This window comes from Neorhizobium alkalisoli, from assembly GCF_002968635.1.
GTDB lineage: Bacteria > Pseudomonadota > Alphaproteobacteria > Rhizobiales > Rhizobiaceae > Neorhizobium > Neorhizobium alkalisoli.
Window position 1 is genome coordinate 222,421 of the sequence record NZ_PVBN01000008.1, and the last position, 43,823, is coordinate 266,243.

The following is a 43,823-nucleotide window of genomic DNA, read 5'->3' on the forward strand; positions in this document are numbered from 1 at the left end:
GCGTTCCTGATGCCGGTCGACAATTACGGCTTCAGCCGGAGATTCTGCTGGGTGAACGACCGTTTCGGCGTCTCCTGGCAGCTCAATTTCGAATAGCTGCAAACCCTGTGCATTTTCGCACTTGTCCGGCGAAACGAATCCCGATCTCTGTTAGGGATCGGGAGTCGCGGACCGTCGGGTCACCGCGCAGAGACGGCATACGGGGTGAGTGCATTGCAGGTTGGCATCGATATGGGAATTGTGGCCGGCGGCGCTCCGGCCAAGCTCGATATCGAAGAGCTTCTGGCCACCCGCTTGCTTGTGCAGGGTAATTCGGGCTCCGGCAAATCGCATCTCCTGCGGCGGCTGCTGGAGCAGTCTGCTCCCTGGGTACAGCAGGTGGTGATCGATCCGGAAGGCGATTTCGTCACGCTCTCGGATAAGTTTGGCCATGTGGTGGTCGACGGCGAGCGCACCGAAGCGGAACTCGCCGGCATTGCCAACCGCATTCGCCAGCACCGGGTATCCTGTGTGCTGACGCTCGAGGGACTTGATCTCGAAGAGCAGATGCGCGCCGCCTCAGCCTTCCTCAACGGCATGTTCGATGCCGATCGCGAATTCTGGTATCCGGTCCTGGTCGTCGTCGACGAGGCCCAGATGTTTGCGCCTTCGGTCGGCGGCGACGTCTCGGAAGATGCGAGAAAGCTTTCTCTCGGCGCGATGACCAACCTGATGTGCCGCGGCCGTAAGCGCGGTCTGGCGGGCGTGATCGCCACCCAGCGCCTCGCAAAACTTGCCAAGAACGTCGCGGCGGAAGCTTCGAATTTCCTGATGGGGCGCACCTTTCTCGACATCGACATGGCGCGCGCGGCCGATTTGCTCGGCATGGACCGGCGCCAGGCGGAAATGTTCCGCGACCTCCAGCGCGGCAATTTTGTCGCCCTCGGTCCGGCGTTGTCCCGCCGACCGCTGCCGATCGTCATCGGCGCCGTCGAGACGTCTGCCCGGTCTTCGAGCCCGAAACTGATGCCGCTGCCGGATGCGCCGCAGGATGTCGAGGATCTGATCTTCACGCCGGATCCGGAGGAGTTTACCCGGCCTGTCGTTCGCAGGGCGCCGCCGGCACCCCGTCCGACGACGGACATATTGGCCGAGCTTTCCCGCTCCATGCCGGCTGCCTCGCCGGCGCCTCAGGAGCCGCGTGCCACCCAACCGGACTTGTCGCCCGAAGAGCGTGAGGAGCGGCTTGCCGCAGTGCTTTCGGAAATTCTCGACGATCCGCAATCGGGCTATCGGACGGACGCGGTCCTCTATCAGGAATTTCTGGTGCGCGCCCGCATGCGGCGCCTGCCCGGACCGCCGTTGTCGCTCTCCGAATTCCGCCGCCGCGTGGCCGTTGCACGTTCGGGCGTCGATGCCGAAACGGCGGCCGGCGAAGCCTGGCGCACGGCATTGTCGCTATCCGGCGGGGTTTCCGATGATCTTCAGGGGGTTTTCCTGATGATGGCGAAAGCGGCGATCATCAGCGAGCCATGTCCGTCGGACGCCCGTATCGCCCGCGCCTACGGCACCCATTCCGCCCGCCGCGCTCGGCGTCTGCTCGGTTATTTCGAGGAACAGGGCCTGATCGTGGTCCACACTGACTTTTCCGGGAAGCGCGTCGTGGCCTTTCCGGACCTGCAGTCGGAGACCGCTCCCGGCAGCGCCGACGCGCCGGACGAGGGCGAGGCGAGGATAGCGGCCGAATAGCCCGCTAGTGGATGTGGAAGTGCGCTTCCACGGCCGCGGCGATGAAGGCTCTCCGCGCTTCCGTGGGTCCCGATCTCCCGTCAAGGGCGTCGCCGCAGACCTGCTCGGCTCGGCTGTATTGACTGCCGTGATAGGATGGCCAGAAGCGGTCGAGCACGGTCTTTGCCTGACGCACCGTTTTCACCGTGCAGGTGATTCCGGTTTCAGGGTCTTCAAGTCTGATCGGGTTATTCCAGGCCGTGGGGTTCATGACATGATACCTCCTGTGTATATGAGATGGTTTGAATGTATTAAGAATCAATTGGAGCTTGGGAATAGGCTTACCGAAAGGTTACGGCCCCGACGCTGTTGACATTTCCATGACATCCGCCTAAAGACCCCGCCAACGCCGGGTTTCAACGCCCGGTGTTTTTGTTGACATGTCCCGTGGTCTCTCCGATTGCTTTCGTGAGAAACCTGTCAGAGCTCTTAAATCAGGGCTCAGAGGAGGGCGTGTTTCCTTGATCCGGTTTGGCAGCAGACCGGTCTAACTGTTTGAGAAGGAAATGCGATGAGCAAGCGCGCTGCATCCAAATACAAAATCGATCGCCGTATGGGCGAAAACATCTGGGGCCGTCCGAAGTCCCCGGTCAACCGTCGTGAATACGGCCCGGGCCAGCACGGCCAGCGCCGCAAGGGCAAGCTTTCCGACTTCGGCGTGCAGCTGCGCGCCAAGCAGAAGCTGAAGGGCTACTACGGCGACCTGCGCGAAAAGCAGTTCCGTGCCACCTACGACGAAGCCAACCGCCGCAAGGGCGATACCTCGGAGAACCTGATCGGTCTCTTGGAATCGCGCCTCGACGCCATCGTCTACCGCGCCAAGTTCGTTCCGACGGTCTTTGCTGCCCGTCAGTTCGTCAACCACGGCCACGTGACCGTCAACGGCGTGCGCGTCAACATCGGTTCCTACCGCTGCAAGGCTGGCGACGTGATCGAAGTTCGTCAGAAGTCGAAGCAGCTCGTTTCGGTTCTGGAATCGGTTCAGCTCGCTGAACGCGACGTTCCGGACTACATCGAAGCCGACCATAACAAGATGGTTGCAACCTTCGTTCGCATTCCGACGCTGTCCGACGTACCTTATGCGGTCGTCATGGAACCCCAGCTGGTCGTCGAATTCTATTCGCGTTAATCGCAAAGAAATGGCCCCCAAGGGGCCATTTTTGTATCCAAACTCAAGAAAGCCGCCTCATTTCGAGGCGGCTTTTTTCTTTTCGGGCGCTGCGGCTTCGTCGGTCGATGTCGCGGTGGTATCGAGCCGCTGGGCTGTTGCGACGGGCGCTTCCTTCGGCAATTCGCCCATGCGATTCCAGGCATCGAGGCCAGCGATCTTGTAGGCTTCCGCCAGCGTCGGATAGTTGAACGTATTCTCGACGAAATATTCGACGGTGCCCTTGAGATTCAGCACCGCCTGACCGATGTGGACGAGCTCGGTCGCGCCCTCGCCGACGATATGGACGCCCAAGAGCCGGCGTGTCTTCAGCGAGAAGATCAGCTTCAACAAGCCAGTATCCAGGCCCATGATATGGCCGCGCGACGTCTCGCGGAAGCGCGCGATTCCGCATTCATAGGGGATGCCGCGCTCCTTCATCTCCTCTTCGGTGAGGCCGCACGTGGAAATCTCCGGCACGGCATAGATGCCGTATGGGAAGTATTTCTGCGGCTCCTTGGCGATCGCGCCGACGGCAACCCGGGCGGCGACGCGCCCCTGTTCCATCGATGTCGAGGCAAGGCTCGGAAAACCGACGACGTCGCCGGCTGCATAGATGCCCGGAACCGCCGTCTCGAAGGTTTCCGGATTGACCTTCAGGCGGCCGCGGCTGTCGGCTTCTAGGCCGGCTGCGGCCAGCTTCAGCGTGTCGGTCGCCCCGGTGCGTCCGGCGGCATAAAGCACCATGTCGGTGGTAATCTTGCGGCCGGTATCGACCGTCACCAGCACCTTGCCGTCGTCCAGTCGTTCAACCTTGTCGACCTTCTGGCCGAGCAGCAGCTTCATGTTGCGGTCGCGAAGCTGATAGGTGAAATCCTCGACGATCTCCCTGTCGATGAAGTCGAGGATGGTGGATTTCGGGTCGATGACCGTGACGGCAGTATCGAGTGCGCTGAAGATGGTGGCATATTCGATGCCGATGACGCCCGCGCCGATGACGACCATGGAGCGAGGTAGCTCGTCGATTTCCAGGAGTTCATCGCTGTCGACGACCGTCTTGCCGTCGAAGGGGATGCTGTCCGGGCGGAATGGCGTGGTTCCGACGGCGAGCAAGATGCTCTTGCCTCGCACGTGGATCGTCTCGTTGTCTTCCTTGAGCACCTCCAGCGTGTCCGGCGCGGCGAAGCTGGCCTTGCCACGGATGTGCTGGACCCGGTTGCGGGCAAACTGATGTTCGAGCACTTCCACCTCGTGATCGAGGGTGATGAGGAGGCGACGGCGCAGGTCTTCCGCACTGATCTCCTGTTTCACGCGATAGGCGCGCCCATAGAAGCCGCGCTCGCGCCAGCCGGAAAGATTGAGAGCCGTTTCCCGCAGGGTCTTGGAAGGAATTGTGCCGGTATGGACGGAAACACCGCCGACGCGGCGGCCCTGCTCGATGACAAGGACTTTCTTGTCGAGTTTGGCTGCCTGAATCGCGGCGCGACGCCCGGCCGGTCCGCTGCCGACGACGATGAGGTCGTATTCGTTCATGGGTGCTCCGTCTTCGAATCTCTTGAGCTGCCGCGATGCAGCAGCGCTCACGAATCCCTTTGTAGCCATCTATTCTAAAGGTTTGATTGCGACCCGTCCAAGCCTGGATTCCGACCGGAATGCCTATGATTTGTGCATCGCAAAAACTGCTGAAAAAATGTCTTGACGCGGCGGGTTAAATGCCATCCTTTTGAACCAATCATAAATTGGTACGGCAATGGTTCAGCAGAAATCGGAAGTGGCTCAGGATACCTCGAGTTACGCGCTCGATCGGTTGCGGGAGCATCTGGCTGCAGGGGAATTCGGCTCCGAAGGGCGCCTGCCGACCGAGCGGGCGCTGGCCGAGATGCTTGGCATCAGCCGCCGTGCGGTCCGCCGGGCACTGGAAGTGCTGGAAGCGGAAGGGCTGATCTGGCGCCGTCAGGGCTCCGGCACCTTCGTCGGCGAGCGGCCCGATCGGTGGAGCGAGCATGTCGGCGATATCGTCGCTGGTACGGACTTCATGGAGATCATGGAAGTTCGACTGAGGATCGAGCCGCAGCTTGCCCAACTTGCCGCAATGCGCGCCAAGCCGAGCGAGATAGAGCGGATGCGTGATCTCGCGCGGAAGATCATCGAGAGCCACGATGCCGACGCACGCGAACTGTGGGACGGCGCCTTGCACCGGCAGATCGCCCAGAGTGCCGGCAACAGACTTTTCCTGTCGATCTTCGATGTCGTCAACCAGGTTCGCCAGGACGAGGCCTGGCAGGCAATCCGGGAACGCGCCCGTTCGAGCGGCAACACGGTCAACATCTCCTTCGCCCAGCATGACGGAATTATCGACGCCATCGCGGCGCGTGATCCCGTGCGGGCAGGCGAAGCGATGCGCCAGCACCTCTTGATGCTTCAGGAGCGGCTCGTCCGGGCGACCTCGATGGAGGGGCACTCGCTCGGACAGGCAAGTTGATTTTTCCGCCGACGTAAGGCGGCCAGCAACGAGAAGCCGGCGGATAAGCCGGACGATTGCAAACAGGAACAGAGAAAAAAGAGAGGAATAATTTGCGATGAAACCAATGACAAAGATGACGGCAGCGTTGCTGGCCGGCGCGCTTTTCGCCTTTCCGGCGCTTTCCGCCGAGCTGCGCATCGGCCTGCAGGACGATGCCGACGTTCTCGATCCGGCCCAGTCCCGCACCTTCGTTGGCCGTATTGTCTACACGGCCATGTGTGACAAGCTGGTCGACGTATCGCCGGATCTGAAAATTGTTCCGCAGCTTGCGACCGAATGGAAATGGTCCGCCGATGGCAAGGAGCTGTCGATGAAGCTCCGCGACGGTGTGAAGTTCCACGACGGTACCGCGATGGACGCCGCCGCGGTCGTGGCCACGATCGAACGCAACATGACCTTGCCGGAATCGCGCCGCAAGAGCGAACTCAGCTCCGTCGCCAAGGTCGAAGCCGCAGGCCCGCTGGAGGTGAAGTTTACGCTGAAGGCGCCGGACGTCACGTTGCTTGCCCAGCTCTCCGACCGTGCCGGCATGATCGTATCGCCAAAGGCGGCCAAGGAACTTGGGGCGAATTTCGGCTCCAAGCCTGTCTGCGCCGGTCCGTTCAAGTTCGTCGAGCGGGTCCAGCAGGACCGTATCGTGCTGGAAAAATTTGCCGATTACTGGGACAAGGACAAGGTCTTCGTCGACAAGGTCACCTACCTGCCGATCCCCGATACGACCGTCCGTCTCGCAAATCTTCAGTCAGGCGATCTCGACATGATCGAGCGGCTGGCGCCGACCGATGTCGCCGCAGTCAAGGGAGCCTCGGGCTTCAAGGTCGATTCCGTCGTCAACATCGGCTACATGGCGCTTTACGCAAACATCGCCAACGGCCCGCGCGCCGACAACCCTTTCGGCAAGGACAAGCGCCTGCGCCAGGCTTTCTCGCTGGCGATCGACCGCGACGCGCTGAACCAGATCGTCTATGAAGGTACCGCGGTCGGCGGCAATCAGCCGTTCCCGCCGAACAGCCCATGGTACAACAAGGCATTGCCGGTTCCTGCCCGCGATGTCGAGAAGGCCAAGGCTCTGATCAAGGAAGCGGGCTTCGAGCGGGTACCGATCGAGATGCAGATTCCGAACAATCCGGTAGCCGCGCAGATGATGCAGATCGTCCAGTCGATGGTGGCGGAGGCCGGTTTCGACGTCAGCCTGAAATCGACCGAATTTGCGACCCTGCTGGATGAGCAGACCCGCGGCAACTATCAGCTCAGCCGTTCCGACTGGTCCGGCCGTGTCGATCCCGACGGCAATATCCATCAGTTCATCACCTGCAAGGGCGGCATCAACGACACCAAGTACTGCAATGCGGACGTCGACAAGCTGCTCAACGAAGCCCGCGCTTCGACGGAGGATGCGGTCCGCAAGCAGAAATACGACGCTGCGGCCAAGATCCTGAATGACGAGCTGCCGGTCATCTATCTCGGCCATCAGTCCTGGATCTGGGCCTACAAGAACAGCGTCACCGGTTTCGCTGCGAGCCCCGACGGCATGATCCGTCTCGTGGGCGTGAAGAAGAGCTGATCCGCTTGCGCCGCGCGGAAGCTTTCCGCGCGGCACCTTTTCAACGCACCTTTGGAAACATGAGGGGCGGCGCCATGCCTGTTTATATCGGAAAGCGTCTTCTCGTCGCGATCCCGACCCTGCTGATCATCTCCATCTTCGTCTTTTCGCTGCAGAAGCTTCTTCCCGGTGACCCGATCCTGACCATGGCGGGCGAGGAGCGCGATCCGGCGGTGATTGAGTTCCTGCGCGAGAAATACCGGCTGAACGATCCGGTGATCGTGCAATATTTCTACTGGCTCGGCGGCATTCTGAGCGGCGATTTCGGCATTTCGCTGCGCACCAACCAGCCGGTTCTCGAGCTTATCCTGCAGAAGCTGCCGGTGACGATCCAGCTCGCGCTGATGGCGATGTTCTTCGCCTTCGTAATTGGCATTCCGATCGGCATCCTGGCAGCCGTCAAGAAGAACACGACCATCGATTACGTCGCCAACATCGTGGCGCTCTCGGGTCTCTCGATCCCGAATTTCTGGCTCGGCATCATGCTGATCCTGCTGATTTCGGTACAATTGGGCTGGCTCCCGGCTTCCGGATACGAATCGATCTTCGTTGATCCGGTGCGGTCGCTTCAGACCATGGTCATGCCCGCCTTCGTGCTCGGCAACGCGTTGGCGGCGACGCTGATGCGGCATACGCGTTCGGCGATGGTGGGCGTGATGAGCGCCGACTATATACGCACCGCGCGGGCAAAGGGCCTGTCGCCGCGGGAGGTGGTGCTGAGCCACAGTTTCCGCAACGCGCTGCTGCCGGTCGTGACGCTGTCGGCACTGCTTTTCGGCGAACTGCTGGCAGGCGCCGTCCTGACGGAGCAGATCTTCACCATTCCCGGTTTCGGTAAGCTGATCGTCGATGCCGTCTTCAACAGGGACTATGCGGTGGTGCAGGGCGTCGTTCTGTGCACCGCCGTCGGCTTCATTCTGATGAATCTCATTGCCGACGTGCTTTATGTCCTGCTCAATCCGCGCTTGAGGGCGACGCTATGACGACGATCGATCAAGCCCCGCCGGTCCTGGCGGCCAAGCGCGAACATAGCCGCGCCTGGCGGAAGATGAAGAAAAATAAGAGCGCGCTCGTCGGCGCCGTGATCATCCTTTTCTTCACCACCCTTGCCGTAACCGCCCCAATCCTGCCGATCATCGATCCGCTGGCGACGAGCTGGTCGGCGATCCGCAAGGCACCGTCTGCCATGTACTGGCTCGGTACCGACGACCTTGGCCGCGATATCCTCTCACGCATGATCTGGGGTGCGCAGGCTTCCCTGATGGCGGGCGTCTTTTCGGTGGCGATTTCGGTCTGCATCGGCGTGCCCTTCGGGCTCGTCGCCGGCTATTTCGGTGGCTGGGTGGACATGGTGATCTCGCGCGTCACCGAGGCGTTGCTCGCCATGCCCTTCCTGATCATGGCGATCGCGCTAGCCGCCTTCCTCGGCCCGAGCCTGATGAACGCCATGATCGCGATCGGGCTGTCCGCCATGCCGATTTTCGTGCGGTTGACGCGCGGACAGGTATTAGCGGTAAAGACCGAGGACTACGTGGAAGGCGCTCGTGCGGTCGGTCTGAACCACCTGGAAATCATGCTCCGTTACATCCTGCCGAACGTCCTGGCCCCCATCATCGTGCAGGCGACGTTGACGATTGCTACGGCGATCATCGCCGAGGCGAGCCTTTCCTTCCTTGGCCTCGGCCAGCAGCCGCCAGCCCCTTCGTGGGGCTCGATGCTGAACGTCGCCAAGAATTTCCTGAACCAGGCTCCCTGGATGGCCATGTGGCCGGGTGCCGCGATCTTCCTCGTCGTCATCGGCTTCAATCTGCTGGGCGACGGCCTGCGTGACGCGCTGGATCCGCGCGAAGCCTAATCTAGAAGGATTTCCGAAATGACTGAATTCACCACCAGACCCGAAATCCTCGGCACGTTCGGGGTCGTCACCTCCACCCACTGGATCGCGTCGGCGGTCGGCATGGCGATCCTCGAAAAGGGCGGCAATGCCTTCGACGCGGCGGTCGCGACCGGCTTCGTACTGCAGATCGTCGAACCGCATCTCTGCGGTCCGGGCGGTGACATGCCGGCTGTCTTCTACTCGAAGAAGAAGGACAAGGTCGAAGTCATCTGCGCCCAGGGACCGGCGCCCGCCGGTGCGACGATCGAACACTATGCATCCGAGGGCCTGAAGCTGATCCCGGGTGACGGTCTGCTCGCGACCGTCATTCCCGGTGCCTTTGACGGCTGGATGCTGATGCTGCGCGACTACGGTACGATGAGCGTCCGTGATGTCCTGGAGCCGGCGATCTATTACGCCGAGCAAGGTCATCCGGTGCTTGCCCGAGTATCCGCCACCATCAAGGGGCTTGCAAGCTTCTTCGAGAAGGAATGGCCGACCTCCTATGCCACGTGGCTGCCGGGCGGCGCAGCACCCGAACCGCAGAGCAACTTCAAGAACCCGGCACTTGCCGATACCTGGAAGCGCGTCATCGCAGAGGCTGAAGCGAAGACGGGCCGCGACAACCAGATCGAGGCGGCGCGCGATTCCTTCTACCGCGGCTTCGTGGCCGAGGCGATCGATGCTTACGTCCGCACGGCGGAGGTGATGGATGCGAGCGGTGCGCGTCACAAGGGCGTTCTGACGGCGGATGACATGGCGAACTGGCGCGCGACCATCGAGGCGCCGCAGACCTACGACTACCACGACTGGACCGTTGCCAAGACGCCGGCCTGGGGGCAGGGGCCGGTCCTCCTGCAGTCGCTGGCGCTGCTGAAAGGTCTCGATCTCACATCGATGGACCCCGCAGGTCCCGACTTCGTGCATGTGGTCGTCGAAGCGATGAAGCTCGCCTATGCCGACCGAGAAGTCTATTACGGCGACCCGGAATTTGCGCAAATTCCGACGGAATACCTGCTCTCGGAAAGCTATAACGCCGAGCGTCGCAAGCTGATCGGTGAGAAGGCTTCGCTGGAACTGCGGCCTGGCCGTGTGCCGGGTTACGACCGGCAGTTCGATCTCACCATGGCGATGCTGGGTGAGGTAAGCGGCAAGGGTGCAGTCTATGAGCCGACCATGTCGCACCTGACCGAGAAGCGCGGCGACACGGTGCATATCGACGTCATCGACCGCTGGGGCAACATGGTCTCGACCACGCCGTCGGGCGGCTGGCTGCAGTCGTCGCCGATCGTGCCCGGCCTCGGTTTTGCGTTGAACTCGCGCGCCCAGATGTTCTGGCTCAAGGAAGGCTTGCCAACCTCGCTCGCACCGGGCAAACGTCCTCGCACCACGCTGACCCCGTCACTGGCGCTGCATCACGGGCGGCCGACGCTGGTCTTCGGCACGCCGGGCGGCGATCAGCAGGACCAATGGCAGCTGCCGTTTTTCCTGCGTTACGTCCACCACAAGCCGAACCTGCAGGCAGCAATCGACATGCCGCTTTTCCACACGACGCATTTCCCGGGGTCCTTCTATCCGCGCACCAGCCAGCCGGGCAACATCATGGTGGAAAGCAATGTCGGTGCTGACGTCCTCGACGAGTTGCGCCGCCGCGGCCACCAGGTCACCGTTGCCGATCCCTGGAGCGTCGGCCGCCTGACAGCAGCGCGCCGCGACGCGGACGGCCTCATGCGGGCAGCGGCTACGCCGCGCCTCATGCAGGCTTATGCGGTGGGGAGATAGGCCAATGACCTGGTCGATCGTCGCGCGTGATCCGCAAACCGGTCACTTGGGAATAGCCGTTGCCAGCCGCTTCTTCGCGGTCGGCTGCGCCGTGCCGCATATCAAGGGCAGGGTGGGTGCGGTCGCGACCCAGGCCTTCGTCAGTCCGCTTTATGGCACAGACGGGTTGAAGTTGCTCGAAGAGGGCAAATCGCCGGAGGAAATCATAGAGACGCTGACTGCGCGTGACGACGGCCGCAGGCAGCGCCAGTTCCACCTGATCGGTGCCAGCGGCCGCAATGCCGCCTATACCGGCGAGATCTGCGTCGATTGGGCCGGCCATCTGGTGGAGGATAACGTTTCGGTTGCCGGCAACATGCTGGCCGGGCCACTGGTGATCGCCGAGACGCTGCGGGTCTACAAGGAAAAGGCGGACGAAGCTGCGCCGCTTGCCGAACGCCTGCTCGCCGCCATGGATGCGGGGGAAGCCGCCGGCGGCGACAAGCGTGGCAAGCAGTCCGCCGCCATGGTCATCTACCGCGACCAGGACTATGCCTGGCTGCGCATCCATGCGGACGATCATTCCGATCCGCTCATGGAACTCCGCAGGCTTTATGCGGTGGCGCAGGAACGGTTCCTGCATGTCGCCGAAACCATGCCGACCCGCGAAAATCCCCACGGCATGATCGACCGGCGCATCATCGATCAGAGGATCGCGGAGTTCGAAGCCGCCCGTGAGGTGGAAGGCCGTCCATCCGCCTCCTTTGCAACACCCTTGAAGCCCCAATGAGGGATTCCGTCATGAGCGAAGCACCTGTCCTTTCGGTCAAGAATCTCAACACCTCCTTCCTGGTCGATGGCGAGTGGAAGAACGTCGTGCGTGACGTCTCCTTCGACGTGTATCCCGGCGAGACGGTCGCCATCGTCGGCGAGAGCGGCTCCGGCAAGAGCGTCACATCGCTGTCGATCATGCGCCTGCTGGCCGCCAATACCAGCCGCATCGAAGGCAGGATCATGCTTTCCGGCAGAGATCTTCTGTCGATCTCGGAAAAGGAGATGCGCGGCGTGCGCGGCAACGCCGCCGCGATGATCTTCCAGGAGCCGATGACCTCGCTCAACCCGATCTTCACCATCGGACGGCAGATCTCTGAAGTGCTGACCCGCCACAAGGGATTGTCGAAATCGCAGGCGCGCGCCGAAACCGTGCGACTTCTCGAAAAGGTCCGCATCCCCAATGCTGGCGCACGCTTCGATGACTACCCGCATCAGTTTTCCGGCGGCATGCGTCAGCGCGTCATGATCGCCATGGCTTTGGCGTCGAAGCCGAAGCTGTTGATCGCCGACGAACCGACCACGGCGCTCGACGTCACCATCCAGGGACAGATCCTCGATCTCATCAAGGTGCTGCAGGAAGAGGAGGGTATGTCGGTCCTCTTCGTGACCCATGACATGGGTGTGGTGGCCGAGATCGCCGATCGCACCATCGTCATGTATCGTGGCGAGGCGGTCGAAAGCGGCCCGACGGAAGAGATTTTTCATCGCGGCAAGCACCCCTATACGCGCGCCCTGCTATCCGCCGTACCTCGGCTCGGTTCGATGCAGGACCGCAAGTGGCCGACACGGTTTCCGGTCGTCGATATAAAGACGGGCGAGGTGGCCGAATCGCTAGAAGTTACCGGCACGGTCGCCACGGGCCGGATGCCGGTTCTTGCGGTAAAGAACCTCGTGACGCGCTTCCCTGTCCGTTCCGGGCTGTTTGCCCGCCAGACAGGCGCGGTCCATGCCGTCGAGAACATTTCCTTCGATCTTTTCCAGGGAGAGACTTTATCCCTGGTCGGTGAATCCGGCTGCGGCAAGTCGACCACCGGCCGTTCGATCATGCGGCTGATCGAGCCGACCGGCGGCGACGTGGCGCTCGACGGTTACGATGTGCTGCGGCTCGACAATGTCGGGCTTCGCGACATGCGCAAGACGATCCAGATGATCTTCCAGGATCCCTTCTCCTCGCTCAACCCGCGCATGACCGTGGGCGCCGCGATCTCCGAGCCTTTCGTCAAGCACAAGCTCGGCACGATGAAGGAGGCGAAGGAAAAGACCGCCGATCTCTTGCGCAAGGTCGGCTTGTCGCCGGATATGGCGGGCCGCTATCCCCACGAGTTCTCGGGCGGCCAGCGACAGCGCATCGCGATCGCCAGGGCGCTTTCGCTCGATCCCAAGGTGATCGTCGCCGACGAAAGCGTTTCAGCGCTCGACGTGTCGATCAAGGCGCAGGTCTGCAACCTGCTCCTCGACCTACAGCAGAGCCTGAATCTGGCCTTCCTGTTCATCAGCCATGACATGGCTGTGGTGGAGCGCGTGAGCCATCGGGTGGCGGTGATGTATCTCGGCGAAATCGTCGAGATTGGTCCGCGTGCCGCGGTCTTCGACAACCCTCAGCATCCGTACACGAAAAAGCTGATGGCGGCGGTGCCGGTGCCCGATCCTTCGCGCCGTGGTCTCCGGCGAGGAATTTCAAACGACGAACTGAAGAGCCCGGTCAGGTCGATCGGTTATCAGCCGCCGAAAAGGCAATACCGCGAGGTTTCCGATGGGCATCTCGTGCAGGTTGCCTGACGACTGCAAAGCTAGATCAGCCTGAGGCCCTTCAGGCTGACATGTCCGTCCTTGCCGATGATGATGTGGTCATGCACCGTGATCCCGAGTGGTTTTGCGGTATCGATGATCGTTTTCGTCATGTCGATATCGGCGCGCGACGGCGTCGGGTCGCCGCTTGGATGGTTGTGAACCAGGATGATTGCGGTGGCGGAAAGCTCCAGCGCGCGCCGCACCACCTCACGCGGATAGACCGGCGTATGATCGACCGTCCCGTGGCCCTGCACTTCGTCCGCTATCAGGGCATTGCGCTTGTCGAGGAACAGAATGCGGAACTGCTCGCGAGATTCGTAGGCCATCGCAGCGTGGCAATAATCGATGACCGATGACCAGGAGGAAAGCACCTGCTTGCCGCGCAATTCGCTTTTCAGCATACGCTGGCCGACGGTAGCGACGAGTTTCAGGTCGAGCGCTACCGCTTCGCCGACGCCTTTGACCTCCTGCAGCAGCGCAGCCGGGGCGCCGAAGACGCCTGCGAGCGTGCCGAAGCGGTCGATCAGTGCCTTGGCGATCGGCTTGGTATCGCGGCGCGGGATCAGCCGGAAAAGCAGCAGTTCGAGGATCTCGTAGTCGGCCAGCGCCGTGTCGCCGTGATCCCGGTATTTTGTTCTGAGCCGCTCGCGGTGGCCATGATAGTGGGCAGCCGGCTCTTCTTTCGTGACGGCCTGGGATTTCTTGAGCGCCTTGGGATTGGAAAGCTGCTCGGCAAAGAAGCCGCGCTCGTCTTCAAGAAGGGACGCCTGATCGTCCGGAGGAGCCGAGCGGTTTGCCATGACTACCTCGATAGCGGCGGCAGGCCCGGTCGGTCCACCCCTCCGGGCGACAGGGTGAATATCTCGCAGCCTGTCGCCGTGACGCCGACGGCATGTTCGTATTGCGCCGACAGCGACCGGTCTCGGGTAACGGCCGTCCAGCCGTCGGAAAGCACCTTCACATGCGGTTTGCCGAGGTTGATCATCGGCTCGATGGTGAAGATCATCCCTTCCTTCATTTCAGGACCTTCGTCAGCGCGTCCATAGTGTAAGATATTCGGCGAGTCGTGGAAGAGCCGACCAACGCCGTGGCCGCAGAAATCGCGCACTACCGAGCAGCGCTCCGCTTCGGCATAGGTCTGGATGGCTTCGCCAATGGCACCGGTGCGGGAGCCGGGGCGGACGGCGGCGATACCGCGCAGCAGGCATTCGTAGGTGACTTCCAGCAGGCGTTCTGCGGCGCGTTTGACCTGCCCGACCGGATACATGCGGCTCGAATCCCCGTGCCAGCCGTCAAGGATATAGGTGACGTCGATATTGACGATATCGCCTTCCCTGAGCGGCTTGTCATCAGGCATGCCGTGGCAGACGACATGGTTGATCGAGGTGCAGACGGAATATTTATAGCCTCGGTAGTTCAAGGTCGCCGGAAGCGCGCCGTGATCCAGGCCGAATTCGAAGACGAATCGGTCGATCGCTTGGGTGGTGACGCCGGGTTGGACGATCGCCGCAAGCTCGTCCAGGCAGCGCGCCGTGAGCAGGCAGGCCTTGCGCATGCCGGCAAAGTCTTCCGGCGAGTAGAGCCGGATCGCGCCCGTATTCTTCAAAGGGGCGGAAACCGCCTCGATGTAGTTGACCATTGTTCTTCTCTCGCAATTTCTCCGTTCATAAAGCAGCCGCACCCGGTTCGTCTATCGGAACCAGCCCCACCGGCACGATTTCTTCAGGCGAAACCCTGCATCGGAGGGCATAGGCCTCGACGCCCCGGGCTTTGGCGCGTTCGAAGGCAAGCGCATAAAGCGGGTCGAGATCCGAGCAGATGCGGAAACGCGAGCAGTCGTTTCGCTGTATCAGGTAGATCATCACCGCCCGGTGACCGGCTTCCGCCATGTTGCCAAGCTCTTCGAGATGTTTGGCGCCGCGTTGCGTGACGGTATCCGGAAACTCGGCCAGTCCGGCGACGCGACTGAAATGAACGTTCTTTACCTCGACATAGGCATTCGGAAGGCCGGCCCCCGAAAGCAGAAAATCGATGCGCGAGTTTCGCCCGTAGCGCTGTTCGCGCTGGATCGTCTCATACGGCAAAAGGCTCGGCACCAGCCCGCCACGGATCGCCTCCTCGGCGAGCCGGTTCGGCAGCCCGGTATTGATGCCGACCATTTCGCCCTTCACGTCGATCATCTCGAACATGTGGCGGTATTTGCGCGTCGGGCTGTCGTGAAGAGAGACCCAGATCGTCGAACCGGGCGTTGTCAGCCCCCGCATCGATCCGGTATTCGGGCAGGAGCCGGTAAATGCTGCGCCGTCTTCGGAGATCGCGTCGAAGAGGAAGCGCTTGTAGCGCTGCGACAGCGTGGCGGGAACAAGCGGCGGATCGAAACGCATCGGCAGGATGGTTCAGACGCGTGCGAGTACATAGGTGCCGGGAGCGTCGGCGATGGCGTTCAGTGCAGAACCGCCCGGCTTGCGTGCCGGAACGCGTTCGTCATCCTTCGCCTCGATCCATGCGTGCCAGTGCGGCCACCAGGAGCCCTTGTTTTCCTCAGCCTTGGTGACCCAGTCCTCGAAACTTCCCTTTGTCTTGCCGCCGGTCCAGTACTGGTATTTCTGCTTGTCCGGCGGGTTGACGACGCCGGCGATATGACCGGAACCGCTCAGCACGAAATCCACGGGACCTCCGAACAGAGACGACCCCAGAAAAACCGATTTCGGTGGCGCGATATGATCCTCGCGGGTCGCCAAGTTATAAACCGGAATCTTGACGTCCTTCATCGAGATCACCTTGCCGCCAAGTGTCATCTCGCCCTTGCTGAGGGTGTTGTTCAGGTAGCAGTTTCGCAGATAGTAGGCGTGATTGGCGGCCGCCATGCGGGTGGAATCGGAATTCCAGTAGAGCAGGTCGAACGGCGCCGGTTCCTGGCCTTTGAGGTAATTGTTGACGACATAGGGCCAGATGAGTTCCGAGGCGCGCAGCATGTTGAAGGCGCTCGCCATCCTGGAGCCCTCGAGATAGCCGTCGGCCTTCATCTGCTTTTCGATCGCCGTAAGCTGCTCCTCGTCGACGAAGACTTTCAGGTCGCCCGCGTGCGTGAAGTCCACCTGGGTAGTCAGGAAGGTCGCGGATGCGATCCGGCGGTTCTTCTCCGTGGCGTGATAGGCAAGCGTCGCCGCGAGCAGGGTACCGCCGACGCAGTAGCCGATCGCATTGACCTGGCGTTCACCGGTGGCCTTCTCGACCGTTTCCAGCGCGAAATCGATGCCTTCGCGCATGTAGGATTCCCAGTCTTTCGTGGCATGCCGCTCGTCCGGATTGACCCAGGAGATCACGAAAACCGTGTGCCCTTGCTCGACGCACCACTTGATGAAGCTCTTCTGCGGATTGAGGTCGAGGATATAGAACTTGTTGATCCACGGCGGGCAGATGAGCAGCGGCCGTTTCAGCACCGTGTCGGTCGTCGCCTCGTATTGAATGACCTCGCAGACCTCGCTCTGGGCGATCACCTTGCCGGGGGTGAGCGCAAGATTGCGGCCGATTGCAAATTGGGTGGTATCGGTGTGGCGCAGGCGCAGTTCCCCACCGCCGGCCGCGATGTCTTCGGCAAGCATCTTCATGCCAGCGACCAGATTGGCGCCGCTGGTTGCAACGGTCTCCCGGTAGACTTCCGGATTGGTGAGGGCGAAATTGACCGGGGAAAGCGCAGCCGTGATCTGCTTCACATAGAAAGCGGCCTTGTGTTTGGTGAGGTCGTCGAGCCCGCCCGCCTCGTTGACCAGCTTTTCCGCCCAGGACGCGGTGAGGAGATAGACTTGCCGAAGGAAAGCGAAAAAGGGGTTTTTGACCCAGTCCGGATCGGAGAAGCGCTTGTCTTTCGGCAGCGTCTCCGGCTCCATCGGCTGACCTGAAAACTGGCCCAAGGTCCGCATCCAGATGCCCATGTAACTGGAGAAGAGGAGTGTCTGGGCCTCCAGCGTCCGCTTTGGGTCCGAGATCCAGTATTCGATCACCTTGGAGAGCGTCTTCACAAGGTCGGTCATCGGGTCGGCGACCGAATCGACGATCTGCCCGCGTTCACGCGGCGCGAGCCATTCGGAAGCCGCCTTGCCGAGATTTTCCAGCGCCCGGGCAAAGTTCATCGCCAGCGCCTGCGGATCCTTGACCATGTAGGCTTCGACAGATTTGGGGTCGAAACCCGCAAAATCGTGTCTGTTCTCGGCCTTGTCCTCGGTCTTCTCCCCCACGTGCGGCCTCCCACTGGTTGTCGTTTGTTTTCGTTTGTACATTGTGCCTGAAAGCGAATACAAGTGCCAGCGATCGCTGCTATCGGGCGGATGTTGCCGGCGCGGAAACTGGGTTAGGGAAATGGAAAAACTGAGGCATCGGGTTATAGGCTTACCGCTTTTTCTAGGTCTTGGCGCGTTGCCTTTCGTGCTTGCCGGCTGCAACAGCAGCAGCTTTGCTCTTGATGACGGCATTCCGAACACCCCGCCGCCGGCCGTGATCGCACAGTCGAAGGCGTCGCCGCCGCCCGGTCCGCTCGCCAGGAGGAATACCGGCACCTATCCGACATTCGACCCGACTCTGACGGCCGCGGCCGAGCAGATCGAGGATGAGGAATACCAGAAGGCCGAGCCTCGGCTGGCAGCCCTTGCCCGCGCCCGCAAGGCAGGCGCGATTTCCGAGACGGAGTATCAGCGGCGCGTTGCCGAATATCGAAAGCTCGCTGCCGAACATGGCAACGACGCGCTGGCCGATATCGCCAAATAGCGCTTGCGTTTCGGGCCGTTTGGCCGCAAAGCACAAATCGCCTAAGATGCGCCATGAAGCAGGATAAAGACGCCTGTTTCGCATCTACCTTGGGGAGACAAATGGAAGAGTTTCATAAAGTCCGGCGCCTGCCGCCATACGTTTTCGAACAGGTCAACCGTTTGAAAGCGAGCGCGCGAGCGGGCGGGGCGGACATTATCGATCTCGGCATGGGCAACCCCGATCTCCCGACGCCGAAAGCGATCGTCGACAAGCTCTGCGAAGTGGTCCAGGACCCGCGCACCCATCGGTACTCGTCGTCCAAGGGGATTCCCGGTCTGCGTCGGGCGCAGGCTGCCTATTATGCTCGCCGTTTCGGCGTGAAGCTGAACCCCGATACGCAGGTCGTGGCGACACTCGGCTCGAAGGAAGGCTTTGCCAACATGGCGCAGGCGATCACCGCGCCAGGCGACGTCATTCTTTGCCCGAACCCGACCTATCCCATCCATGCCTTCGGCTTCCTGATGGCCGGCGGCGTGATCCGCTCGATGTCGGTGGAACCGGACGAGACCTTTTTCCCGCCGCTCGAACGTGCCGTGCGGCATTCGATTCCGAAGCCGCTGGCGCTGATCCTCAATTATCCGTCCAATCCCACGGCGCATGTCGCTTCCCTGGACTTCTACAAGGATGTGATCAGCTTTGCGAAGAAGCACGACATCATCGTGCTCTCGGATCTCGCCTATTCGGAAATCTATTTCGAAGGTGAACCGCCGCCGTCCGTCCTTCAGGTCCCGGGCGCGATCGACATCGCCGTCGAATTCACCTCAATGTCTAAGACCTTTTCCATGCCGGGCTGGCGCATGGGCTTTGCGGTCGGCAACGAGCGCCTGATCGCGGCCCTGACGCGCGTGAAGTCCTATCTCGACTACGGTGCGTTTACGCCGATCCAGGTGGCTGCGACCCATGCGTTGAACGGCGACGGTTCCGATATTGCGGAGGTCCGTAATATCTACAAGCGTCGCCGCGACGTCATGGTCGATAGCTTCGGCAAGGCCGGTTTCGAAGTGCCGCCGCCGGCGGCGACCATGTTTGCCTGGGCGAAGATCCCGGAAAAATTCCGTCATCTCGGCTCGCTGGAGTTTTCGAAGCTTCTTGTCGAAAAGGCGGACGTGGCCGTGGCGCCGGGCGTCGGTTTCGGCGAGCAGGGTGACGATTACGTCCGTCTGGCGCTCGTCGAGAACGAGCACCGCATTCGGCAGGCGGCTCGCAGCATCAAGAAATTCCTTTCGACGGCCGACGACACGATGCACAACGTGATTTCGCTCAACACGCGCCGCTGATCCAATTGAATTTTCAGTGGCCCGCAGGGGCCACTTTTTCCCAAGCAGTCAGGAAGAAAAGCCATGGCAGATGCCCTTAAAGTCGGCATTGCGGGCCTCGGCACCGTGGGTGCCTCGCTCGTTCGGATCATCCAGAACCGTGCGAACGAACTCGCCGTCACGTGCGGCCGTGCAATCGAGGTCACGGCGGTAACGGCCCGCGACAAGTCACGCGATCGCGGCATCGACATCTCGGATATCGCCTGGTTCGACACGCCGGAAATGCTGGCCGCCGAAGCGGATATCGACGTCTTTGTAGAACTGATAGGCGGTGCGCAAGGTGCTGCCGCAAATTCGGTTCGTACCGCGCTGGAGCGAGGTCTCCATGTGGTGACGGCCAACAAGGCGCTTTTGGCTGCCTCCGGCGTCGATCTTGCAGCGATTGCCGAGGAAAAGAGCGTTCTCCTGAATTTCGAGGCAGCCGTCGCCGGCGGCATCCCGGTTATCAAGGCGCTTCGCGAGTCCTTGACGGGCAATACCGTATCGCGCGTCTACGGCATCATGAACGGCACTTGCAACTACATCCTGACCAGGATGGAGAAGGAGGGGCTTTCCTTTGCCGATTGCCTGAAGGAGGCGCAGCGGCTCGGTTATGCCGAAGCCGATCCGTCCTTCGACATCGAGGGCAACGATACCGCTCATAAGCTCGCTATCCTGACGACGCTTGCCTTTGGGACCCGGATCGCCGCCGACGAGATCTATCTGGAAGGTATCACCAATATTTCCATCGAGGACATTCATGCCGCGGCCGATCTCGGTTACCGCATCAAGCTGCTGGGTGTCGCCCAGAAGACCGATAGCGGCATCGAGCAGCGGGTGCATCCGACCATGGTCCCGCATGACACTGTCATTGCCCAGGTGGACGGTGTGACCAACGCGGTGGCGATCGAGTCCGATATTCTCGGGGAACTGCTCATGGTCGGCCCCGGCGCCGGCGGCGACGCAACGGCCTCTGCGGTGCTCGGCGACATTGCCGATATCGCCAAAAGCCAGCCGGGCGCCCAGCGGGTACCGGTTCTCGGCACGCCGGCGGCTGCGTTGGCACCTTACCGCCGTGCTCAGATGCGCAGCCACGAAGGCGGCTATTTCATCCGCCTGACAGTTGCGGATCGTACGGGCGTCTTTGCAAGCATTGCGGCACGCATGGCGGAAAACAACATTTCGCTCGAATCGATCATGCAGCGCGCCAAGCCGGACGTGTCCGACGACACGTCCAAGACCATTATCCTCGTCACGCACGCGACTACCGAAGATTCGGTCCGCAAGGCGGTCGATGCGATCAAGGCAGAGAGCTATCTGGCTGGCGAACCGCAGGTGATTCGCATCGAACGGCCAAAAGCGTTCTAAGCGGCGGTCTCGCAAGGGGATATCCCTGGCCTTGTAAGGTCGAGGGGCCGCAGAACCCGTTCAGAATCGTTATAAAACGGCTAGTCATGACGATTTCATGACTAGCCCTGCTTGCTTGGCCATCGTAGATTGAGAGTGCAATCACCATCGGGAGGAGGCGCTTGCGTGGTCACTATCGGCAAGGAAAATAAGTCTTATCGACTGCAGTTCGGGGGGATGCGCGACGGGTCCATGGGGTCGCGTAGCCTGCATCTGATGCATGCCAACGATCAGGACAACGGTGATGATTTCGAAGGGCGGAGAAACTGGTCCTTCATGCTGGTCCTGTTTGCCGCTTTCATGGGGCTGACCACTTCGGCCGCTCTCTGGTCTCTGTTCTGAAGAGCGCCGACGCCGTCAGCATGAACAGCAATCCGCTGGCGGTTCTCGCAAATCGATTCCGATTTCGGTTGGAATGCGGTAGAAGCGGCCAATGACCAGATTTATCTCCGCGCTTTCCTCGGCGGCGGAAACGGTTGATCCCGTGCCGCGCGCATTCCTTGGTGTCGAACGCTCCGCAGGCGATCAGCGCTGGATGTCGCGTCTCGATCAGGCAGCTCAAAACCGCGCCCTCGCCATCGCCCAGATTCACGGCATTCCCGACCTCGTCGCCCGCGTACTCGCCGGGCGTGGCGTTTCCCTCGACGATGCGCCGGCCTTCCTGGATCCGACGATTCGCTCGCTGATGCCCGAACCCTACACGCTGACCGATTGCGAAAAGGCCGTAGGCCGTATCGCCGAGGCGATCGCGAAGCGCCAGAAGGTCGCGATTTTTGGCGACTACGACGTCGACGGCGCGGCGTCCTCTGCGCTGCTTTACCGCTTTCTGCAGCATTTCGGCGTCGAGGCCGAGATCTATATTCCCGATCGGATTTTTGAGGGCTATGGACCGAACCCTGCTGCGATCCGCCAACTCATCGCCAATGGCGCGGGGCTGATCGTCACCGTCGATTGCGGTTCCACCAGTTTCGACGCGCTGGCGGCTGCGCGCGAAGAGGGCTGCGATGTGGTGGTCATCGATCATCACCAGCTCGGCCACGAGTTGCCGCCCTGTCTGGCGCTCGTCAATCCCAATCGCGAGGACGACCTGTCCGGCCAGGGGCATCTCTGCGCCGCCGGCGTGGTCTTCATGGTCCTTGTGGCCGCGGCTCGGCATTTGCGCCAGCTCGGCGATTCGCGCGCCAAGTCGCTTGACCTGCTCGGCTGGCTGGACATCGTGGCGCTCGCCACCGTCTGCGACGTGGTGCCGCTCAAGGGGCTCAACCGCGCCTATGTGGTCAAGGGGCTGATTGCCGCCAGGCATATGGACAATGCAGGGCTTGCCGCGCTTTTTCGCAAGGCGGGGCTCGGCGGGCCGGTGACGCCCTATCATTTCGGCTTCCTGATCGGCCCGCGCATCAACGCCGGCGGCCGCATCGGCGATGCAGCGTTGGGAAGCCGGCTTCTGACGCTGGCCGATTCGATCGAGGCGGAAGAGATCGCCGGCAGGCTGGATGAGCTGAACCGCGAGCGGCAGGCCATGGAAGCGGCGATGCTGGCCGAGGCGGAGGCGGAGGTGTTAGCGGAATACGGAACGGGCGAGGGCGCCTGCGTCATCGTTACCGCGCGTGAGCACTGGCATCCCGGGATTGTCGGCCTGATCGCCGCGCGGCTGAAGGAAAAGTTCAAGCGGCCGGCCTTCGCGATAGCCTTTGATCCGTCCGGCAAGGGTACCGGTTCCGGCCGCTCGATCAACGGCTTCGACATGGGCCGGATGGTACGGGCCGCCGTGGAGGCCGGGCTCCTGGTCAAAGGTGGCGGTCACGCCATGGCCGCAGGCCTGACGGTCGAGCGGGCCAATCTCGGCCGCCTGCGGGCCTTCTTCGAGGAAACGGCCGGTGAAGCCGTTCCGTCGCTGGTCGCCAATCACGTGCTGAAGATCGACGGGGCCTTGTCTGCGTCAGGCGCGACGCTGGAGCTCTTCGACCTGCTCGAACAGGCCGGCCCCTATGGATCCGGCCATCCCCAGCCGATCTTCGCGATCCCTGCGCATAGACTGAAAGACGCACGTCTCGTCGGCACGGCGCATATCAAGGTGACGCTGGAAGCGGCAGACGGCACGCGCCTGGAGGGGATCGCCTTCCGCGCGGCCGAGACGCCGCTCGGCAATATGCTTCTGAGTTCCCGCGGATCGCAGATACACGCCGCCGGCTGCCTCAGTGCGGACCACTGGCAGGGCAATCGTCGAATCCAGCTTCGCCTGCTCGATGCAGTACGCTCTGCCTGAAATCGTTTCTTTGGGATCATGGGGAGAAGGAAGTGGCACGCCCTAGGGGAGTCGAACCCCTCTTCCCAGAATGAAAATCTGGTGTCCTAACCGATAGACGAAGGGCGCGTGCGCTTCGTGGTGGCGCCCTTATAGAGAGGTGTTTTCTTTCCCGCAAGCGCAAATTTCATGTTTTTCCACATCGCAAACGCGAAAAAACTTGCCGCGCGAAATATCCGTGCAACACGGCGCAAGTCAATGGAAAACAATGGTTTAGGGAGAAGGAAGTGGCACGCCCTAGGGGAGTCGAACCCCTCTTCCCAGAATGAAAATCTGGTGTCCTAACCGATAGACGAAGGGCGCCTGCGCTTCGTGGTGGCGCCCTTATAGAGAGGCGATTTCTTTCCCGCAAGCGCCAAAAGCATCTTTTTTGCAAAAAAATGACAGCTAGTTGTGGATTAAGAGGTAGTCCGAAAACGGCCAGGAATCAGCAGCTTACCGGGTTCCCTTGCTCGTCTGTGCCGCAAGCTGCCGCCGGTGCCGTCTGCTGCAGGCTGTAGACGCTGGAAGCCATGGCGTTGAAGTTGCGTCTGGGCAGTTCTGCCGGAACGGGACCGCTTGCAGATTGTTGGGCCGGCGGAGCCGGGGGATTGGCTGAAAAGATCGTACCGCTGCCGGCGCGCACCCCGGTGGGCTGGGTGACGAGCCCTGCCATGGAGGTTGGTTGGCTGGGTGCCGGCGGAAAGGCGCCCTCGGCCCCGGAAGCGACGGCAGCAGGCTCCGGGGCAGTTTGCGCGGTTTGCGCCTGCGGTTGTCCCGCAGCCTTGGAGATCGCCGGGTCGGTATAGAGGTTCGAAGCCGTGGCACCGCCCTTGGCGAGAATTCCCTTGGCGCTGGCCGGAGTGGCAGGTTGGGCCTGCGGCGCATCCGCGGTTTTCTTCATCGTGCTGCAGCCTGCGAGCGTCAGGGCGCACAAGCACGTGGCTGCGAGCAGCGCCGGGCGGATGTTTAAGGTGAATTGGTTTTTCGGCAAAGGCTGCCCCGTCGGCTTTTTCGCGCACGTCATGCCGCGAATCACATGTCCGAGCATCTCTGCGAATTGAGGCGGGGACAAGCGGCGCAACGGCCCGTTGCCCTCGCGAGGTCAGCTTGAGACAAGGTTGCGCCTTGGCTGGCGCGGCGGCGTCACCGCCGCGCCAGAGATTGCTACCAGGCGCCGGTATTCGGCATCGATGCCCAGGGTTCGGCGACGGGCAGGCTCTCGCCCTTCTGGAGGAGCTCGATCGAGATACCGTCGGGCGAACGGATGAAGGCCATGCGGCCTTCGCGCGGAGGCCGGTTGATCGTGATCCCGCTGTCCTGCAGATGCTGGCAGAGGTCGTAGATATTATCGACCTCATAGGCGAGGTGACCGAAATTGCGTCCGCCTGTATAATCCTCCGTGTCCCAGTTGTAGGTGAGCTCGAGGCAGGGGGCCTGATTTCGTTCGGCGGCTCCCACGTCGTCGCGGGCTGCGAGAAAGACCAATGTGAAGCGGCCCTTCTCGTTTTCGATGCGGCGGATTTCATCCAGTCCGAATACGGTTTTGTAGAAATGAAGCGAAGCATCCAGGTCTTTGACCCGAACCATGGTATGAAGATAGCGCATTAAGACGTCTCCCTCCGGTAAGCACCCCAGGGATATGGCGCAGACGCCAGCCTGGAGCAAGCCACCCTCAATAGACATCGGGGTGGATAAAGCCGAGACGGGGGCTTGCGCTGTAGGGTTAGCGGGATGTTAATCTATCCGCTAAGAATCAGTTAAAACCGTCATGTCGTAACGCGTAATCTGAGGGGCCGGAAGGATATGGCAGACAGGATGTCATCGAAGGGCGTTGCCGGTTTCGAGGAGCTTTCGGGTGAGCCAGTTGAGCTGATCGAGATCACCGGTGTCGTCAAATGGTTCGACGTGGCCAAGGGGTTCGGCTTCATCGTCCCGGACAACGGCATGCAGGATGTTCTCTTGCATGTCACTTGCCTGAGACGCGACGGATACCAGACGATCCTGGAAGGGACCCGGATCGTCGCGATGATCCAGAAACGGGATCGCGGCTACCAGGCCTTCCGCATCCTTTCCATGGATCAGTCGACCGCGGTTCATCCTTCGCAGCTTCCGCCGGTCCGGACCCATGTACAGGTGACGCCGACCAGCGGTCTTGAGCGCGCACTGGTCAAATGGTTCAATCGCACCAAAGGTTTCGGCTTTTTGACGCGGGGCGAGGGGACCGAGGATATTTTTGTCCACATGGAGACGCTTCGCCGCTTCGGCCTGACGGAGCTGCGCCCCGGCCAGGTGGTGCTGGTACGCTTCGGACCCGGCGACAAGGGGCTGATGGCAGCGGAAATCCATCCCGACAATCCCAATCCCGTGAGCCGGTCGCACTGATGCGTTTGCCGTTGCCGATCCTCTTCAAAAGCGCCCTCGGGGCGCTTTTTCTGCTCCTGGCGACTATGGTCCTGGCCCAGGATGTCACGTTCCCTCGCGATGACCTGTCGATCAGAACGGCCGGCGGCAAGACCTATCAGTTCTCGGTGGAGCTCGCCGTGACGGATGCGCAGCGCTCCCAAGGGCTGATGTTCCGCAAGACCATGCCTCCAGACCACGGTATGTTGTTTGATTTCGGCGAGGCTCGCCCGGTCGCCATGTGGATGGAAAATACCATCCTGCCGCTCGACATGCTGTTCATTCAGAGCGACGGCACCATCTCCCATATTCGGGAAAACGCTGTTCCCTATGCCCGCGACGTCATCGATTCGCGCGGGCCGGTAAAATTCGTCCTGGAACTGAACGCCGGTCGCGCGAAATCTCTCGGCATCAAGGTTGGCGACAAGGTCATCAGCCGACGGGTCGGCAACCGATAGCGGTTTCCCGCATCTTTTCTGTTTTGGTATGCGAACTTATCTATTTTTGGAGTTGCGGCACAAATAGGAACCGTGTATCTCGCAACCAACGTAGAACGGAGTGTAGCGCAGTCTGGTAGCGCATCTGGTTTGGGACCAGAGGGTCGGGAGTTCGAATCTCTCCACTCCGACCACGCTTTCAGGCGAGGCTTCACATACGGTCCGTCCATGGAGCGTTACAGGAATGTCTGCCAAGATTTATCGCCCGGCAAAAACCGCCATGCAGTCCGGCAAGGCCAAGACCCATCTCTGGGTGCTGGAATTCGACCAGGAACAGCCGCGCCGAATTGATCCTATTCTGGGCTATACCTCTTCCGGAGATATGAAGCAGCAGGTGCGCCTGACCTTCGAGAGCCAGGAACAGGCCGAGGCTTATGCAAAGCGTGAAGGCATTCCTTACCGCATCATCAAGCCGAAGGAAGCCGCCCGCCAGATCGTTTCCTACACGGACAATTTCCGCTTCAACCGGCTCCAGCCCTGGACCCATTGACCCTGCCGGCTTGGCCGGTCATTGCCGGGCAACAGGCCACTGATTGGCCCCTTAGCTCAACTGGATAGAGCAACTGCCTTCTAAGCAGTAGGTCGCAGGTTCGAGTCCTGCAGGGGTCGCCACCCATCGCCTGTCCGACACGAAGACTGCGGCAACACGTCCTACCTGACACATAAGTGACAGCCTCTTGCCCGCCGGTTCTTTAGCCCTATCGTCTCTTCAACAACGGAGAGCACTATGGCCCCTGAAGAGAGAATCAGACGTCACGAGGAAACGATCGCTCGCTTGGGGGAGGATATGGAGTGGCTGCGGGATACCGGATTTTGGACCGAAGCTGGTTCGAACGAAGATCTGATCGATGAGATCGAGCGCGCAATCAATCTCTATGTAAGCCTGATTAGAGAACTCACACGCCCTGTTGGTTGATGCGTCATGCCGATCAGCCAGGGGCATGCAGCCGGACTGGTACCTTCGACAGTCCCAGAGGAGAGACGGGTTCTCTTCCTCAAGTCCGTTATAGTGGGCTCAGGCCACTGACGGCTCGTTCAACTCACTGCTGTCCGTGCCGATCGTCATCGTATTGCCGCGCCATTCGAAGGAGCCTCCGATCCAGCTTCTGAGCCAGATCGCGGGCATCAAGGCATCGCGTACCACCATGGCGAGGCACAGTCTAAGCGATACGGGCCAGTTTTTGGCGACCGCCAGGCCCAATTCCGGAAGATAGGTGGCGGCGAGAATCGCTCCCGCCGGCGCGACCGGACTGATGCCGGCGATCACGGCAGCTGCGGTTCCAAGCGTGAGTGGCGGCACGACGCCGAGCAATATCTCGGGGGCGAAATAGACCGGAAAGGTCACGCGGCGAAGCCTCGCCCAGCGGCTCTGCCGCGCCCAGATTTCTCCGAGGTTGCGCCGGCCGAGCGGTTGTTCGAACGGCGAGGAAACGAGATGCACCTTGCGTCCCAGCCTGTTGACGAGCTTCGTGGCCGCCGCATCCTCGGCGATTTCTGCGGCCAGCGCGTCGATACCTCCTTCAGCGTCGAGCACCGGCTTGTACCAGAGCATGCTTTTGCCCTGGGCAAAGCCGAAACCGAGAGCCTCGCCGACATATTGCCAGCGGGCCTGGTGGCCGTTGAGAAAGGCACACTCGGTCTCGGCCCAAAACCCGTTCGGCCGGGAGCCGAGCGGCGTGGAGCAGACCAGGCCGGTGTCGCCCCGCCGGGCCGACATGAGATGCTCCACGTAGTCGGCAGGCATGAGAACATTGGAGTCGGCGAGAATCACCCAGTCGCTGGTGGCGGCCCGCCATCCCTTGACGCAGTTGTTCAGCTTGGGATTGGCGCTTATGCGGTCGTCGCCCACCAGAATGCGCGCCCGGATTTCCGGATGCGCCGCCATCGCCTCTTCGATCCTGGCGACGATCGGATCCCGTTCCTCGGCCACGCAGAAAATCAATTCGTAGTGCGGCCAGTCGAGCTTAAACGCGTGCGCCAAGGTCAATGCCGTGAAATTCTCGATGCCGCGCGCGGGGATGACGATCGAAACCGCCGGCCGGTCGGAAATGACGGGAGCCGGCGTGCCGAGCGGCGACAACCTCCATGTCGCTATGGCCAGGCTGATCAGGTTGATGAGCATGAGGGCCACTGCGGCGAAGGCGAAGTAATATTCCATGAACATGATCCCGATGGAGCCGCGCGCTGTCTCTGGCCGCAGCTCCGATACAGCCTCGATTCAGCGTCCCGAATGTGAACACATCATCGTCATGTGACAGGTGGATGACGGTATCGAGGACCGTTCGAATGCTGGCTTGAAATACGGCGCCGTCCATTCCGGACCGCGCTCTCACGTAAAGGCGCCCGCTCGAAGGTCGGGATCTTCAAAACCCCAGTCTCGCCATATTCCGGATTCTGAATTGCCGCATTATTTCGTATCATTGCGGGCGTCGGTTCCGCGCGTGTTTGGCGAGCGGCGGCAAGATTGGCGCAGGGCGACCGAGGTCGGCGGATGCGCTTCCAAGACATTTCAAAATCACTTTTGTCCGGGCGGCTCGATGGCTGCCCGTACGCTTCGCATCGTCCTTATGATTTTCAGCGGGGATCGCATGAATAGGATCTTTTGTGCCGCGACGGTATGCGCCTTTGCGGCTGTTTTTTCGCACGGTTCGGCTTTTGCGGACGACAAGCCACTGATCTGGAAACCTTCCAAGGCCTCCGAGACGAGCTATTCGGTGAAGCTCGGCCTCAAACTGCCGACGCGGATCGAGACCGAGGCCGGCATTTCCATGGGCGTCAATACGACGAACAGCGGAGCGCCGGTCGATACGCCTCTCAAGTTCTGGAGCAATTTCACGGCCGAAAAAACCAGGACGCCGGCCGGCCAGACCGGCCGTGACGTCGGTGTCGATCTCGACGGCAATACCGGCAGCGCCGGGATCACCATGAACTATTACGAAAAGGAAATCGCGACGCCTCAGATCGATATCGAGAGGCGCAGCAGCTATGGCGTTCACTATGACGGCGCTTCGGGCGAATGGCGGGGCGTCGACGCCAGCCAGTCAGTGCGGCTCTCGCATGCCGCAAGCGGCACGGCGCTGATCGGCCGTGCGACTGGCAGTGATGGCTTCAGGACCGTGACCGCTGGCGTGGCCATGGAAAAGAAGCTCGGCACGCGGATGACGGTGAGTGGCTCGATCGAGCGTTCATCGGACTCCGCAGCACCCGCAGCGCGGGTCGGCGCTCGTTATTTCTTCAGGTGGTAAAATGGAAAGGGGCGCCTGAGCGCCCCTGAAAGCCGGGTTGGTCAGCCGCTCAGTGCAGAATCTGGCTGAGGAAGAGCCTGGTGCGCTCATGCTGCGGATTGTCGAAGAACTCGGCGGGCGAGTTCTGCTCGACGATCTGGCCCTGGTCCATGAAGATGACCCGGTTCGCCACCTGGCGGGCAAAGCCCATTTCATGGGTGACGCAGAGCATGGTCATGCCTTCTTCGGCAAGGCTTACCATCGTGTCCAGCACTTCCTTGACCATTTCCGGATCGAGTGCGGAGGTCGGTTCGTCGAACAGCATGATCTTCGGCTTCATGCAGAGCGAGCGGGCGATCGCCACGCGTTGCTGCTGTCCGCCGGAAAGCTGGCCCGGATATTTGTTGGCCTGTTCCGGGATCTTGACGCGCTTCAGGTAATGCATCGCGATCTCCTCGGCCTGCTTCTTCGGCATCTTGCGGACCCAGATCGGCGCCAGCGTGCAGTTTTCCAGGATGGTCAGATGCGGGAAGAGGTTGAAGTGCTGGAACACCATGCCGACTTCACGGCGCACTTCGTCGATCTTCTTCAGGTCGTTTGTCAGCTCGATCCCGTCGACGATGATCGTACCGGCCTGATGTTCCTCGAGACGATTGATGCAGCGGATCATCGTCGATTTGCCGGAGCCGGACGGTCCGGCGATGACGATACGCTCGCCCTTCATCACCTTCAGGTTGATGTCGCGCAGCACGTGGAAATCGCCATACCATTTGTTCATGCCGACGATCTCGACGGCGACGTCGGTAGCGGAGACGGTCAGTTTCTTGGGTTGGGCGTCAGCCATTTTAATCCCCTTTGTTATTGTTTTGCGGCGATCACCGCTTGTAGCTCGTGTCGAGGTGCCGTTCCATGAACGCGGAATAGCGCGACATGCCGAAGCAGAACAGCCAGAAGATGAAGCCTGCGAAGATAAGTCCGGTAATCGGCGTCACCGGCGTGATCCAGGTCGTGTCGGTGAAGTTGAGCCGCACGATACCGAGCAGATCGAACATGCCGATGATCGACACGAGCGATGTATCTTTGAAGAGGCCGATGAAGGTGTTGACGATGCCTGGGATGACCAGCTTGATCGCCTGCGGCAGGACGACCAGCCGCATTGTCTGCCAGTAGCTGAGCCCGAGAGATTCGGAACCTTCGGTCTGGCCTTTGGGGATCGCCTGCAGGCCGCCGCGGATGACTTCGGCCATATAGGCCGACGCGAAGATCGCGACCCCCACGAGCGCACGGAGAAAATTGTCGATCGTCCAGCCGGTCGGCAGGAAGAGCGGCAACATCACGTTTGCCATGAAGAGAACGCTGATCAGGGGCACGCCGCGGATGATTTCGATGAAACCGACGCACAGCATCCGGATCACCGGCATTTTCGATCGGCGCCCGAGGGCAAGCAGGATGCCCACGGGCAGCGAGACGGCGATGCCGACGAAGGAGAGGATGAGCGTTACCATCAGGCCGCCCCAGAGAGGGGTTTCCACTTCGTCGAGACCGAAGACACCGCCATGCAACAGGAAGAAGGCGACAACCGGGAAAACGACGAAGAAGAGAAGGGCGGTTAGCCCCTTGCGAGGTAGCTTTGGGATCAGCAGCGGCACGAGCAGCATAACGAAGAGTGCGGCAACGACCATTGGCCGCCAGCGCTCCTCCAAAGGATACCGGCCGAACATGAATTGCTGGAACCGGTCGCCTACAAAGGCCCAGCAGGCTCCCTTCCAGCCCTCCGGCTGTATGCCGCCCTGTGCGACGGTGGTGCAGACGCTACGGTTGGCGCCCGACCAGACGGCGTTGAAGAAGAGCCAGTCCAGTATCCCAGGCAGCACCCAGATCAACAGGACGACCGCAACAAGGGTCAGGATCGTGTCTTTCGGGGTGGCGAGAAGATTGGTGCGAACCCAGCCGCTGACAGTCTTGGTGCTGAGTGGAGCGGGCTGGGCGTTCAGCATGTCGCTACGGACATAGGAAAGGTTTTTGATATCCATGAGCTTATCTTTCCACCAGCGCCATCTTGGCATTGAACCAGTTCATGAAGATCGATGTGGCGATGCTGATGGCCAGATATACCGTCAGCATGATGGAGATCGCCTCCACCGCCTGGCCCGTCTGGTTGAGCGTCGTACTGGTCGTGGAAAAGAGCTCGGGAAAGCCGATAGCAACACCGAGCGACGAGTTCTTCGTCAGGTTGAGATACTGACTGGTGAGCGGCGGAATGATAATGCGCATCGCCTGCGGCACGACGACGAGCCGGGTCGTATGCGAAGGATGCAGACCGAGCGCGAAGGAGGCTTCACTCTGTCCCTTGGCGACGCCCCGGATGCCCGCGCGGATCACCTCTGCGATGAACGACGCCGTATAAAGCGAAAGCGCCATGTAGAGGGCAACGAATTCCGGAAGGATGCGCGCCCCGCCGGTCATGTTGAAACGGCCCGCGATCGGGGAATCGAACGTGAGCGGCGCACCCATGATCAGAAATGCCAGGATCGGCAGTCCGATGACAAGGCCGGCGCCCGTCCAGATCGTATGGAACTGCTTGCCGGTCGCTGCTTGACGCTGCTTGGCCCATCTGGCGATGACGATGGTCGCAACGACCGCGACCAGCAAGGCGACGGGAATAACCCAGGCGCCTTCTCCCCAGATCGGATTCGGGAAGGCAAGACCGCGATTGTTGAGAAAGACGTTGAACGGCAGAGCGATCGAATCCCGCACCTGCGGCAACGAGTCCAACACCCCTTTGTACCAGAAGAAGATGATCAGCAGTACCGGGATGTTGCGGAAGACCTCGACATAGAGGGTGCAGAGTTTTGCGACGAGCCAGTTCCGCGACAAACGACCGAGGCCGATGATGAAGCCGATGATGGTGGCCGTGAAGATGCCGAGGATGGCGACGAGCATCGTGTTCAGAAAGCCGACGACGATCGCCCGGCCATAGGTGGAATCACTCGTATAGGCGATGAGCGACTGGCCGATATCGAAGCCCGCTCGGCCTCTCAGGAAGCCGTAGCCGGACGCCGTTCCGGAACGGGCAAGGTTCTCGGTGGTGTTGTGGAAGATCCACCAGCCGACGACGAGGACTATGAGGAGAGTGAGCACCTGGTAGAAAATACCGCGAAACTTCGGGTCGTACGCATAAGACCTCAGCGTACGAGCCTCCGAAGGCGCAATTGCAGCGTGATCTGTCATGCTGGCCTTTTCCCCTGTGGCCTGTTTCAGGCCTTTTTATATTTTGTCTATTGAAGATAAGGCGGCGTTGGCCGCCTTATCTGATCTTGAACGTGCGATTAGCGCACCGGCGGTGCGTATTGCAGGCCACCCTTGGACCACAGGGCGTTCAGGCCGCGCTGGATCTTGAGGGGCGTATTTGCGCCGATGTTGCGTTCGAAGACTTCGCCGTAGTTCCCGACGTTCTTGATGATGTTGTAGGCCCATTCATTGGTGAGGCCGAGGTCGGTACCGATCTTGGTGTCCTTCTCGACGCCGAGGAAGCGGCGGATATCCGGGTTGGTCGAGTTTTTCATCTCGTCGAGGTTCTTCTGGGTGATGCCGAAGTCTTCGGCCTGAACCATTGCGTAACCCGCCCAGGTGACGATGTCGAACCACTGGTCGTCGCCCTGACGGACGGCCGGACCGAGCGGCTCCTTGGAGATGATTTCCGGCAGAATGATGTGATCGTCCGGGTTGGAAAGCGACAGGCGCAGCGAATACAGGCCCGACTGGTCGGTCGTGTAGACGTCGCAACGGCCGGCCTGATAGGCGGCGTTCACTTCTTCGAGCTTTTCGAAGACGACAGGGTTGTACTGCAGATTGTTGGACTTGAAGTAATCCGCGAGGTTGAGTTCGGTCGTGGTGCCGGACTGGACGCAGACGGCGGCGCCGGAGAGTTCAAGGGCCGACTTCACGTTCAGGCTCTTCGGAATCATGAAGCCCTGGCCGTCGTAGTAGTTGACGTAGCGGAAGTTCAAGCCGAGCGAGGTGTCGCGGCTGATGGTCCAGGTGGTGTTACGGGCGAGAAGGTCGACTTCGCCGGACTGCAGAGCGGTAAAGCGGCTCTGCGCGGTGGTCGGCGTGTACTTGACCTTGGTGGCATCGCCAAAAACAGCAGCAGCGACAGCCTTGCAATAATCGACGTCGAAGCCGGTCCAGTTACCAGCCGAATCCGGAGCGGCAAAACCGGCGAGACCGGTGTTGACGCCGCACTGGACGAAACCCTTGGACTTCACGTTGTCCAATGTGGCAGCCGATGCGGCAGAGGCAAACCCCAGGACCGCTGCGCCAATCGCGGCTGACAGAAGCGTCTTTTTCATTTTCCCAACCTTTTTATCTGTGGCTTTGTGATTTGGTGACACCACGCCGCTCCCCGATTCCTTCGAATACGGCGGGTCGTCCGCCAACCTCCCGGTGCGGACGCTTACTATCTCATTCGCAAAACAACGCAGGGTCAAGTGTCGCCGTTTCGAATTGCGACGGAAATAAGGTAAATTCGTTAACTCGGCCCGCGAAACGATCAGATACCTAAAGTTTGGGCACTCCTTGATCAAAACGGAAGCGCTGCGTCCGAATGCCCTAAACCTTGAGGTCGTGGTTTGGGCTCCGGAAGGCGGGGTTGACCAGACCTTGTTCCGGCGGCAAAACTCTGCGCCTACCGCCAACGAAAGCATTCCCGGATATGAAGAAGAAAGAGTCCCTGCTTAACGGCGCCGGCGCCAACACGCGCCTCGCCCATCTGGGCCATGACCCCTTGGGATATCATGGCTTTATCAATCCGCCTGTCGTGCATGCTTCGACGGTCCTGTTTCCGGACTCTGCGACCATGGAGAAGCGTTCCCAGAAATATACCTATGGAACCCGCGGAACGCCGACGACGGATGCGCTTTGCGAAGCTCTTGACGAGCTGGAGGGCTCGGCGGGCACCATCCTCGTGCCGTCGGGTCTGGCCGCCATCTCGGTACCCTTCCTGGCTTATCTTTCGGCAGGCGACCACGCTCTCATCGTTGATTCCGTCTACACGCCGTGCCGCCATTTCTGCAACACGATGCTGACGCGGCTCGGCGTGGAGGTCGAGTATTACGATCCGGGAATCGGTGCCGGCATCGAGGCGCTGATCAAGCCCAATACGAGGCTCGTCCACACCGAGGCGCCCGGTTCCAATACGTTCGAGATGCAGGATATCCGGGCAATCGCGGATGTCGCGCACAAGCACCGCTGCGTCGTCACAATGGACAATACCTGGGCGACCCCGCTCTATTTTCGTCCCCTCGATTTCGGCGTCGACGTATCCATTCACGCGACGACCAAATATCCGTCCGGACATTCGGACATCATCATGGGCTCGGTTTCCGCGAATGCCAAGCACTGGCCGAAGCTTGAAGAGGCCCGAGTCACGCTCGGCATCTGTGGCGCGCCGGACGATTCCTATTTGATCCTGCGCGGTCTGCGCACCATGGGCATCCGTCTCGAGCATCACCAGAAAAGCGCGTTGGATATCGCGAAGTGGCTGGAGACGCGCGACGATGTGTTTAGCGTCCTGCATCCGGCCTTGCCGAGTTTCCCGGGCCATGAGATCTGGAAACGCGACTTCAAGGGCGCGAGCGGCGTCTTTTCCTTCGTCCTGAAGGCGGAAACCGACAAGGCCAGGGCGAAGGCGCACGCCTTCCTGGACGCTCTTTCCTTATTCGGTCTCGGTTATTCCTGGGGCGGCTACGAAAGCCTTGCCATCGCAGTCAATCTCTCCGATCGCACCATCCGCACGGCGCCGCCGGAAGGGCCGGTGATCCGCCTGCAGATCGGGCTCGAAGACGTCGCGGATCTGAAAAAGGACCTGGAGGCCGGTTTCGCTGCGGCCGTGGCCGCCTGATCATTGGGCCGTGAAGCCGTAGAGCCAGTCGAGGTCCGCCGCGAGCGATTGCGGCGGACGAAGGGACAGAACGATATCGCGGCCAAGGCGGATCGGACCGCGAGCATGATAGGCGAACCGGTTGAACAGGCCGCGGGCGCGAACCTTGGCAGCCCGTTCCCGTCGCACGGTTTCAAACGCCGGTAGCGCTTCCGCGAGGGAAAGGCCTCCCGCGACCCGATTGGCGAGCACGAACGCATCCTCGATTGCCATCGCCGCGCCTTGTGCCGCAAACGGCATCATCGCATGGGCCGCATCGCCGATCAGCACCTTGTCCCGACCGTTGTGCCAGCGCCCCGCGCTGACCTCGTAAAGGGGCCAGAATGTAGGGTTGGGCGCCTGTTTCAGCAGGTCGGCGATACGCCGGTCCCAACGGTGGAATTGAGACATCAGCATGTGTCTCTGAGCGTCGCTTGCTTCCGCATCCCAGGTTTGGCCGGGCGTCAGGCCCGATGCGATGGCGACGATGTTGAAACCGTCCATTTCCTTGAGGGGATAGGCGACGAGGTGGGTGGACGGCCCGAGAAACGCGGTGACCTGATTGGTGGTCAGCCATGTGGGCACGTCGCTGCGGGCAACGGTGAAGCGCCAAGCGATATTGCCCGAAAAATCCGGTTCCGGAGCGCCGGGAATAGCAGCGCGAAGGTTGGACCAGACGCCGTCGGCACCGACGATCAACGGGTAGTCCCTATTGGTCATCGCCGCCAATGCCTGGTGAACGTCGTCCCGGACCGGCGCCTCGAGATGTAGGGTGCAGAGCGGGTTTCGTTCGACCGCCGCAAGCAGTGTTTTCTGCAGTGTTGCGCGATGAAGGACACCGTAGGGCGCGCCCCAGCGTTCGCGGGCGAAGCGGCCCGCCGGTACATGGGCCAGGGGCCTCAGCGAGGTGCCGGACACCAGCGCGATCCGCTCTGGTTCCGCCCATACCGCCTCGAGCGGGGCAAGCACGCCAAGTCGGGCAAGCACCCGGGAAGCATTCGGTGAAATCTGCAGGCCGGCGCCGACCTCCACCAGTTCGCCCGCCTCTTCAAAGATGTCGCAGGATATACCGTGCCGGGCGAAAGACAGCGCAGCCGTCAGCCCGGCCACGCCGGCACCGATGATTGCTACCCTTTCGATAGGCATCCGCTAAGACCGGGCGCTTCAGGCAGCCTTGAGGTGGAAGACGCAACCGGGCGGGTCCGTCTGTTCTGGCTTCAGCGACGGATTGTAGCGATAGAGGGTCGAACAATAGGAGCAGACCTTTTCATTGTCGTCGCCCATGTCGATGAAAATATGCGGATGATCGAACGGCACCGACGCGCCGGTGCACATGAATTCCTTTACGCCGATCTGGACCAACCGATGTCCGCCGTCGTTCTGGAAATGGGGAATGCTGTGCCCGGCCATGATGGTCTCCATGCGTCTGATTTGAGGCGGACAATACCGTCCCGTATTCCAAATGTGTAGTGGGAAAACCGCCGCAGGCTCTTCGATTTCGTGTGATGCCCGGCTTCAAAGCGCGCGGCGGATCGCCTATGTTCCGCCCAAAAGGATGCCCCGATGAATCTCAATGCCCCCGCCTTTTCCTCTTTCCACCACGACGGGCTGAAGCTCGCCTATTTCGACGAGGGCGATCCGTCGGGCGACCCGGTCTTGCTCATTCATGGATTTGCTTCCAGCGCGCTGGTCAACTGGGTTCATCCGGGCTGGTTGAAGACGCTCGGCGACGCAGGTTATCGGGTGATTGCCATGGACAACCGCGGCCACGGTTCGAGCGACAAGCCGATGGATTCGGAAGCTTACCGCCCCTGGGTGATGGCGGAGGACTCGATCGCGCTGCTCGACCATCTGCGCATTCCCGAAGCGCATCTGTTCGGTTATTCCATGGGTGCGCGGATCTCGGTCTTCGCAGCACTCGCCCATCCGGATCGGGTCCGCTCGCTGGTGCTCGGTGGTCTCGGTATCGGCATGACGGACGGGGTAGGGGATTGGGACCCGATCGCCGACGCTCTTCTTGCCCCTTCGCTCGATGATGTCAGCCATGCGCGCGGCCGCATGTTCCGTGCCTTCGCCGATCAGACCAGAAGCAACAAAGAAGCTCTTGCGGCCTGTATCCGCGGCTCCCGAGACCTTGTTTCGCGCGCCGATATGGGCAGGATCGATGCGCCGACATTGATCGGAGTGGGCACCACCGACGATATCGCGGGCTCGCCACAGGAGCTGGCGGCGTTGATGCCGCATGCCGTGGCTCTCGACATTCCCGGCCGCGATCATATGCTCGCCGTTGGCGACCGGGTCTTCAAGAAAGCGGTTCTCGATTTCTATGCAGGGCTCTCGGAGCGATAGCCGCCCCGGGGAAGGTCCGAGGTTTCTTCATGCTAACGATCAACGGAATGCAATTTTGAGGCCGTTGGTCTTCCTGTAAACTTATTCTATATAGTGAGCCTGAAGGTAGAACGAGGAGACGGCTATGGCCGCGAGAATTGACGCCCGCCAGAAGGAGCAGGTCGCGACGGTGGATCCCATTTGGGATACGCTGCGGGAAGAGGCGCGCATGGCGGCCGAGCAGGATCCGCTGCTTGCGGCCTTTCTTTTCTCCACGGTGCTGAACCATCATTCTCTCGAGGAATGCGTAGTGCATCGCATCTGCGAGCGCCTCGATCATCCGGACTTGCAGGCCGTGCTTCTGCGTCAGACTTTCATGGAAATGCTTGAGGATTGGCCGGAATGGGGCGCCATTCTGCGTGTCGATATCCAGGCTTTTTATGACCGTGATCCCGCCTGCCTGCGGTTTATCGAGCCCGTTCTCTATTTCAAGGGCTTCCATGCTATCCAGACGCACCGGCTGGCCCATTGGCTCTTTGACCGCGGCCGCCGCGATTTCGCGCTCTACCTGCAGAGCAGGTCGTCGAGCGTTTTCCAGACGGACATCAACCCGGCCGCCCGCATCGGCAAGGGCATATTCCTGGATCATGCGACGGGCCTCGTGGTGGGCGAGACGGCGGTTATCGGCGACAACGTATCGATCCTCCATGGCGTCACCCTCGGGGGCACCGGCAAGGAGGGCGCTGACCGCCATCCGAAGATCGGCCACGGCGTGCTGATCGGCGCCGGGGCAAAGATCCTCGGCAATATCGAGGTGGGCTCCTGCTCGCGTGTCGCTGCAGGGTCGGTGGTCTTGAAGGCTGTTCCGCCGAAGTCCACCGTCGCGGGCGTTCCCGCTAAGGTGGTCGGGGAAGCCGGGTGTTCCGAACCGGCCCGCCTGATGGATCAGCTTTTAGGCGCGGACATCTGAAATTCCGGCGCCTTGCTCGACAGCAGAAAGAGCGGCCGCACCTCCTGGCCGCTTTACTTTCGCCTTTGTCCCATGTCAAAAGCGCCGCAACTTGAATCGCTGACGGAGAGAATGGTGAAACCGGACGAAATCAAGAAGCTCGACGCCTATTTCAAGCGCGTGATCAATCCGCAGGCGGTCGTCAAGGCACGCCCGCGCAAGAATGATTCGGCAGAGGTTTATCTAGGCGAGGAATTCCTGGGCGTCGTTTATGTGGACGACGAGGACGGCGACCGTTCCTACAACTTCTCGATGGCGATTCTCGACGTCGATCTCTGATTGCCCGCTCGAGGCAACTGCGAAGCGGGCCTTATGGTCCGTTTCTTGATTCAGGGCTGTCGCAATTGCGCGGAAAGCCGCGTTGAGAGCCCTTTCAGATGCCTGAAAATCTTTCCCAAATCATCGCATCGAATCAGTTTTCGCTCCGCCTGGGCAAAGGTTGGGGTCCCGGTCATTTTGCATTGCACAAAACAGCCTTGACTTTTGCCGGATGGGTCGGTTGTATGAGCTTCTCCGAATAGAACAAGGGATCAGGCTATGTTCAATTTCGATGAAGCCAGCAAGAAGAGCAAGGAAGCGATGGACGGTGTGCTGAAAAGCTATACGGAAGTCGCCAGAGGGTTCCAGGCAATCGCTACCGAAGCGAACGACTATTCCCGCAAGTCCTTCCAGGAAATGACTTCTTTCGTGGAAGCGTTCACGGGAGTGCGCAGCATCGAGGCGGCTTACGAACTCCAGACCAAGTACATCAAGTCGACCTACGATGGTTTCATCGTCGAGGCGACCAAGATGAGCGATATGTACGCAGACCTCGCGAAGTTGGCCTATAAGCCGTACGAGGCACCGGTTGCCAAATCGACCGCCATCACGACCGCAAACGCGGCCTGACGGCGGGTAAAGCCTTTTCAACGACGCCTTCACGATCGAAGGCCGGCGGCGTTTCGCGTTGCCGGCCTTTTTGATTCCGGCAAATGCGGAAAACCCTGTTTTTCCGCATCTTCGCGGTCTCTCTAGCGGAATAGTGATTGCGTGGGCGCAAAGGGGGCTTAAAATCGCTACTCAGTGAACTACGTTAGGAAGACTGAAGTTCGGCTGATCGGCCCTTCACTGAACCGCCGCCGGATTCCTGGGGAATGAATGAAGATGATCGCACCGCCGATCTTTATGCAACGAGAAAAAGGTGGAGACGGAGATAACGCGGGCCGCGGAACCTCAGTCATCACACGCACGAAACCCAAAACCAAACGGCCCAACCTTTATCGCGTACTCCTGTTGAATGACGACTACACTCCAATGGAATTCGTCATCCACATTCTGGAGCGTTTCTTTCAGAAGGATCGGGAAGCCGCGACGCGCATCATGCTCCATGTCCATAATCACGGCGTGGGGGAATGCGGAATATTTACATACGAAGTAGCGGAAACCAAAGTGTCCCAGGTTATGGACTTCGCCCGGCAACACCAGCATCCGCTGCAATGTGTCATGGAAAAGAAGTGAGGAACCCGACGTGCCAACATTTTCGCCTAGTCTTGAAAAGGCGCTGCATCAGGCACTGACCTTCGCGAACGAGCGGCATCACGAATATGCCACGCTCGAACACCTGCTTCTGGCATTGATCGACGATGCCGACGCAGCGGCGGTCATGGGCGCTTGTAACGTCAATTTGGAAACCCTGCGCAAGACCGTTGCCGACTATGTCGACAACGAACTTGCCAACCTCGTCACCGGTTACGACGAGGATTCGAAGCCGACTTCCGGCTTCCAGCGTGTCATTCAGCGCGCCGTCATCCACGTCCAGTCCTCCGGCCGTGAAGAAGTCACCGGCGCCAACGTTCTCGTCGCGATCTTCGCGGAACGGGAAAGCCATGCTGCCTTCTTCCTGCAGGAGCAGGAAATGACCCGCTACGACGCGGTCAACTACATTTCTCACGGTATCGGCAAGCGTCCGGGGGCCTCCCAGACCCGCACGCCGCGCGGTTCCGAAGAAAGCGATTCCGATTCGAAACCTGCCCGCGAGCAAGAGGAAGGATCGGCCAAGAAACCGCAGGATGCGCTCAAGGCCTATTGCGTCAATCTGAATGAAAAAGCCCGCGAAGGGCGCATCGATCCTCTCATCGGCCGCAATGCCGAGGTCAACCGGACGATCCAGGTCCTGTGCCGCCGCTCCAAGAACAACCCGCTCTATGTGGGCGATCCGGGCGTCGGCAAGACGGCGATCGCCGAAGGCCTCGCCAAGCGGATCATCGAGGGCAAGGTGCCGGAAGCGCTTGCCGATGCCACCATCTTCTCGCTCGACATGGGCACGCTGCTCGCCGGCACCCGTTATCGTGGCGATTTCGAGGAGCGGCTGAAGCAGGTCGTCAAGGAACTCGAGGATTACCCGGGAGCAGTACTCTTCATCGACGAGATCCACACCGTCATCGGCGCCGGAGCCACGTCGGGCGGGGCCATGGATGCCTCGAACCTTCTGAAGCCGGCGCTTTCCTCGGGTGCGATCCGCTGCATCGGCTCGACTACCTACAAGGAATACCGCCAGTTCTTCGAAAAGGACCGGGCCCTGGTTCGGCGCTTCCAGAAGATCGACGTCAACGAGCCGTCGATCGACGATGCGATCGAGATCATGAAGGGCCTGAAGCCTTATTTCGAGGACTATCACAAGCTGCGTTACACCAACGAGGCGATCAAGTCCGCCGTGGAGCTCTCGGCGCGCTACATCTCCGACCGCAAGCTGCCGGACAAGGCGATCGACGTGATCGACGAGACCGGGGCGGCGCAGATGCTTCTGCCGGCCTCCAAACGCCGTAAGCTGATCACCGAAAAGGAGATCGAGGCGACGATCGCCACGATGGCGCGGATTCCGGCAAAGACCGTCTCCAAGGATGACGAGATGGTTCTCGCCAACCTCGAAAAGGAACTGCGTTCGGTCGTCTACGGGCAGGACGCGGCGATCGAGGCCCTCTCGACGGCGATCAAGCTCGCCCGCGCAGGCCTTCGCGAACCGAACAAGCCGATCGGCTCCTACGTCTTCTCCGGCCCGACCGGCGTCGGCAAGACGGAAGTGGCCAAGCAGCTTGCGTCGTCGCTCGGCGTCGAACTGCTGCGGTTCGACATGTCGGAATATATGGAACGCCATACGGTCTCGCGGCTGCTTGGCGCACCCCCCGGCTATGTCGGCTTCGACCAGGGCGGTCTCCTGACCGACAGCGTGGATCAGCATCCGCACAGCGTCGTCCTGCTCGACGAGATCGAGAAGGCGCATCCGGATATCTACAATATCCTGCTGCAGGTCATGGACCACGGTTCGCTGACCGACCACAACGGCAAGAAGATCGACTTCCGCAACGTCATCCTGATCATGACGACCAATGCGGGCGCATCGGAAATGGCCAAGGCGGCGATCGGCTTCGGTTCGTCGAAACGCACCGGCGAGGATGAGGAGGCGCTGAACCGCCTGTTCACCCCCGAGTTCCGCAATCGCCTCGATGCCGTGATCCCGTTCGCGCCGCTGCCGACGGAGGTCATCCATCAGGTCGTGCAGAAGTTCGTCATGCAGCTCGAGACGCAGCTTTCCGAACGCAACGTCACGTTCGACCTGCATCAGGACGCCATCGCCTGGCTTGCCGACAAGGGCTATGACGAAAGAATGGGTGCCCGTCCGCTGTCGCGGGTCATCCAGGAGCACATCAAGAAGCCGCTGGCCAACGAGATCCTGTTCGGCAAGCTGCGCAAGGGTGGTGTGGTCAACGTCACGGTTGGCAAGGGCGAGGACGGCAAGGACAAGCTGATCCTGGATGCCATTCCGGAGACGACGCCTGTGAAGCCGAAGCCGGAGGCAGAGGTGGAAGAGGCCGTCGAGGAGGCCGAAGCGAAGGTTTCGAAGCCCAAGGCACCGAAAAAGTCGGCGCCGAAGGACAAGGATGGCGGTTCTGCAAAGGCGCGCGCCATGGTCGATGCCGACGTGATCGCCGAGACGACCCCCCCGGCGGCTCACAAGACCCCTGCGCGCAAGGGATCGACGGTGCCGCGCGTGCCGAAGAGTAAATAAGGCTGTTGGATCTAGCCATTGCGATGCCGGGCTTGTCCCGGCATCGTCTTTTTTGTGACTGTCCCCGATACCTCCGGAATGCCGATGTCTCCAGATAGCGACGATCGTAGCCCCTTGTCCTGGTTCCTGACCGGCATGCGGGGAATGCTTTCGCTGCCGGCGCTGATCCTCATGACCTCGATTGTCGGGTTCAGCGCCTTCGCACTGGAATCCGGGCTCACGCGCGCAGAGGCGGTTTTCATGTCTTTCGCGATCTGGGCGCTGCCGGCACAGGTGATCCTGGTCGGCACCATGGCAAGCGGCGCCAATATCGCAGCCTGCTTTCTGGCGGTCACGCTGTCCTCGATCCGGATGATGCCGATGGTGGCCTCGGTCGTCCCGGAGATGCGGACGAAGCGGACGCCGACATGGCTCCTTCTGATCCTCTCGCATTTCGTCGCGATCACGGCCTGGGTCTTCGCGATCACCACGCTGCGCAACGTGCCGCGTCAACACCGTGCGATCTATTTCGCGGGTTTCGGCGTCACCCTGACCACCTGCGGCACGCTGGTGGTTGCGATCTTCTACGGGATCGCCGCAAGCTTTCCGCCGCTGATCGCGGGCGTGCTTTTCTTTCTGACGCCGGTCTATTTCAACGCCTCGATCTGGGCGAGCGCAGGCCAGCCGGTGGTGAAGCTCGCCTTCGTGATGGGCGTGGTTCTGGGACCGCTTCTTGCACTGGTCACGCCTGAATTCGATGTCCTTTATGCCGGCATTGGCGGCGGCACGGTGGCATATCTCATCGATAGGTGGAGGCGAAAAAGAAGACGTGGGGAAAAGGGGGGCGTGCGGTGATCGACGAGTACTGGACCTTCATCGTCATCATTGTCGCCGGCTTCCTCGCGACGGATATCTGGCGCTGGCTCGGCGTCGTCGCCGGCAATCGGTTGAACGAGGAGTCCGAGGCGCTTTATTGGGTGAGGGCGGTGGCGACATCGCTCGTCATGGCCGTTACGGCGAAGCTGATCGTTTTTCCGAACGGAACGCTGGCGGAATCGCCTCTCTGGCTTCGGCTTGGGGCGGCCGGCATCGGTTTCGCCGTCTTCCTGGCGACCGGCCGCAAGGTTGCGGTCGGAGTCGCCGTGCCGATGGGGCTCCTGATTGCCGGCCTCTGGTGGACCGGCTTCGGAAGCCGCTAGAGCGGTTCATGTTTTGACGGAAGCGTATCCGGCGTTTACGAAGTAGTTACTGCATTCGCCGGGTTGGATTGTTGTGACGAGAGAGCCGATGTGTCGCCACGTGTCCTCGATCGTTCGCTTTTGG

The 43,823-nt window shown here is 60.9% G+C and carries 44 protein-coding genes, 4 tRNA genes and 1 pseudogene (1 of these 49 running past the window's edge); 31 read left to right on the plus strand and 18 right to left on the minus strand.

Going from position 1 to position 43,823, the window contains the following annotated elements; translation table 11 throughout:
- Together C5L13_RS18635 and C5L13_RS18640 are read left to right on the plus strand one after the other, a co-directional pair.
- Positions 1-96, plus strand: partial view of a VOC family protein gene (locus tag C5L13_RS18635; RefSeq protein WP_205836852.1) — the end only. It extends 312 nt beyond the left edge of the window; 96 of the gene's 408 nt are visible here — the last part of the coding sequence; its start codon lies beyond the left edge, outside the window; the stop codon is at positions 94-96.
- A gap of 117 nt (positions 97-213) precedes the next feature.
- A complete protein-coding gene (locus C5L13_RS18640; protein WP_105384760.1) occupies positions 214-1,728 on the plus strand; it encodes an ATP-binding protein in 1,515 nt (504 codons plus the stop codon).
- 4 nt (positions 1,729-1,732) lie between these two features.
- Here the strand turns inward: C5L13_RS18640 and C5L13_RS18645 are convergent, their stop codons facing one another.
- Positions 1,733-1,978 carry a DUF982 domain-containing protein gene (locus tag C5L13_RS18645; protein ID WP_105384761.1) on the minus strand — a complete coding sequence of 82 codons (246 nt, stop codon included), beginning with the start codon at positions 1,976-1,978 and terminating at the stop codon, positions 1,733-1,735.
- Positions 1,979-2,278: 300 nt separating this feature from the next.
- On the opposite strand from C5L13_RS18645, the gene rpsD reads away from it, so the two are divergent.
- The gene (rpsD, locus tag C5L13_RS18650) at positions 2,279-2,896 is read left to right on the plus strand and encodes a 30S ribosomal protein S4 (RefSeq protein WP_105384762.1); all 618 of its coding nucleotides are present in this window, start codon (positions 2,279-2,281) and stop codon (positions 2,894-2,896) included.
- Between the two features lie 57 nt (positions 2,897-2,953).
- On the opposite strand, the gene sthA is transcribed toward rpsD, so the two are convergent.
- The gene (gene sthA / locus C5L13_RS18655; RefSeq protein ID WP_105384763.1) at positions 2,954-4,447 is read right to left on the minus strand and encodes a Si-specific NAD(P)(+) transhydrogenase; all 1,494 of its coding nucleotides are present in this window, start codon (positions 4,445-4,447) and stop codon (positions 2,954-2,956) included.
- A gap of 217 nt (positions 4,448-4,664) precedes the next feature.
- Here sthA and C5L13_RS18660 point away from each other — a divergent pair, with 217 nt between their 5' ends.
- From C5L13_RS18660 to C5L13_RS18690, 7 genes are all read left to right on the plus strand, one after another.
- A complete protein-coding gene (locus tag C5L13_RS18660; protein ID WP_105384764.1) occupies positions 4,665-5,396 on the plus strand; it encodes a FadR/GntR family transcriptional regulator in 732 nt (243 codons plus the stop codon).
- 106 nt (positions 5,397-5,502) lie between these two features.
- On the plus strand, positions 5,503-7,002 hold the full coding sequence (locus C5L13_RS18665) for an ABC transporter substrate-binding protein (protein ID WP_407070448.1): 1,500 nt from the start codon (positions 5,503-5,505) through the stop codon (positions 7,000-7,002).
- Between the two features lie 74 nt (positions 7,003-7,076).
- The gene (locus C5L13_RS18670; protein WP_105384815.1) at positions 7,077-8,024 is read left to right on the plus strand and encodes an ABC transporter permease; all 948 of its coding nucleotides are present in this window, start codon (positions 7,077-7,079) and stop codon (positions 8,022-8,024) included.
- A complete protein-coding gene (locus C5L13_RS18675) occupies positions 8,021-8,896 on the plus strand; it encodes an ABC transporter permease (protein WP_105384766.1) in 876 nt (291 codons plus the stop codon). Before C5L13_RS18670 ends, C5L13_RS18675 begins: the two co-directional genes overlap by 4 nt.
- An 18-nt stretch (positions 8,897-8,914) precedes the next feature.
- Positions 8,915-10,699 carry a gamma-glutamyltransferase family protein gene (locus C5L13_RS18680; protein ID WP_105384767.1) on the plus strand — a complete coding sequence of 595 codons (1,785 nt, stop codon included), beginning with the start codon at positions 8,915-8,917 and terminating at the stop codon, positions 10,697-10,699.
- A gap of 4 nt (positions 10,700-10,703) precedes the next feature.
- Positions 10,704-11,468 (plus strand): DUF1028 domain-containing protein, encoded by a 765-nt coding sequence (locus tag C5L13_RS18685; protein WP_105384768.1) that lies wholly within the window; start codon positions 10,704-10,706, stop codon positions 11,466-11,468.
- An 11-nt stretch (positions 11,469-11,479) separates the two neighbouring features.
- The gene (locus C5L13_RS18690; protein WP_105384816.1) at positions 11,480-13,291 is read left to right on the plus strand and encodes an ABC transporter ATP-binding protein; all 1,812 of its coding nucleotides are present in this window, start codon (positions 11,480-11,482) and stop codon (positions 13,289-13,291) included.
- Positions 13,292-13,302: 11 nt separating this feature from the next.
- Here the strand turns inward: C5L13_RS18690 and radC are convergent, their stop codons facing one another.
- Genes radC through C5L13_RS18710 form a run of 4 tightly spaced genes read right to left on the minus strand, consistent with a single transcriptional unit; the run spans position 13,303 to position 17,583 of the window.
- The gene (radC, locus tag C5L13_RS18695; RefSeq protein ID WP_105384769.1) at positions 13,303-14,103 is read right to left on the minus strand and encodes a RadC family protein; all 801 of its coding nucleotides are present in this window, start codon (positions 14,101-14,103) and stop codon (positions 13,303-13,305) included.
- Positions 14,104-14,105: 2 nt separating this feature from the next.
- Complete coding sequence (gene map / locus C5L13_RS18700; RefSeq protein ID WP_105384770.1) at positions 14,106-14,942, minus strand: type I methionyl aminopeptidase; 837 nt, start codon at positions 14,940-14,942, stop codon at positions 14,106-14,108.
- Between the two features lie 25 nt (positions 14,943-14,967).
- Entirely contained in the window at positions 14,968-15,687 is a 720-nt protein-coding gene (gene sfsA, locus C5L13_RS18705; protein WP_105384771.1) for a DNA/RNA nuclease SfsA, read from the minus strand.
- 12 nt (positions 15,688-15,699) lie between these two features.
- Positions 15,700-17,583 carry a PHA/PHB synthase family protein gene (locus tag C5L13_RS18710; protein WP_105384772.1) on the minus strand — a complete coding sequence of 628 codons (1,884 nt, stop codon included), beginning with the start codon at positions 17,581-17,583 and terminating at the stop codon, positions 15,700-15,702.
- Between the two features lie 79 nt (positions 17,584-17,662).
- Here C5L13_RS18710 and C5L13_RS18715 point away from each other — a divergent pair, with 79 nt between their 5' ends.
- The 5 genes from C5L13_RS18715 to recJ all read left to right on the plus strand — a co-directional run bounded on the left by C5L13_RS18715 (position 17,663) and on the right by recJ (position 23,077).
- Positions 17,663-18,067, plus strand: coding sequence for a hypothetical protein (locus C5L13_RS18715; protein WP_105384773.1), 405 nt, complete (start codon positions 17,663-17,665; stop codon positions 18,065-18,067).
- A gap of 101 nt (positions 18,068-18,168) precedes the next feature.
- Complete coding sequence (locus tag C5L13_RS18720; RefSeq protein ID WP_105384774.1) at positions 18,169-19,386, plus strand: LL-diaminopimelate aminotransferase; 1,218 nt, start codon at positions 18,169-18,171, stop codon at positions 19,384-19,386.
- A gap of 63 nt (positions 19,387-19,449) precedes the next feature.
- A complete protein-coding gene (locus tag C5L13_RS18725; RefSeq protein WP_105384775.1) occupies positions 19,450-20,772 on the plus strand; it encodes a homoserine dehydrogenase in 1,323 nt (440 codons plus the stop codon).
- A gap of 165 nt (positions 20,773-20,937) precedes the next feature.
- A complete protein-coding gene (locus tag C5L13_RS28785; protein ID WP_158693477.1) occupies positions 20,938-21,153 on the plus strand; it encodes a hypothetical protein in 216 nt (71 codons plus the stop codon).
- Between the two features lie 91 nt (positions 21,154-21,244).
- Positions 21,245-23,077, plus strand: a complete 1,833-nt coding sequence (gene recJ / locus C5L13_RS18730; protein WP_105384776.1) for a single-stranded-DNA-specific exonuclease RecJ — start codon at positions 21,245-21,247, stop codon at positions 23,075-23,077.
- A gap of 33 nt (positions 23,078-23,110) precedes the next feature.
- Here recJ and C5L13_RS18735 read toward each other — a convergent pair.
- The 4 genes from C5L13_RS18735 to gloA form a co-directional block, all read right to left on the minus strand.
- Positions 23,111-23,185: transfer RNA gene (locus C5L13_RS18735), tRNA-Glu, on the minus strand.
- A gap of 159 nt (positions 23,186-23,344) precedes the next feature.
- A tRNA-Glu gene (locus C5L13_RS18740) sits at positions 23,345-23,419 on the minus strand.
- Between the two features lie 124 nt (positions 23,420-23,543).
- Positions 23,544-23,999: a hypothetical protein gene (locus tag C5L13_RS18745; protein ID WP_158693478.1), complete on the minus strand. Its 456-nt coding sequence runs from the start codon at positions 23,997-23,999 to the stop codon at positions 23,544-23,546.
- A gap of 263 nt (positions 24,000-24,262) precedes the next feature.
- Complete coding sequence (gloA, locus tag C5L13_RS18750; protein WP_105384778.1) at positions 24,263-24,703, minus strand: lactoylglutathione lyase; 441 nt, start codon at positions 24,701-24,703, stop codon at positions 24,263-24,265.
- 198 nt (positions 24,704-24,901) lie between these two features.
- On the opposite strand from gloA, the gene C5L13_RS18755 reads away from it, so the two are divergent.
- From C5L13_RS18755 to C5L13_RS18780, 6 genes are all read left to right on the plus strand, one after another.
- Positions 24,902-25,480, plus strand: a complete 579-nt coding sequence (locus C5L13_RS18755) for a cold-shock protein (RefSeq protein WP_105372484.1) — start codon at positions 24,902-24,904, stop codon at positions 25,478-25,480.
- Complete coding sequence (locus tag C5L13_RS18760; protein WP_105384779.1) at positions 25,480-25,956, plus strand: DUF192 domain-containing protein; 477 nt, start codon at positions 25,480-25,482, stop codon at positions 25,954-25,956. The genes C5L13_RS18755 and C5L13_RS18760 overlap by 1 nt, the downstream gene beginning before the upstream one ends.
- 96 nt (positions 25,957-26,052) lie before the next feature.
- Positions 26,053-26,129: transfer RNA gene (locus tag C5L13_RS18765), tRNA-Pro, on the plus strand.
- Positions 26,130-26,179: 50 nt separating this feature from the next.
- Positions 26,180-26,485 carry an ETC complex I subunit gene (locus C5L13_RS18770; RefSeq protein WP_105372486.1) on the plus strand — a complete coding sequence of 102 codons (306 nt, stop codon included), beginning with the start codon at positions 26,180-26,182 and terminating at the stop codon, positions 26,483-26,485.
- A 45-nt stretch (positions 26,486-26,530) separates the two neighbouring features.
- A tRNA-Arg gene (locus C5L13_RS18775) sits at positions 26,531-26,607 on the plus strand.
- 115 nt (positions 26,608-26,722) lie between these two features.
- On the plus strand, positions 26,723-26,911 hold the full coding sequence (locus C5L13_RS18780) for a hypothetical protein (RefSeq protein ID WP_105384780.1): 189 nt from the start codon (positions 26,723-26,725) through the stop codon (positions 26,909-26,911).
- 99 nt (positions 26,912-27,010) lie between these two features.
- Here the strand turns inward: C5L13_RS18780 and C5L13_RS18785 are convergent, their stop codons facing one another.
- Positions 27,011-28,153: a glycosyltransferase gene (locus C5L13_RS18785; protein WP_105384781.1), complete on the minus strand. Its 1,143-nt coding sequence runs from the start codon at positions 28,151-28,153 to the stop codon at positions 27,011-27,013.
- Positions 28,154-28,583: 430 nt separating this feature from the next.
- Here C5L13_RS18785 and C5L13_RS18790 point away from each other — a divergent pair, with 430 nt between their 5' ends.
- Positions 28,584-29,240 carry a hypothetical protein gene (locus C5L13_RS18790; RefSeq protein WP_158693479.1) on the plus strand — a complete coding sequence of 219 codons (657 nt, stop codon included), beginning with the start codon at positions 28,584-28,586 and terminating at the stop codon, positions 29,238-29,240.
- Between the two features lie 49 nt (positions 29,241-29,289).
- Here C5L13_RS18790 and C5L13_RS18795 read toward each other — a convergent pair whose 3' ends face one another.
- The 4 genes from C5L13_RS18795 to C5L13_RS18810 all read right to left on the minus strand — a co-directional run bounded on the left by C5L13_RS18795 (position 29,290) and on the right by C5L13_RS18810 (position 33,571).
- Complete coding sequence (locus tag C5L13_RS18795) at positions 29,290-30,063, minus strand: amino acid ABC transporter ATP-binding protein (protein WP_105384783.1); 774 nt, start codon at positions 30,061-30,063, stop codon at positions 29,290-29,292.
- Positions 30,064-30,094: 31 nt separating this feature from the next.
- Positions 30,095-31,252, minus strand: a complete 1,158-nt coding sequence (locus tag C5L13_RS18800) for an amino acid ABC transporter permease (protein WP_105384784.1) — start codon at positions 31,250-31,252, stop codon at positions 30,095-30,097.
- A 4-nt stretch (positions 31,253-31,256) separates the two neighbouring features.
- Positions 31,257-32,450 carry an amino acid ABC transporter permease gene (locus C5L13_RS18805; protein WP_105384785.1) on the minus strand — a complete coding sequence of 398 codons (1,194 nt, stop codon included), beginning with the start codon at positions 32,448-32,450 and terminating at the stop codon, positions 31,257-31,259.
- A gap of 98 nt (positions 32,451-32,548) precedes the next feature.
- A complete protein-coding gene (locus C5L13_RS18810) occupies positions 32,549-33,571 on the minus strand; it encodes an amino acid ABC transporter substrate-binding protein (RefSeq protein ID WP_105384786.1) in 1,023 nt (340 codons plus the stop codon).
- 362 nt (positions 33,572-33,933) lie between these two features.
- Here C5L13_RS18810 and C5L13_RS18815 point away from each other — a divergent pair, with 362 nt between their 5' ends.
- The gene (locus tag C5L13_RS18815) at positions 33,934-35,121 is read left to right on the plus strand and encodes a cystathionine beta-lyase (RefSeq protein WP_105384787.1); all 1,188 of its coding nucleotides are present in this window, start codon (positions 33,934-33,936) and stop codon (positions 35,119-35,121) included.
- Here the strand turns inward: C5L13_RS18815 and C5L13_RS18820 are convergent, their stop codons facing one another.
- The gene (locus C5L13_RS18820) at positions 35,122-36,285 is read right to left on the minus strand and encodes an FAD-dependent monooxygenase (RefSeq protein WP_105384788.1); all 1,164 of its coding nucleotides are present in this window, start codon (positions 36,283-36,285) and stop codon (positions 35,122-35,124) included.
- Positions 36,286-36,303: 18 nt separating this feature from the next.
- Complete coding sequence (locus tag C5L13_RS18825) at positions 36,304-36,549, minus strand: zinc-finger domain-containing protein (protein WP_105384817.1); 246 nt, start codon at positions 36,547-36,549, stop codon at positions 36,304-36,306.
- 153 nt (positions 36,550-36,702) lie between these two features.
- Between C5L13_RS18825 and C5L13_RS18830 the strand changes: the two genes are divergently transcribed.
- The 8 genes from C5L13_RS18830 (at position 36,703) to C5L13_RS18865 (ending at position 43,699) form a co-directional block, all read left to right on the plus strand.
- The gene (locus C5L13_RS18830) at positions 36,703-37,488 is read left to right on the plus strand and encodes an alpha/beta fold hydrolase (protein ID WP_105384789.1); all 786 of its coding nucleotides are present in this window, start codon (positions 36,703-36,705) and stop codon (positions 37,486-37,488) included.
- A 124-nt stretch (positions 37,489-37,612) separates the two neighbouring features.
- The gene (cysE, locus tag C5L13_RS18835) at positions 37,613-38,437 is read left to right on the plus strand and encodes a serine O-acetyltransferase (RefSeq protein WP_105384790.1); all 825 of its coding nucleotides are present in this window, start codon (positions 37,613-37,615) and stop codon (positions 38,435-38,437) included.
- Positions 38,438-38,551: 114 nt separating this feature from the next.
- The gene (locus C5L13_RS18840; protein ID WP_105372612.1) at positions 38,552-38,755 is read left to right on the plus strand and encodes a DUF3126 family protein; all 204 of its coding nucleotides are present in this window, start codon (positions 38,552-38,554) and stop codon (positions 38,753-38,755) included.
- Between the two features lie 258 nt (positions 38,756-39,013).
- Entirely contained in the window at positions 39,014-39,364 is a 351-nt protein-coding gene (locus C5L13_RS18845; protein ID WP_105384791.1) for a phasin family protein, read from the plus strand.
- A gap of 255 nt (positions 39,365-39,619) precedes the next feature.
- Complete coding sequence (gene clpS, locus C5L13_RS18850) at positions 39,620-39,973, plus strand: ATP-dependent Clp protease adapter ClpS (protein ID WP_105384818.1); 354 nt, start codon at positions 39,620-39,622, stop codon at positions 39,971-39,973.
- Between the two features lie 10 nt (positions 39,974-39,983).
- Positions 39,984-42,521: an ATP-dependent Clp protease ATP-binding subunit ClpA gene (clpA, locus tag C5L13_RS18855; RefSeq protein WP_105384792.1), complete on the plus strand. Its 2,538-nt coding sequence runs from the start codon at positions 39,984-39,986 to the stop codon at positions 42,519-42,521.
- 84 nt (positions 42,522-42,605) lie between these two features.
- Positions 42,606-43,355: an AzlC family ABC transporter permease gene (locus tag C5L13_RS18860; RefSeq protein WP_105384793.1), complete on the plus strand. Its 750-nt coding sequence runs from the start codon at positions 42,606-42,608 to the stop codon at positions 43,353-43,355.
- Positions 43,352-43,699, plus strand: coding sequence for an AzlD domain-containing protein (locus C5L13_RS18865; protein WP_105384794.1), 348 nt, complete (start codon positions 43,352-43,354; stop codon positions 43,697-43,699). Before C5L13_RS18860 ends, C5L13_RS18865 begins: the two co-directional genes overlap by 4 nt.
- A gap of 6 nt (positions 43,700-43,705) precedes the next feature.
- On the opposite strand, the pseudogene C5L13_RS29025 reads toward C5L13_RS18865, so the two are convergent.
- Positions 43,706-43,823 (minus strand): annotated as a pseudogene (locus C5L13_RS29025) (IS630 family transposase); the annotation flags it as partial.

What these genes read in the sequence shown, in the direction of transcription:
- rpsD (WP_105384762.1), top strand. Translation starts at nt 2,279, where the DNA reads ATGAGCAAGCGCGCTGCATCCAAATACAAAATCGATCGCCGTATGGGC.
- C5L13_RS18720 (WP_105384774.1), top strand. Translation starts at nt 18,169, where the DNA reads ATGGAAGAGTTTCATAAAGTCCGGCGCCTGCCGCCATACGTTTTCGAA.
- C5L13_RS18725 (WP_105384775.1), top strand. Translation starts at nt 19,450, where the DNA reads ATGGCAGATGCCCTTAAAGTCGGCATTGCGGGCCTCGGCACCGTGGGT.
- C5L13_RS18790 (WP_158693479.1), top strand. Translation starts at nt 28,584, where the DNA reads ATGAATAGGATCTTTTGTGCCGCGACGGTATGCGCCTTTGCGGCTGTT.
- C5L13_RS18665 (WP_407070448.1), top strand. Translation starts at nt 5,503, where the DNA reads ATGACAAAGATGACGGCAGCGTTGCTGGCCGGCGCGCTTTTCGCCTTT.
- C5L13_RS18815 (WP_105384787.1), top strand. Translation starts at nt 33,934, where the DNA reads ATGAAGAAGAAAGAGTCCCTGCTTAACGGCGCCGGCGCCAACACGCGC.
- C5L13_RS18690 (WP_105384816.1), top strand. Translation starts at nt 11,480, where the DNA reads ATGAGCGAAGCACCTGTCCTTTCGGTCAAGAATCTCAACACCTCCTTC.
- C5L13_RS18770 (WP_105372486.1), top strand. Translation starts at nt 26,180, where the DNA reads ATGTCTGCCAAGATTTATCGCCCGGCAAAAACCGCCATGCAGTCCGGC.
- cysE (WP_105384790.1), top strand. Translation starts at nt 37,613, where the DNA reads ATGGCCGCGAGAATTGACGCCCGCCAGAAGGAGCAGGTCGCGACGGTG.
- C5L13_RS18825 (WP_105384817.1), bottom strand. Translation starts at nt 36,549, where the DNA reads ATGGCCGGGCACAGCATTCCCCATTTCCAGAACGACGGCGGACATCGG.
- C5L13_RS18710 (WP_105384772.1), bottom strand. Translation starts at nt 17,583, where the DNA reads ATGTACAAACGAAAACAAACGACAACCAGTGGGAGGCCGCACGTGGGG.
- C5L13_RS18680 (WP_105384767.1), top strand. Translation starts at nt 8,915, where the DNA reads ATGACTGAATTCACCACCAGACCCGAAATCCTCGGCACGTTCGGGGTC.
- C5L13_RS18745 (WP_158693478.1), bottom strand. Translation starts at nt 23,999, where the DNA reads ATGAAGAAAACCGCGGATGCGCCGCAGGCCCAACCTGCCACTCCGGCC.
- C5L13_RS18755 (WP_105372484.1), top strand. Translation starts at nt 24,902, where the DNA reads ATGGCAGACAGGATGTCATCGAAGGGCGTTGCCGGTTTCGAGGAGCTT.
- sthA (WP_105384763.1), bottom strand. Translation starts at nt 4,447, where the DNA reads ATGAACGAATACGACCTCATCGTCGTCGGCAGCGGACCGGCCGGGCGT.
- recJ (WP_105384776.1), top strand. Translation starts at nt 21,245, where the DNA reads ATGACCAGATTTATCTCCGCGCTTTCCTCGGCGGCGGAAACGGTTGAT.
- C5L13_RS18810 (WP_105384786.1), bottom strand. Translation starts at nt 33,571, where the DNA reads ATGAAAAAGACGCTTCTGTCAGCCGCGATTGGCGCAGCGGTCCTGGGG.
- C5L13_RS18645 (WP_105384761.1), bottom strand. Translation starts at nt 1,978, where the DNA reads ATGAACCCCACGGCCTGGAATAACCCGATCAGACTTGAAGACCCTGAA.
- radC (WP_105384769.1), bottom strand. Translation starts at nt 14,103, where the DNA reads ATGGCAAACCGCTCGGCTCCTCCGGACGATCAGGCGTCCCTTCTTGAA.
- C5L13_RS18860 (WP_105384793.1), top strand. Translation starts at nt 42,606, where the DNA reads ATGTCTCCAGATAGCGACGATCGTAGCCCCTTGTCCTGGTTCCTGACC.
- C5L13_RS18780 (WP_105384780.1), top strand. Translation starts at nt 26,723, where the DNA reads ATGGCCCCTGAAGAGAGAATCAGACGTCACGAGGAAACGATCGCTCGC.
- C5L13_RS18660 (WP_105384764.1), top strand. Translation starts at nt 4,665, where the DNA reads ATGGTTCAGCAGAAATCGGAAGTGGCTCAGGATACCTCGAGTTACGCG.
- C5L13_RS18830 (WP_105384789.1), top strand. Translation starts at nt 36,703, where the DNA reads ATGAATCTCAATGCCCCCGCCTTTTCCTCTTTCCACCACGACGGGCTG.
- C5L13_RS18760 (WP_105384779.1), top strand. Translation starts at nt 25,480, where the DNA reads ATGCGTTTGCCGTTGCCGATCCTCTTCAAAAGCGCCCTCGGGGCGCTT.
- C5L13_RS18785 (WP_105384781.1), bottom strand. Translation starts at nt 28,153, where the DNA reads ATGGAATATTACTTCGCCTTCGCCGCAGTGGCCCTCATGCTCATCAAC.
- gloA (WP_105384778.1), bottom strand. Translation starts at nt 24,703, where the DNA reads ATGCGCTATCTTCATACCATGGTTCGGGTCAAAGACCTGGATGCTTCG.
- C5L13_RS18820 (WP_105384788.1), bottom strand. Translation starts at nt 36,285, where the DNA reads ATGCCTATCGAAAGGGTAGCAATCATCGGTGCCGGCGTGGCCGGGCTG.
- C5L13_RS18670 (WP_105384815.1), top strand. Translation starts at nt 7,077, where the DNA reads ATGCCTGTTTATATCGGAAAGCGTCTTCTCGTCGCGATCCCGACCCTG.
- C5L13_RS18715 (WP_105384773.1), top strand. Translation starts at nt 17,663, where the DNA reads ATGGAAAAACTGAGGCATCGGGTTATAGGCTTACCGCTTTTTCTAGGT.
- C5L13_RS18675 (WP_105384766.1), top strand. Translation starts at nt 8,021, where the DNA reads ATGACGACGATCGATCAAGCCCCGCCGGTCCTGGCGGCCAAGCGCGAA.
- C5L13_RS18795 (WP_105384783.1), bottom strand. Translation starts at nt 30,063, where the DNA reads ATGGCTGACGCCCAACCCAAGAAACTGACCGTCTCCGCTACCGACGTC.
- sfsA (WP_105384771.1), bottom strand. Translation starts at nt 15,687, where the DNA reads ATGCGTTTCGATCCGCCGCTTGTTCCCGCCACGCTGTCGCAGCGCTAC.
- clpS (WP_105384818.1), top strand. Translation starts at nt 39,620, where the DNA reads ATGATCGCACCGCCGATCTTTATGCAACGAGAAAAAGGTGGAGACGGA.
- map (WP_105384770.1), bottom strand. Translation starts at nt 14,942, where the DNA reads ATGGTCAACTACATCGAGGCGGTTTCCGCCCCTTTGAAGAATACGGGC.
- C5L13_RS18845 (WP_105384791.1), top strand. Translation starts at nt 39,014, where the DNA reads ATGTTCAATTTCGATGAAGCCAGCAAGAAGAGCAAGGAAGCGATGGAC.
- C5L13_RS18805 (WP_105384785.1), bottom strand. Translation starts at nt 32,450, where the DNA reads ATGACAGATCACGCTGCAATTGCGCCTTCGGAGGCTCGTACGCTGAGG.
- C5L13_RS18685 (WP_105384768.1), top strand. Translation starts at nt 10,704, where the DNA reads ATGACCTGGTCGATCGTCGCGCGTGATCCGCAAACCGGTCACTTGGGA.
- C5L13_RS18800 (WP_105384784.1), bottom strand. Translation starts at nt 31,252, where the DNA reads ATGGATATCAAAAACCTTTCCTATGTCCGTAGCGACATGCTGAACGCC.